Source organism: Rhodococcus sp. SMB37 (genome assembly GCF_004345605.1).
Lineage (GTDB): Bacteria > Actinomycetota > Actinomycetes > Mycobacteriales > Mycobacteriaceae > Rhodococcus.
The window spans coordinates 115,343-173,013 of record NZ_SLVY01000016.1 but is presented as its reverse complement, the minus strand read 5'-3'; the positions used below and the strand labels follow the sequence as shown (position 1 = coordinate 173,013).

Genomic DNA, 57,671 nt, shown 5'->3' with positions numbered 1-57,671 from the left:
ATCGCCATGCTGTGGCGCCGATACGGGCGGGCAGCCTCGTGACCCGGCTCCGGGCGTTCGCCGTCGAGGCCCGGCTCGGAGATCGGCAGGTCCTGTGGGGCGTCGACCTCGATGTCGCGCCCGGAGAAGTGCTCGCGCTCGTCGGCCCCAACGGCAGCGGCAAGACCACACTCCTGCGTACCTGCTATCGGGCGTTGTCGGTGAGCGGCGGGGCGATCCTGCTGGAAAACGACCACATCCACTCGATGCGTCGAAGAGACGTGGCGCGCACCATCGGTGTCAGCTCACAGGAACCCGTGGCATTCGGTGGGGTGACGGTGCGCGAATCCGTCCGGCTCGGCCGGTCCGTGCAGCGCGGATGGTTCGAGCCGTTCCGGTCCGAGGACGACGCCGTGGTCGAGTCGGTTCTGGCCCGGGTATCGCTCACCGCGCACGCCGACCGGGACGTTGCGACGTTGTCCGGCGGTGAACGTCAACGGGTGTCGATTGCGCGTGCGCTCGCGCAGGAGCCCGAGGTACTCCTGCTCGACGAACCGACCAATCACCTCGATCTTCGTCACCAGCTCGGTGTGCTCGAGATGCTGCGCGAACTGGCAGCCGATGGGCTCGCCGTGTTGGTGACACTGCACGACATGCGCCTCGCGGCAGAGTACTGCGACCGCATGGCCGTACTGGACTCCGGGCACGTGATCGATGTCGGCACGCCCGAGAACGTGCTCACACCCGAGTTGCTCGGCGACGTGTTCGGTGTGCGGGGTGTTCTGCGCTCCGTCGAAGGCCGGCGTGTCCTCGACCTGCTGGGCCTCGTCCATGAGTGACGGGCGGCTGCGTGACAGCAGGCTGTTCGACATCGAGGCCGCGTACCGCCGGATTCGGTTGGTGCTCGGCGATTTCGCGCACACCGTGGATCTCGCAGGATTCGACGAGTTCCCCGGCTCGCTCCTCACCGACCCTGAGTGGCTCGCCGAGCGTGTTGCCGACACCGGAGTGCGGTGGGGCTGCGATGATGCCCGCGTCAACGGCACGCTGTGGTGGTATTCGGCGAGTTCCACGCTGGTAGCCGGAAGCGTCGCGATGCTGCTGACCGAGGGCAGTGCGCCCGACCCGGACCCGGACCGTCTGCGCTGCGCACTGCGTGAGAACGGGTATCTCGCCGCGGTACGTTCGTCGCGGATCGTGCACGGCGCCGAGGTCTATGCGGAGGCACTCGCGGCTGCGCACACATCTGTGATCTCGGCGCTGGCCACGGTGTCGGGCGCCTCACCCCGTGCGCTGTGGGCGATCGCGACGGACTCCGTCGCGGGCCGGGCCCTCACGGTCGGCCGGCAACTCGACAGGGTCGAGGGGGCGTGTGAGCTCTCCGAGTCACTGGCCGTCGCACCGATGTTGACGCCGAGATTCGTGGACGTCGACAGCGGAGGTCGTTCCGAACGGTTCGTCAGGCGAGGGTCGTGCTGCCTGATCTACGTCGCGACCGGCGAGAACAAGTGCATGAGCTGTCCTCGCCACGCTCCTGCCGACAGACTCTCGAAACTGCGGCAGCGCGCCGCGCAGACCGCGTAGATCGGGTGTGCTCCGAGAACCCCGCCGACACCGCCTACTTCTCCGGCGGGTAAGCGGGGTTCTCGACCGTGGGCGGCAGCGTCGCGAGTGCCGAGATGCGTTTGAGTCCTGCTGTTTGCAACAGGTCGACGAGCAGAGATCTCATCTGCGCGAACACCACCGTCGCCGACACCCCGGCGCCCTCGATCAGTTCCGGGCTCATCTTCCTGGCCACGCTGCGCAACACACGGGCGGCCTCCGCCGAATCGGGTTGATCGCCGGGTTCGGCGAGCATCATCTGGCGTAGCACCTCGACCGCATCAGCAAGTTCATCGACCATGACGACGAACCGAGAATCGAGGATCTCGTCATCACGGACCAAGGTCAACGACCGCCGCGCGAGGACACGGATGTTGCGCATTGCGTTGTCGATGGGGTCGGCCGCGGCAGTCAGCCGCGCGAGTCGCGGACGACTGTTCCAGTAGAGCGGTGAGATCCGGCTGACCTCGTGGCCGCCCTGAAGGTTGCTCCGCATGGAGTCGATCGCGGATTGTGTGTCGCGGGCCTGTCGCAGTGCAGTCTCGATGGGTTTCGGATTGTTCTCGACCAGGCCGGTCTCCACATTCCGCAGAACTTCGGCGGCGGTCTTGAGGATGTCCGCGGCGTTCTTCCTCGCGCGACGCACGGGGTGGGTGGGAATCAGCGCGACCACGGCGATCCCCACCAGGCCTCCGACGAGGGCGTCGACCATCCGGTCGATGCCACCCGTGCCGCCGGGAGGGATCAGGGTTGCCACCAGGACGGCCGAGTTGCCGGCCTGCATCGAGAAGATCGGCCCACTGTTGAGCGCTACTGCCGATGCCATGGCGATCGCCACGACCAAGGCAATCTGCCAGGGGCCGCTGCCGATCTGCGACACGATCAGGTCCCCGATACCGATTCCGACGGTCACGCCGCACACGAGCTCGACCGAGCGGCGCAGTCGCGCCCCGAGGGACAACCCCAGAGACACCACCGCGGCGATCGGCGCGAAGAACGGCTGCGGGTGGCCGATCAGTGTCGTCGCAACCCACCAGGCGATACCGGCAGCGAGCGCGCATTGCACGATCGGCAGCGCGGACGAGCGGAGTCGCAGCGACGACTTCCGCAATTTCTTGCGGAAGTCGTCGCGGGTGGGTAACGACCTACTCGACGCCAAGTTCCTCGGCCGCGCGGGGATCGCAATCCTCGAGCAGATCGAGGCACCGTGCGTGCTCGTCTGCTTCGCCGATCGCCTTCGCTGCCCGCGCGAGCACGGCTACGCAGCGCAGGAAACCCCGGTTGGGCTCATGGCTGTAGGGCACCGGACCGAAGCCCTTCCACCCGTTGCGCCGCAGCTGGTCGAGGCCACGGTGGTAACCGGTGCGCGCATACGCGTACGCGGCGATCGTCTCGCCGGAGTCGAGGGCTGCTTCCGCAAGGTACGCCCATGCGATCGATGCGGTCGGATGCTCGGCCGCGACCTCCGCCGGGTTCTTGTGGTTGAGCAGATCCGATTCCACTTCGTCGTCGCCGGGGAGGAGGGTGGGCTGGGGTCCGAGCAGGTCACCGAATGAGGTCATGGCGCCCATTCTGCCCTTCGCGCGCCGAGCCTCGATAGGCTCCCGGCATAAACACCCACCAGCCGAACGAGGTGCAGCACGTGCCGGACCCGAAGAACGAAGACCCGACCGAAGACTCGACGGAATCATCCGCAGGCGAGATTTCGGAGACCGGACCGGCCGACACGCCCGACGACGTCGACACGTCGGAGGAAGCACCTGGGGCACCAGAGAGGAAGTCCTCGGATGACGAGGCACACGACGGTGCAACGACCGAGAGCGAAGTCGAGGACACAGACGGGGTCGAGGCCACCACCGAGGCGGAAGTCGAGGACACCGCCGTAGTCGAAGACCCGCCCGAATCCGAGGACACCGCAGACGAAACGCCGTCGGACGACACGCCGGAAGAGATCGACTCCACGGCAAAAGACGACACCGCACCCGAAGATGACACGGTCGTTGTTGCTGCCGATCGGGAAGATATCGAGTCCGAGGACAGTGCGCCGGACCCCTCGGCGAAGGCCGGCGAAGCCACCCAACCTGATCCTGCCGAGGCGAAGACGGTCGCCATGCCGACCGTCGAGAAGACCGAGCAGCCGGACAAGACTCAGCAGCCCGAGCCACCGGCATCGGATCCGTCCGAGGCACCCACGACTCAGATCCCCGTCCGGAGCCACGCTCCGAAAGCGGAGCCGCAGCGCATCGTGCCGCGCGTGCCCGAGCCGCCGAGGTCGGAGCCTGCACCGTTCCAGCCCACACCGGCCCCGACTCGGATTCCTCCGTCCCCGCGCAAGGGGCGCGCGGGGTGGATGGTCGTCGCCGGTGCCGCCGCTGTCGTGGTGATCGCCGTCGTTGCTGTCATCGCGTTCCTGCAGTACCGGGAGAACAGCTCCCCCGACTCTCACATCCGCGCGAGCATCGACGAGTTCGTGCAGGCGCTGAGCGCGGGTGACCTCGAGACACTGCAGAATTCGACGTGCGGCGGGCTGGCGGAGTTCTATGCGACGGTCGCACCCGAGGAGTTCGACAGCATTCACGCGCTGGCGGTGGAACAGGGTTCCGTGCCGGTCGTGTCGAGTATCGACAAGGTGCAGATTACCGACGACACTGCGATCGCCGAGGTCACGGCTCATCCGACGGGAGACCCCTCGGATGTCACGGCTCGCACGTTCGACCTCGCGCTCCAGGGCGACGACTGGAAGGTGTGCAGCGAATAGCTGCACAGACCCATACGAAGAAGGGGCGCCGGCTCGAGCCAGCGCCCCTTCTTCGGTACTACCGACTACTTGGCAGACACCGAGCGGCCCGCGGACTTGAGGTCGTTGCACGCCTCGATCACGCGAGCGGTCATCGACGCCTCGGCCTTCTTCAGGTAGCTGCGCGGGTCGTAGACCTTCTTGTTTCCGACCTCGCCGTCGACCTTGAGCACACCGTCGTAGTTGCTGAACATGTGTGCCGCGATCGGGCGGGTGAACGCGTACTGGGTGTCGGTGTCGACGTTCATCTTCACGACGCCGTAGCTCAGTGCCTCGTCGATCTCCGACTTCAGCGAGCCCGAGCCACCGTGGAAGACGAGGTCGAACGGCTTCGAGCCGTCCGCGAGGCCCAGCTTCTTCGACGCGGCCTTCTGGCCTTGGTCGAGGATTTCCGGCTTGAGCTTGACGTTGCCCGGCTTGTATACGCCGTGCACGTTACCGAAGGTCGCGGCGAGGAGGTACTGGCCCTTCTCGCCTGCACCGAGCGCGTCGACGGTCTTCTCGAAGTCCTCGACGGTGGTGTAGAGCTTGTCGTTGATGGCGTTCTCGACGCCGTCCTCTTCACCGCCCACAACACCGATCTCGATCTCGAGGATGATCTTCGCGGCCGCTGCATCGGCGAGGAGCTGCTGAGCGATCTCGAGGTTCTCGTCGAGCGGGGTGGCAGAGCCGTCCCACATGTGCGACTGGAACAGGGGGTTCTTGCCGGCGTCGACGCGCTCCTTCGAGATCGCGATGAGCGGGCGGACGAAGCCGTCGAGCTTGTCCTTGGGGCAGTGGTCGGTGTGCAGCGCAATCGTCACGTCGTACTTCTCAGCGATGACGTGCGCGAACTCGGCGAGCGCGACCGCGCCGGTCACCATGTCCTTGACACCGAGGCCCGAACCGAACTCCGCGCCACCGGTCGAGAACTGGATGATGCCGTCGCTGCCGGCGTCCGCAAAGCCCTTGATCGCAGCGTTGATGGTTTCGGACGAGGTGCAGTTGATGGCCGGGAATGCGAAGGAGTGCTCCTTGGCGCGGGCAATCATCTCGGCGTAGACCTCGGGAGTCGCGATAGGCACAGCGGCTGTCCTCCAGATGAGAGTGGATCGGCTACCCGCTCGGGTGTGGCAGGTGCCCTTTGTCCTTGCAGTATGTCAATAGGGACGACGGTTGGATACTCGGGCCGCTGACCCCGCCGGATCATCACGATTCGAGGGCGCTCGTGCACGTCGGTACTCTGGAGATCGTGAATTTTGTCGAAGCCTCGGAATCTGTGACCAATTTGGCCCTGCTGCCGGGCTTCCTCGACCCCGTGAACCTGCTGAACTCGTTCGGCACCTGGATGCTCGTCGGTCTGCTCCTGGTGGTGTTCATCGAGTCGGGTCTGCTGTTCCCGCTGCTTCCCGGCGATTCGCTGCTGTTCACCGCGGGCCTGATCGCCGCGTCGAAATCGGCGGAGGTCGAGCCGTTCGCGCCGCTGTGGGTGCTCATGGTGACGATCCCGATCGCGGCGATTCTCGGCGATCAAGTGGGATACTTCATCGGCACCAAGGGCGGCGCGAAGTTGTTCAAGGACGACGACGCGAAGCTGTTCAAGAAGAAGTACATAGACGAATCGCACCGATTCTTCCTGCGGCACGGTCCCGCGATGATCTTCCTTGCCCGGTTCGTTCCCATCGTCCGCACCTATGCGCCGCTCGTGGCGGGCGCGGCGAAGATGCCGTACCGCGTGTTCATCATCTACAACGTGATCGGCGGCATCGTGTGGGGTGCGGGCGTCACACTGCTCGGTTACCTGCTGGGGCAGATCTCGTTCATCGCGGAGAACGTCGACTACATCTTCCTGCTGATCGTGTTCGTGTCGGTGCTCCCGATCATCAGCGAGGTCGGCAAGCGTTTCCTGGCGTCGCGTAAGAACGCCGGGGCCGAGAACACCGCGTCGGACGAGGCCGCGTCGGAGCAGACCGAATCTTCCACTGCCCCGTCGAGCGCCGACCACACTCCGACCACCCCGATCCCGAGCCAGTCGTCGGCACAGACCGCGGCCCCGACCACGCCGATCCCGGCGTTCAACCCGGATCCGAACAACCGGCGATAACACGCAGGTTCAGGGAGACGCCACCACCGCGTGTGCGGCTTCCATGAGCATCCACCCACCGAGCTGCACCGACAGGTCGCGTTCCGCGATCGACGACGCGCGCACCGTGCCTGCGGTGAACTGCGCGACCGTGCCCGACGAGCCGGGGAGTCTCGCGGGCTGGGTCCAGTCTCTCCCGAACAACGGCAGCCCTTCGATCTGCAGGCGGCTCTCCCACGCCCCGTCGGCCGAAGCCAGCACGATGCGGCGGGCCGTAGCGCGTGCTCGCACATCGTCGGAGTCCTGGACCGGCAGGGTGGTCGCGACCATCGCGAGGTGGCGCGCGAGGATGCCGTTGAACAGGCCACCGTCGCCTCCCCCGCCACCGGTGATGATGCTGCGTTCGGTGAGTTCGTTGTCGACGGCGTCGACGAGTGCATGCACCCGCGTGCGATGACGTGGATCGTCGCATCGGGTCGCGAGTTCGGTCTCGAGTCCGAGCACCACGCCCTGGCAGTACGTGTAGACGGCGCGCTCGAGTACACCGTGGCGGATGCCGTCGAAGACGAGTCCGGTGTCCGGATCGACGAGACGTTCGTGGATCCAATCGGCCATCTCCTGCGCGCGCTCGAGCTTGCCCGACCGCGCGAGCAGCAGCGCTGCCGGACCGTTGGCCGGAGTGTTGAAGAAGGAGTCTCCGCGACGCCACGGGATCCCCCCGCCATGTTCCGGTTGCCACGCATCGTGCAGTTCACCGACGAGGGTCGTGATCGCAGCGCTGCGGTCAACACGCAGGTGACGCTGGGCGCGATCGAGCGCCAGACCGAGCCAGGCCATGTCGTCGAAGTAGTTGTTGGTCCAGCCGGTGATGTTGCGGATACGGTGAGTACGCGTCAGCTGCACCACACGGCGGCGGTTGCGCGCACTGCCGTCGCCGGCCTTCGCCTGCCGCTCCGCCGCGTCGACGGCGAGGTCGATCAGGTGCGCCTGCCACCAGTAGTGCCACGAACCGAAGATGCGCTCGCGTCTCGTCGCCGGCCAGCCGACGACACCGAGTTCCGTGCCGGGTAGTCCCCAGAGTCGACGCACGTGTCTGGCCACGACGGCAGCCTCGGCTGCATCCGCCCGGTCGGCCCACATTTCTGGCATGCAGTAATCTTCCTCGTCCCACAGCAGCGGCGTGGCCACACGGCCCGCGCTGATACATCCACGCAGTTCGAGCGGGCGTTACTACCAGGCGTCGTCGAGGTCGGCGTGTTGGCCGATCCAGGCGTGCATCGCGATTCCTGCCGCGACACCTGCGTTGATGGAGCGGGTCGAGCCGAACTGTGCGATCGATACCGTCATGGCCGCCACCTCGCGTGCCCGCTCGGTCACGCCCGGCCCTTCCTGCCCGAACAACAGCAGGCAGTTTCGGGGCAGTTCTGCCGTCTCGAGCGGCACGGAGCCGGGGGTGTTGTCGACGGCGACGATGGTCAGATCGTGCTCTGCGGCCCAACGGATGAGCTCATCGACGTCGGTGTGATGCTGCAGGTGTTGGTAACGATCGGTGACCATGGCACCGCGTCGGTTCCAGCGCCGTCGGCCCACGATGTGGACGGCGGCGACCGCGAACGCATTGGCGGTGCGCACGACGGTGCCGATGTTGGCATCGTGCGCGAAGTTCTCGATCGCCACGTGCAGCGGATGCCGGCGAGTGTCGATGTCGGCGACGATCGCATCGCGCGTCCAGTACCGGTAGGCGTCGACGACGTTGCGTCGGTCACCGTGTTCGAGCAGTTCGGGATCGTACTTCGGGTCGGTCGGTGGGGGTGTCCCGAACTCGTCGGTCCACGGCCCCATGCCGTGCGGATGTTCGCCCCATTCGGTGGGTCCGGGGACTGCGAGCGGGTCCTGCTCCCGGCCCGGTCCTTCTTGGTCCGGCCTTATCTCGCCCGACACCGTCAGAACGTCTCGTTCGAACCGGATGCGACGGTGAAGCCGTGTCCGGTGCTGTCGTTGGTGCACGTCACGTCGGCCTCGGTGGTCTCGCACGTGTACCCGAGCTGCGAGAGTGGCGACCCCGCGGGCAGCACCTCCGCAGAACCCTCGACGGGCAGATAGACGGGGCCACCCGAGCACAGGAACTCACCGGGACCGCTGTCGACGACGCGCATCCCGTGGCCCCAGTTGACTACGCAACTCTCGGGCTGCGGCGGCACCGGGTCGGTGACGCCCTCGCAACCCGCTTCGGTGCGGCCCGGAAGCTGCACGATGCCACACGCGAATGCGCCGTCGGGGGTGGTGAAGTAGTACGACTCGCCCTGCTCGAACGCGACGGCCTCCAATGTCGGCGGCACCTCGGGAGCCGGCTCGGTCGTCGTCTCTGCGGGCGTGGGCTCGGAGGTCGGTGCCTCCGTGGTGGCTTCGGTCGTGGTCGGTGCAGCGGTCACGCCGGACGTCGCGGTAGTGGTAGTTGTAGTGGTCTCCTGTGCCGCGACATCCGGTTCGTCTCCGGACCCCCCGCACCCGCTCAGCACCAGTACAGCTCCCAACACAACCGCAGACCACGACACACGCACGTTCACACCGTTCCCTCCGACGAACACAGAAAATGCCACTCTATCGACCAGCGGCCGCAGCGCAGACACGCGCTACGCTGGGAGACGGAGGACCCATGAAGCACAAGCGCATCCTGCGCACGGTCGCGTTCATCACGACCGGATACCTGATTCTGCTGTCACTCTGGCTGAACCTCTTCTACCCGGACTCCGCCGAAGGCACCGAAGGATTCCAGGTGATGTTCCTGGTCTGCCTCTACGGCGCAGTGCTCGGTCTGGGCATGTTGATCGCCGATCGCACCACCCGCGAAGACCGCAAGATCGAACGCGACGGCCTCGAAGGCTGGGCGACGATCCGCGCCGCTACACCGCTCGGCCGCGTGATCGGCGACGTGCAGCGAACCGAACTGGATCTGGATCTGATGGTGCCCGGATCCGAGCCGTACAGCGGCAGGGTGGTATTCGAGGCCGGACGCAGCGACCTGTCGCGACTGGTGGCCGGCCAGGTGGTCTCAGTGCTCGTCGACCCCGACGACCGCACCCGGATCCTGATCTTCCCCTGACGGGTCATCTCCGTCGGGCGAGCGCAAGGATCCCCTCGACGAGAAGCAGCTGCGCGCCCGCATAGGTGGCGAGCACGAATCCTTCCGCCGCTGCCCGCGCGGACTTGTTCTTCAGCAGGGCCCGTCTTCCGACGATGGTGCCGTCGGACAGGGTGAACACGAGCCCCCCGAGGCCGAGCCAGCTGCGCCGGTCGGCGTTCGGAAGCACGAGACCACCGGAAGTCTTCGCCACGGGAGCGAGGGAAGGGTCGGCGGCGAGTGTCGCGGTGGTTGCCAGCAGGGTGCCGTACGCGGTGAGCGGCGCCGCGACCGAGCGGCTCCGCGACCCGAGCAGACCGGCAGCTCCCAACACCGCGGGCACACGCTGCAGCACCGAGGTACGGGTCGGGCGCGCGCCGTGCCGAGCGAGCAACGTCGAATACGACGTCTGCATCACCGCGAAAGATCCTGCCCCGCGCAGGATCCGACTGTCATCGTCGGGGTCGATCATGAACATGTCACCCACCGTCGCGGCGGTCAGGCCCGCGAGGAGCAGCGCGGTGTCGGCGCGGTCGAGGTCATGGGAGCGGCGCAACACCCGAACGGCGAGCGATGGCGCGATCAGCGGCTTCGCGACCTTCTGCACCGACTCGTTGCCGAGTACACCGCCGACCACCGTCGCCGCGCTCGCGGCCACGAACACGGCGTGCTCGACGCCCCACTTGTTCCCAGTGAACCAACCCATGCGCGCACAGTACCCGGGTTGCGGGTCAACAGCGGCGCGCACCATGGGACGGAGTGGCGTGCAGAAACACCGGCGACGGAAAGCCCCGGGCCGCGGCCGCCGCGGTCACGGACGTTTCGATCCTCGGCACGTCGTCGTTCTCGCACAACGCAATTGCCGAACCTCCGAAGCCTCCCCCGACCATACGCGCTCCGAGCGCACCGGCCGCCGTCGCAGCATCGACAGCGCTGTCCAGTTCGGCGCAGCTGACCTCGAAATCGTCGCGCAGAGACCGATGCGACGCGTCGAGCAGCGGGCCGAGTTCGCGCACGCGACCGGAGCGCAGTGCGTCGGCGGCAACGCGGACGCGTCCGATCTCGGTCGCCACGTGTCGCGCGCGGCGCCGCAGCATCGGGTTATCCAGTGCCGAAACGGATTCCACTTCGCGCAGGGGCTCGCCCAGCAGGCGCGCCGCTTCCTCGACAGCGGCTCGCCGCGACCCGTACTGTCCGTCGACGAGGCGGTGCCCTGTCCCGGTGTCGACGACCAGCACCGTGAGCCTTGCTGCCGCGGTGTCGACGGGGATGTGTTCGACGTGCCCGTCGGCGCAGTCCAGGAGCAACGCGTGGCCGGCCCTGCCGCGCAGGGCGATCTGCTGGTCCATGCCGCCGGTGGGCGCCCCCACGTAGTCGTTCTCCGCACGCACGCACACCCGGGCGAGGACATTCCGTCCGTTGTCGTCGACAGGCAGGCCGCACAGGTTGGCGAGCGCCAGTGCCACGGACGCCTCGAGCGCAGCGGACGATGACAGTCCCGCACCGACGGGAACCTCCGACGCGATCGCGATGTCGGCTCCGTGGAAATCGGGTGGGTCGAGCGCCCAGACCACACCGGCGACGTATGCACCCCATCCCTCGACACGTTCGCCCAGTTCCACGTCGACGGCGTCGAATCCTGTGCTGTGCAGGCGGAGCCGCCCATCGGTACGACGGCGCACCGCGGCTGCCGTTACCTGGGGAATCGCCATCGGCAGGCACAAGCCGCCTGCGTAGTCGACGTGCTCCCCGATCAGGTTGACGCGACCGGGTGCACACCAGATGCCGTCGGGGTCGCCGCCGAACGCCGCGGTGAACGCGCGCGACGCGCCGTCGCACACCGCGCGGGCCGCGCCGTCCGGCACCGTCACGGCGCGAGCTCGCGTAGCCGCTCGGCGATACGCTCGGGTGTGGTGTCGCTGATCCACGCGCCCATCGCCGATTCGGAGCCCGCCAGGTATTTGAGCTTGTCGGGGGCACGACGCAGCGAGAAGATCTGGCAGAACAACCGGCCGTGCTCGCGTCCGTCCCCGACGGGGGCCTGGTGCCATGCAGCGATGTAGGGGACGCGGTCGAGTCCGTCGAAGAACCGATCGACACGTCCGAGCAGGCCGCGGTAGGCGAGAGCGAGTTCGTCGCGCTCTGCGTCGACGAGCGCGGTGAGATCGGGGACGTCGCGATGCGGTGCGAGGTGCACCTCGATCGGCCACCGCGCCGCGGTGGGGACGTACGCGGTCCACCATTCGCCCGACCACACGACGCGGGTTCCGGTATGACGTTCGGCATCGAGGATGTCGCGTTGGAGCGACCGTCCCGTTCGTTCGTGATGGTCGCGGGCGCGGTCGAGCAACGTCTGCGTCCGCGGCGGGAGGAACGGGTAGGCGTAGATCTGACCGTGCGGGTGTTCCAGTGTCACACCGATTTCGACACCGCGGTTCTCGAAGCAGAACACCTGCTGCACGCCCGGCAGCGACGACAACGCCGCAGTACGGGACGCGAGGACATCGATGACGGTGCGGGCACGTGTCACGGGGAGATCTGCGAAGCGGGCGTCGTGGTCTGCGGTGAAGGACACCACTTCGCAGCGGCCTCCCGTCGAGCCGTCGCCCGAGGAGAGCGCCGGGAATCGGTTCTCGAAGACCGCTACGTCGTAGTCGTCTGCAGGGATTTCGGTGGAGGCGCCGGGGCGGGTCGGGCAGAGTGGGCACTCCGCGATCGAGGGCAGGAACGTGCGGTCCATGCGGTGTGCGGCGAACGTCACCGGATCCCCGGTGAGCGGGTCGATGCGAACCTCCGACGTTGCCACGACCGTCGGAAGTTCACGACGGTCGTGTGCGGCACGGGTGGCCGCTCCCCCGACGTACGGTTCGGTGTCGTCGAAGAAGATCAGCTCGCGACCGTCGGCAAGTTGCGTGACGGTCTGCCGCATCCGTGGCGTCACGGTGTCAGGAGTTGTCGAGGCCCAGGTCGGAGAGGCCCAGCAGCGACCGGTACTCGACGCCTTCCGCAGCGATGACCTCGTCGGCTCCGGTGGCGCGGTCGACGACCGTTGCCACACCCACGACGATCGCCCCCGCGTCGCGCAGTGCCTTGACTGCGGTGAGCGGCGAGTTCCCGGTGGTGGTCGTGTCCTCGACGACGAGCACTCGCTTACCGACGACGTCGGGGCCCTCGATCTGACGCTGCATGCCGTGGGCCTTGGCGGCCTTGCGGACGACGAAGGCGTCGATCGGGCGTCCGGGCGCGTGCATGACGGCCATCGCGACGGGGTCGGCGCCCATGGTGAGGCCACCTACCGCATCGAAGTCCCAGTCGGAGACGAGTTCGCGCAGAAGCGAGCCGATGAGCGGTGCTGCGCGGTGATGCAGGGTCGCGCGACGCAGATCGACGTAGTAGTCGGCTTCCTTGCCCGACGACAACGTCACCTTGCCGTGCACTATTGCCAGCTCACGTACCAGTGCAGCCAGTTCGTCGCGGTCGCTCATCGCATATCCTCACCGTCGTCTCGTTCACCACCGGCGGCGGAACCGGTGCGAAACGAGCCTAGTCGCTGTCGGTGAGGCCTCAGGCGGCGACGGTCCCCGAATCCTTCTCGTCGGTCTTGTCCGAGGTGGGCGCCTGCGCTTCGGTCTGTTGCTCGGTCACCGGCGTCGTCTCGGTCACCGTCTCTGTCGCCAGACCTGCCGGAACCTCGAACACTGCGACAGCCCGCACTCCGGCCAGCTTCGCGAACAACGACGTCGGGAAGCTCGACACCTGGGAGTTGAGCTTGTCCGCGAGATCGTTGTGGACGCGGACCGCGCCCGCAATGCGCTGCTCGCGGGTCTGCAGTTCGCGGGCGACGCGGATGAACGGCCAGTGGTTGACTCCGTCGAGGACCCCGATGAGCTCGTGCAGTGCGGCCGACAGCGCGTTCTCGGTCGCCGCACGTTCGGGGAGGTCGAGGCGCTGGTCGCGCATCGCGATGGCGAGGGATCGTGCTCCCACGACCGGGCTGATCCGGCTGCGTTCGACACCGGCGCCCGCCGATGCCGCGATGAGCGCGGGGATCAGATCGTAGCGATCATCGAGTTCGTTCAGCAGCAGATGCAGGCCGTCTCTGCGTCGGGTACGAAGCGTCCGCAATCGGCGCATCCCCAGCCGTATCCAGAGCAGCGCAACGGCCACCACTGCCACAACAATCACCAGAGCCACAGGTGTCACGGCGAGAAATGTACAGACCCCGATCGGTTCGCACGACGAAGGATCCGGCGTGTCAGCCCGGGTGTATCCGTACCGTGACCTGACGAGCGGGGCTCAGCGATGAGCGGAGGGGCGTCCCGGATCGTGGAAGCTGCGATCGACGTTGTCGGGATCGACGACGGGCGGGAGGACGTGCAGGATTCCCGACAGGCGCGCAACGGCCTCGATTGCCGCATCCCATTCGCGCCCGTTGCTTCCCACCGGGATCGAACCGAGCGTCCACGGACCCTCACTCCACAGCATCTGGACGTGCTCCGGGATCGACTGGGTGAACGAGACCATACGCTGGTCGCACACGCGACGGGCGATCTCGAGGTCGGTGGAGAACACGATGCGCGGGCCGATCGACCCGAGCAGATTCATGTCGGAATCCTTCGGCGGAGGCGTCGACTTGAGACGCAGGTCGATGTCGACGTCGGACCCGACCTTGCGGCGCACCGCGACGATCGTGGCAGTTTCCTCGATGTCGAACAGGATGAATTCCTCGCCCCGACGGACCCCGCGCACGACGTCGATCGCGCCCAGATATTCCTGCTTCGCCAACGCCGCGCGATGCCAGTTGGACGGCAGCCGCTCGTCGGAGTCGGTGTACTTGTACCCCTGGGCGCGCGCCCAGATCTCCCGCACACGCCCGGACTGTTCCCTCCGCGTGCGGTCGACGTACAGGAGAGCGAGCGCGCCGAGGAGCGCGATCACCGCCAGACCGAACCACATGAATGTCATCGGGATCAGCCTAGCGTCTTCAGTTGCCCGGGCTGCCGAACGACGGGAGCGACGCGCTGATGACGGTCTCGGCGGTCATCTGTCCGTTCTCGACGGGGCTGCCGGTCGCGACGACGGTCGCGCCGATCTCGAGCGCCTCCGGAGACGACCCCCTCAACGTGATGATCTGGGTTTCCGGCGTGAACAGCACCGTGGTGAGCGACCCACCGATACCGCTGAGGGTGATGCTGGTGCCGTCGTTTGCCGTGATCGATCCCACGACGGCACCGGTCTGGCCGAGGACCTCTCCGAGCCCGCCGGGAAGCTCGTCGAGCGGAAGGTCCGGCGCAGCGCCGCCGGGTGCGGGAACGGGCGACGGTGTCGTCGTGGGCGCCGGTGGCAGGGCCTGCGTCGTAGTCGGCCCTGTCGCGCTGCTGTCGGGCTCGTCGCCGCTTCCACTGAGGAGGTAGCCGACGATCCCGCCGAGAGCAATGAGCACGATCACCGCGAGGGCGAGGACACCCCAGCGTGGACCGCGTGGCTTCTTTTCGGGCTCGGCGGGCTGCCCGTATCCGGGCTCTCCGTATCCGGGCGGGGGCGGGCCGGGCGGCTGATACCCACCGCCGGGGTAGCCGGCCGTCGGGTACTGCCCCTGCGGGTACTGAGCCTGCGAGTCCTGGACGGTCGGATACTGGGCCGTCGGATACTGCGCGGCCGGCTGCCGGCCCTGCGGGTATTGCCCCAGGGGTTCGCCGAGCTGTTGGGTGGGGTTCGGGGGCGGCGCTGCCGAATCGAAGCGCGGATCGTACTGCGGGTACGCGAGGGTCGGGTTCGTCACCGGCCGGCCGTACGCCTCCGTCGGATCGTCGGTGTGCAGTACGCGCGTCTCGTCGTCACCCGGCTCGTCGTGCGGATAGGCACGTTCCTGCGGTGTGCGCGGATCGTTCGGATTGGTCATAGCCCCTCCCAAGGTACCGATGCGGGGCCGGTCCCGGTGGCTGTTGCCGCCGGGACCGGCCCCGCACTGGTGTCAGACGCCGAGGACCAGGCCGTCGGCGTTGTCGCTCACCCCGACCTTCACGGTGTCGCCGTCGCGGATCTCCCCCGCCAGCAGCTTCTTGGCGAGCTGGTCGCCGATCGCCTGCTGGATGAGGCGGCGCAGCGGACGCGCACCGTATTGCGGGTCGTAGCCACGCACCGCGAGCCACATCCGGGCCGCTCCGTCGACGTCGAGTGTGAGCCGTCGTGCCTCGAGGCGCTTCGCCAACTGGTCGATCTGGATGTCGACGATCTTCTCGAGCTGCTCTTCGGACAGCGGGTCGAAGATCACGACGTCGTCGAGCCGGTTGATGAACTCCGGCTTGAACGCCATGCGCACCGCCGCCATCACGTGGTCCTTGTCGCCACCCGCACCGAGGTTCGAGGTGAGGATCAGGATGGTGTTGCGGAAGTCGACCGTGCGGCCCTGGCCGTCGGTCAGGCGCCCGTCGTCGAGCACCTGCAGCAGCGTGTCGAACACGTCGGGGTGTGCCTTCTCAACCTCGTCGAACAACACCACCGTGTACGGGCGACGACGCACCGCTTCGGTGAGCTGACCGCCGGCGTCGTAGCCGACGTAGCCGGGAGGCGCACCGACGAGCCGCGCGACGCTGTGCTTCTCGCTGTACTCCGACATGTCGATCCGCACCATGGCGCGTTCGTCGTCGAACAAGAAGTCGGCGAGCGCCTTGGCGAGCTCGGTCTTGCCGACGCCGGTGGGTCCGAGGAACAGGAACGATCCGGTGGGACGGTTCGGGTCGGCGACACCGGCCCGAGAGCGGCGGACCGCATCCGAGACGGCCTGCACGGCCTCGGCCTGGCCGACGACGCGGTTGCCGATCTCGTCTTCCATCCGCAGGAGCTTCTCGGTTTCACCTTCGAGCATGCGACCGGCGGGGATGCCCGTCCATGCGGCGACGACCTCTGCGACGTCGTCCGGGCCGACTTCCTCCTTGAGCATCACATCGCCGTCGGATGCGGCGCCCGATGCCTTCGCTGCAGCCTCGAGCTTCTTCTCCAGCTCGGGAATGCGGCCGTAGCGCAACTCCGCGGCCTTGCCGAGGTCGCCGTCACGTTCGGCACGTTCCTCTTCACCACGCAGCGCTTCGAGTTGTTCTTTGACCTCTCGGACGGAGTCGATCGCGGTCTTCTCGTTCTGCCAACGCGCGGTGAGCTGACTGAGCTTCTCACGTTCGTCCGCGAGTTCGCCGCGCAGCTTGTCGAGCCGATCCTTCGACGCAGCGTCGGTTTCCTTCTGCAACGCCATCTCCTCGATCTCGAGGCGACGGACGATGCGTTCGACGGTGTCGATCTCCTCGGGTCGCGAGTCGATCTCCATCCGCAGCCGCGACGCGGCCTCGTCGACGAGGTCGATGGCCTTGTCGGGGAGGAACCGCGACGTGATGTAGCGGTCGGACAGGGTCGCGGCGGACACCAGCGCGGAGTCGGTGATGCGCACACCGTGGTGCACCTCGTAACGCTCCTTGAGCCCACGCAGGATGCCGACGGTGTCCTCGACACTCGGCTCACCGACGAGCACCTGCTGGAAGCGGCGTTCGAGGGCGGCGTCCTTCTCGATGTACTTGCGGTACTCGTCGAGGGTGGTGGCGCCGACCAGTCGGAGTTCACCGCGCGCGAGCATCGGCTTGATCATGTTGCCCGCGTCCATCGCCGACTCGCCTGTCGCGCCGGCGCCGACGATGGTGTGCAGTTCGTCGATGAACGTGATGATCTGCCCGGCGGATGCCTTGATCTCGTCGAGCACGGCCTTGAGGCGTTCTTCGAATTCGCCGCGGTATTTCGCGCCCGCGACCATCGAACCGAGGTCGAGGGAGATGACGGACTTGCCGCGGAGCGATTCGGGGACGTCTCCTGCGACGACGCGCTGCGCAAGGCCTTCGACGATCGCGGTCTTGCCGACGCCGGGTTCACCGATGAGCACGGGGTTGTTCTTGGTGCGGCGCGACAGGACCTGTACGACGCGACGGATCTCGTTGTCGCGGCCGATGACCGGGTCGAGTTTGCCTTCGCGGGCACGCGCGGTGAGGTCGGTCGAGTACTTCTCGAGAGCTTGGAAGGTGCCTTCCGGGTCGGCGCTGGTGACGCGGCCGGTGCCACGCACCGTCGTGAAGGCCTCACGCAGAGCCTCGGGGGTGGCCCCCTTTCCCGCGAGGAGCGTCGCGACGTCGGAGTCGCCACTCGCAAGTCCCACGAGGACGTGCTCTGTCGAGACGAATTCGTCGTCGAGTTCGGTGGCGAGCTTCTGCGCCCCGGACAGCGCGGCGATCGCTTCACGGCCGAGCTGCGGTGTGGTGGTCGCGCCGGTCGCGGTGGGCAGCTTGTCGACGAGCTCGTGCGCTTCGCTCCTGATCTGGGCGGGGTCGACGCCGACCGCCTTGAGCAGCGGGCCGGCGATGCCGTCGGTCTGGTCGAGCAGTGCAACGAGCAGGTGCGCGGGACGGATGTCCGGGTTGCCCGCAGCGGATGCCGACTGCAGTGCCGCCGTCAACGCCGCCTGGGTTTTCGTCGTGGGATTGAACGAGTCCACTACGGGCTCCTTCCGTTCTCGAGTGAGTCTGTATCAATTCTGTACCCGCAGACTCCGGTCCGCGGGCACTCGGTTGATTCAACGAGCCCAAAGTTGAGTTTGTTCCACTCAACTTTCAATCTACATGTGAGTCACCTCACACCATTCAACGCTCGCTCGCATGCCCGCAGAGCGCATGTGGCCGACCCACAAGGAAACGACTACAGTGGCGGCGTCCGAATCAGCGCATTACGTGGGAGGATGGCGTGGAGGCGTTCGCCATCGCCCGAGTGCAACTCAGCTTCGCATCGATCACCGCAACCCCGACCGGGCCGGAGCGGTTCGCCACGGCGTTCTACACCGCACTCTGGAGCGAGACGTCGGGGACCCGCGAGCTGTTCCCTGCCGGTATGGAGAACATGCGGCAGCGGTTCACGACCGCGGTCGGATGGGCGGTCGACAAACTCACCGACGTCGACGGCCTGGACGCTTTCCTCGGCCAATTGGCACGCGATCACCGCAAGTACGGAGTACGGCCCGAGCACTTCCGCGCCGCTGGGCACGCACTGCTCGTGGCGGTGCGCGAGTGCACGCCGCTGATCCTGTGGACCGCAGCACTCGAACGCACCTGGGCCGAGGTGATCTCGCACTTCACCGAGACGATGGCCGTCGCCGCAGCCGAGGACGATCTGCCGGCAGCATGGGGCGCTACCGTCGTCGGCCACGAACGCGTGCTTGCCGACCTCGCGATCATCCGGCTCGAAACCGACACGCCCATCCCATATCACGCGGGCCAGTACATGAGCGTCCAGATCCCGCAGCGTCCCCAGATGTGGCGGTACCTGTCCGCGGCGATTCCCCCGAACCCCCAGGGGCAGATCGAATTCCACGTCCGACGAGTGTCGACGGGATGGGTCAGCGGAGGGCTCGTCAGCGAGGTCGTGGTCGGCGATCGGTGGACCATCGGTCCGCCGCTCGGGGGTTTACAGGTGGATCGGGACAGCGGCCAGGATGTGCTGATGATCGCGTCGGGCACCGGTCTGGCGCCGCTGCGCGCCCAGATCATGGAGATGGCGATGCGCGGCACGAATCCGCGCACCCATCTGTTCTACGGCGGAAACTACCCGTGCGATCTCTACGATCTGGAAACGTTGTGGCAGATCGCCATGACCAATCCGTGGCTCACGATCACCCCCGTCACCGAGGAACTCGAGAACCCGTACTGGCATCCGGTCCCCTTACGCGAGACCCCCCGGGGTCTGCAGGAGCCGATCCAGGGGAAGCTGGGTAAGGTCGTCGCGAGTTTCGGATCGTGGTCCGATCACCAGATCCAGATCGCCGGGTCGCCGTCGATGATCCGCACGACGCTGTACGCCTTGTCTGCCGCGGGCACACCGCGGCAGAACATCAGCTTCGACCCGCTCTGATCACGCCCGCAACGTCACGGCGCGCGCGAAGTCCGGGTGCGCGTCGTGCACTACCAGCGCCGAACCGTCTTCGGCGAGAGTCACCCCTACGCCGGCCCGGCGGTGCTCGATCATCCGCAGCGCGACATAGAGCGGGACGAACGACACCGCGAACACCACGAGCAGCGCGATCCCGTAGGGACGAGGCGCACCCTGCAGCAGCGCGAACACCAGCCCGAGGAACAGAACCGCAAGCGCGGTGAACAGCGCCGCCGCAGCGATCTGCCAGCGCAGACGCGCTGTGACACAACGCGCACAGACAGGCCATTCCACTGCCGCCACCTGCACCGTGTAGGCCGAGGCGAGCACCGAACCCAGCCGGCTCTCACTGTGCTGCGGCTGCGAGCGATCCGACCTGACCGTCACCCGCACCCGATCGGACTCGGGGTCTCCGTGTCGTGAGCAGATCGGCGGCACCGGTTCCACCGGCCGCAGTGCGCCTTCTCCGCTGAATGCCGATCCGAAGAGAGCCTCGTCCGCGCTCTGCACCGGCACTCGCACTTCTACCCGCTGGGGATCCCCGTTCGCCATGCGAGGCAGTATGTCAGGCGACGTTCTCCCTCGGTAGATCAGGCATATCGGGCGCGCTCTCAGCTCAGCGAAGCGATGAGGTCCTCGACGACGGACGCGTCCGACTCCGGAACCGATCGGTCGGCGTTCAGGAGCGTGAATGTGACGTACCCGGCGTTCAGCTCGGCGGAGTCGGTGCCGGATTCCGGCTGAGCCTCGGCGCGCCCGGGCACGATCTCGAAGGTAGTTTCGTCGATCTGCTCGTATCCGAAGGCCGCAGCCGACGCCGACGACATCGGTGTGTACTTCAGGCCCTTCGCTTCGGTATCTCCGTCCTTCAGCAACGGATAGTTGATATTGAGGATCGTTCCCTCGCCCATCGCCGGGATACGCCTGTCGAGGATCTCCACCAACAGATCTGCCGTCTGCGCGTAGGCCGGCACGACCTCGGACTCGCGATAGCTGGTATCGGTGCTGATCGCGATCGCCGGAACTCCATAGGCACCGCTCGCGACGATCGCCGCTCCGACCGTGCCCGAATAGTTCGTGTCGAACCCGACGTTGGATCCGACGTTGGTGCCGGACACCACGAGATCCGGCTTCTCCCCCTTGAACACCTCGTTGAGGCCGAACATCACCGAGCCCACCGGCGTGGAATCGACCGAGTAGATCTTCGGATCTCCGCCGGGGTGGACAACCTCGAGTTTGCCCGTGAAATCGAACGCGGCGGATTGTCCGCTCTGATTGTGGGCGGGGGCCACCATCGTCACGTCGTGCCCGGCAGCAATCAGCGCGTCGTACGTGGCGGTGATTCCCGGAGCGTCCCATCCGTCGTCGTCGGTCAGCAGGATCCGCAGCGGCTCTCCCTGGACCGACGCCGCGGGGGACGCGGTCGCGGGAGCGGCGGATTCCGAAGTCGTGTCCACGCTCTCGTCGGGACTACTGCCGCATCCGACGACGAGGGTGGTCGTGACGGCGACCGCTGCGATGACTGCGGGGCGGGTGAGGTGCATCGAGGAACGGTTCCCTTCTCGGGGGTCGATAGGACCTGCGAGAGTAAGGCAACATTTCCTGGACTTTGTGAGCCGTATTACTCACCGGGACTTGATCTTGCAACTCTCCGAAGTATCAACTGGGCAGCCACTTGTCGGGCCCGAACACCTCGTAGTGGATGTTGCGCTCCGAAACGCCGCGCTCGACCAATGCCCCGCGCACGATCTCCATGAAGGGCAATGGACCACACAGGTAGACCTGGGTGCCGGGCTTGATCTCGACCTCGCTCAGATCGATCCTGCCGGAGCGGGTCGTGTCGGTCGCGGGCCGCACCCCCAGGTCCTCGTACCAGTGGTGGAGGTGGGCGCCTGGCAGTCGCTCGACGAGTTCGGACAGCTCCCGCCGGTGGGCGTGCCTCGACGGCGCGCGGTCGGCGTGGAGCACGGTGACATACCGGTCGGACTCGGTGCGGCTGAGGTAGTGCAGGAAACCGATGATCGGAGTGCAGCCGATCCCCGCGGAGATGAACAGCAGCGGAGCGTCGGTGTCATCGAGCAGGAGATCGCCGTACGCCCGCGACACCTTCAGTTTGTCGCCGTCGAACAGATTGCGGTGCAGATGATTCGACACCTCGCCCTCGGGGATGACGCGACCGTCCTCCGGCCGCGTCTCAGGGATCGCCTTGACCGTGATTCCCCAGTACTCGCGCTGCGGCGCGCGAGTGAGACTGTACTGCCGGATCTGCTGAGCGCCGTCCGGAAGCCGCACGGCCACCGACACGTACTGGCCCGGGCGCGCGAACGGCAATGCGGAATCGTCGGGGAGCGCCAATGCGAACGACACCGTGTCGGGCGATTCCTGGGTTCGCTGCCGGACGACGAGCTGCTGCCACACCTTCCCGGGTTCGACTCCTGATTCCCGGTACAACTCGTTCTCCATCGAGACGAGCGCCGCCGCCATCTCCTGGTAGACCTCGTCCCACGCCGCCCCGATCTCTGCGGTGACGGCGTCTCCGAGCACCTCGACGATCGCGTCGAACAGGTGCTTGTGAACGATGTCGTATTGTTCGGCGATGATGCCCAGCGACGCGTGTTTGTTCGCGATCCGGGAGAGCAGATCGTCGGGCTCGGCGACGTTCTCGGAGACCAGCAGGGTCGCGTACGCGGCGATCGCGCCGGCGAGGGCACGCTGCTGATCACCCTGCGCCTGATTTCCGCGGTTGAACAGATCTCGCTCGAGCTCGGGATGCGCGGCGAACATCCGACGGTAGAAGATGGGAGTGATGTCGTCGATGGCGGCCCCGACGACGGGAAGCGTCGCGCGCACAACCTCGACGTTCTGTGCAGACAACATGATCCAACGGTAGGCCTGCCGCCCCCACGACGACCCGACTTCGGGCGTTTTACCAGCAGAAACGAGCATGCAGGATGGTTCTCGGCGGCCGGCTGTGCGGCGTGGCCACCGAGAACCGTCCGGGATCTCCGGCGTGTGTCCACCAGTCTGTCGACGTCGGCGGCACCCATCACGCCGCCGACCAGATCCCGATCGAACAATCCCGCGCAGGACCTACTCAGCGGATCCCGACGAGATCAGCTCCAGGACGACACCCACGAGCACGTCGGTGAGCAGCGATGCGATGGAACCCATTCATTCCCCCTCTGATGGTTGATGCCGTGCGCCGCTGGTCGATACACAGCGGTGATTCAGGGTGATTCGAAATCCCCCGACCACCGGCAATAATCGTCACTCGGGTCGACGGACTTCGCTTGCCACGTGACCGATGTCACCACACGGACCGGGGAAAGGCGTTTCCTCGCACAACCTTCGTGCGTGAACTATCGGTACGACGCGCGCAGCGTCTTCTTGTCGAGCTTGCCCAGCGGCGTCAGCGGCAGCGATTCGAGGAAGTCCACCGACTTCGGTGCGTGCACGGAGCCCTTCGCCGCGCGCACCTTCTCGACGAGTTCGTCGGCCGGCACGTCCTGCCCGTCGCGCAGCACGACGCACGCCTTCACGGCTTCGCCCCACTTCTGATCGGGAACACCCACGACCGCGACCGCTGCGACCGCGGGATGCGCCGAGATGACGTCCTCGATCTCGCGGGGGAACACATTGAATCCGCCCGTGACGATCATGTCCTTCTTGCGGTCGACGATGGTGAGGAATCCGTGTTTGTCGGCGCGGGCGACATCGCCGGTGTGCAGCCATCCCCCGCGCAGCGCCTCGGCGGTCTCCTCGGGCTTGTTCCAGTAGCCCTTCATCACCAGCGGTCCCCGCACGCAGATCTCGCCGAGTTCACCCTGGGGCACCTCCCGCAGGTCGTCGTCGAGCAGGCGCACGTCGAGCCACGGCACCGGGCGGCCGCACGAGGCGAGGCGTTCGGGGTCGTCGGCGAGGTGCTCTTCCTTGCGCAGCACCGCGATGCTCATGCCGCATTCCGACTGGCCGTAGAACTGGAAGAAGACCTGACCGAGACGCTCGATGCCTTCGCGCAGCCGTGCCGGCGACATGGCGGAGGCGCCGTAGAAGAGGGTCTGCAGGCTCGACAGGTCGCGGGCGTCGAAGTCGGGGTGGTCGAGCAGCATGTAGATCATCGTCGGGACGAGCATCGTGGCGTCGATGCGGTGCTTCTCGATCGCTTCGAGGACGAGTCCCGGTTCGAAGTAGGGCAGCACGTAGAGGCAGCCGCCGCGCAGCAGCGTGGGAATGAAGAATGCGGCGCCCGCGTGGGAGAGAGGCGTGCAGATCAGGAATCGGGGCTGGTCCGGCCACTGCCACTCGGACATCTGGATCTGCGGAAGTGCGACACCGGAGCGGAACGAGCCCATCACGCCCTTGGGCTTTCCAGTGGTGCCACCGGTGTAGACCATCGACGAGGTGTCCTCGGCATCGACATGCGCTGCGACGAGTCGCTGCTCGGCGAAGGTGTCGGCGAGGGCGAGAATGTCGGTGGCGATCTCCGAGGGACCGAGCGAGAACAGATTCTTCAGCGTCGGCACCTGCGCCTTCAGTTCTGCGGCGCGCTCCTCGAAGTGCACGGGATCGAATACCAGGGTCTCGATCTCGGCATCGGCGGTGATGTACAGGTGGTCGTCGAGCGACCCCATGGGGTTGAGGGCGCTGTTGCGGCACCCGGCGATCATCGTCGCGCCCATGTTGATGAGGACCTCGGGACGATTCTTCGACAGCACCGCGACCGACGAGCCCTGCCCGACCCCGACCGACGCGAGCGCCTGCTGGTAGCGGCTGATGGCCGCGCGCATCTCGGCGCCTGTGAGGACGACGTCGCCCAGGTGCAGTGCGGGGCGGTCGGCGCTGCGGTCGAGTGCGGTGATGAGCAGATCCGGGTTGTAGACGGGGCGATGCAGCTCTGCGTACTCCCGGGACTCTACGGAGTTCTCAGTCATCGGCATCCTTCCGATCGTGGCGGCGGCGGTGCGATGGCCGAGACAGGTCGTTATGGCGACCATCACATGCTGACCGTCACGATAACCGCTCGAGCCCCAAAACTGAAACATGTTCCATTCTGTGACATGTCCGAATTCTGGCCTAGAGTTCATGGCAGCACCGAGCCCTCAGCACCATCGCGCGCCCACCACCCAAGAGGATTCCTACATGCAGTCGGCCACGTCGCCAGCGTCCGAAACAGAGATCGCCGTGTCGGCGACCGTCGTCGAGCACCACCGGCTCCGCCACGATCTCGCTGTCATCCGCCTCGAATGCACCGAGGGCATCGTCCCGTTCCGCGCGGGTCAGTACGTCGACGTGACGGTCCCCCAGCGCCCGAATCTGCCGCGGCGCCTCTCCCCCGCGCTGCCACCGTCGATGGACGGCAAGCTCGAATTCCACGTGCGCACCGTCCCCGGCGGCTGGGTCAGCGGCGCCATCGTCTCCGACACCCAGCCCGGCGACGTATGGACCATCACCTCACCGCGCGGCGGCGACCTCCACCTCGACGACACCGGACGCATCGCCATCATGGTCGCGGCCGGCACCGGCCTCGCGCCGATGCGCGCGCTCGTCCTCGACGCCGCACGCCGCGAGAGCCCTCCTCGCACATTCCTGTTCATCGGTGCGCGCACGCCGCGCGATCTGTATGCGGCCGACATGCTTGCGTTGCTGGGCGAGGCATTGCCGTGGCTCACCGTGGTCCCCGTCGTCGAATCGGTGGAAGACCCTTCGGTACCCGACCCGTGGCACCAGCGCATTCTCTCGCGGGTCGGCGCCATCGGCGCCGACCCCGACGACCTGCTCGAGGGCAGCCTCGACGAGATCGTCACGTCCTACGGGGCGTTCGGCGATCACCAGGTACTCGTGTGCGGGCCGGGCGCGATGGTGCAGACGACGGTGCAACGGTTGACCGAATCGGGCACCCCGATCGAGAACATCCGTTTCGACCCGTACTGACCGCTTTCCCGAGGCCGGCGGTCTACATGCCGATGACGCGGCGGTCGCCCAGTTCGGCGCGGATCCTGACGGTCCGCGCCGCAAGCCGCCACCCGTCGGAGGTGCGGCGCCATCGGTCGTCGTAGTCGCCCATGCATTCGTAGGTGACGCCGGTGAGGTCGCCGATCCCGGTGTGGAACGCCCGGAAGCTGCTTCGCACCACCGCATCCGATTCGCCCTGGTCGATCCGGACGTTACCGATCACGTGCTGAGTGGCACCGCACGCGTCGAGGCAGTACCGAACGCGTGCAACGGTGTCCGCGACGCCGACGCACCCGTACGAACGGGTGTCATCGGTGAGCGACGCGGCAAGCGTCGCCCAGTCCTTGTCGTCGAGACAGGTCGCCAGCGCGAACAGGCTGTCCGCGATGGCGACCCGGTCCATGTTCGTTACTGTCACGACGAGACGGTCGAGTTCGCGGCGTCGTGGGCGGCGATGTAGCCGTACACGAGACCTTGACCGATCGTGGCGCCCGCACCCGGATACTTGTCGCCGAACGCGTTGGCGGCGGTGTTGCCGACGGCGTACAGGCCGTCGATGACATCGCCGTCTTCACGCAGCACGCGGCCACGCTCGTCGGCGCGCAGACCACCGCAGGTGCCGAGATCGCTGAGCGTCATCTTCACCGCGAAGTACGGGCCCTGATCGAGCGGCCGCAGGTTCGGGTTGGGCTCCACCGTCGGATCGCCGTAGTACCGGTCGTACGCGCTTCCGCCGCGGGAGAACTCGGAGTCCGTACCGGCTGCAGCGTCATCGTTGAACCGGCGGAACTGCTCGGTGAACGCGTCGACGGGCACACCCATCGACTCCGCGAGCTCGGTCGCCGACGCACCCTGATGCGCGATACCGGCCTTGTACCAGGAGCCCGGAATGGGCTGACGCGGGAACAGTCCGGCCGCGAACATGTAACTGTTGCGGTACTTCTGGTCGAACACGATCCACATGGACTCGACCGGATCACCCGTGCGCTCACGCTCGAGAACGAGCTGGCCGAAGGACATGTAGTCCGACGATTCGTTCGTGAAGCGGCGACCGGTCTGGTCGACGATGAACGAACCCGGCAGCGACCGCTCGGCGAGCATCACCAGGGGCGCCCGTCCGGCCTTCGTCGGTGCGACGGCGGGGAACCACCAGGCCTGATCCATCAGGTCGACGCCCGCACCGATCTCCTGCGCAATCTTGATCGCATCACCGGTGTTGCCTTCGGCGCCGAGGCTCTCACCCTCGGCGAGCGACTCCGACTGGAACTTGTGACGCCATGCCATGTCGTGGTCGAACCCGCCGGCCGCAAGCACGACGCCGCGACGCGCGGTCACCGTCACCTCGCGGCCGTTCTGCTCGAGCACCGCACCGGTGACACGGCCGCCATCCTCGAGGAGCCGCACGAGCGACGTCTCGGTCCACACCGGGATCTTCGCGTTCAGCACACCCGCGAACAGGCCCGCCGCGATCGCCTGACCACCCGCGACGTACTCCCGCTTGATCGCGAGACCCGCGACACCCTGCGCGAGGCGACGGAAGATCCGTGAGAAACCCTTGACGGGAGTACGCACCATCAGGTTCATCCACTTGTAGTCGGCACCCGTGGTGGGCATCGGCAGACCGGCGTCCATCAGGCCGGGACGCAGCCGGCCCCGCTCCTCACCGAGCTGGGAGAGATTGAACGGACGGCACTCACACGTACGACCGACGGCGGCACCGCCCGGCTTCTCGGGGTGGTAGTCGGAGTAGCCCTCCGCCCAGAAGAATTTCATCGGCGTGGTGCGCTGCAGCATCGCCACGGTCTCGGCACCGTTGTCGACGAAAGCGTCGCCGCGCTCGACCGGTGCGGTGCCGTCGACCACCGCGCGCACATAGGTGCGGCCGCGCTCTTCCGTATCGCCGGTCCGTGCCTGCTTCAGGACCGGGTTGGCCGGCATCCAGAACGCACCACCCGACCGGGCCGTGGAGCCGCCCACGTATTTCGTCTTCTCGATGATGAGCGAGGACAGACCGAGTTCCTTCGCGCTCAACGCCGCAGCCATGCCCGTACCCGAGCCGATCACGAGCAGGTCCACGGTGGTGTCGTGGGCGGGAGTCAGGGGCGGTACTGCGCGTTTCGCCATCGAGGATTCTCCTTCAATTTTCGGTGTCACCGGGACGGTAGGTCGCTGCCGAAAACTCGGATGCGCTCCGTCCCGCCCAACGGGATTCGTACTCGCCGCCGCTAGCCGCGATAGTTGTAGAACTCCGGCGTGTGATCGACCCGCAGTCTCGTGAGGTTGCGGTAGCTGATCAGCCATTTCCCGTCGACACGTCGGTATTGTTCGTGATAGTGCCCCCAGCCGTGCAGGTGTTCCTCCACATCACCGTTGGTCCACCACAGCACGTCCTCCATCGCCCAGATGCCAGTGGCGGTGGTGTCGGAGGTGAGGGTGATCTCCGGGTTGTGCCCGTGATGGGCCGAGGTGACGGTGACCGCGCCGTCGAGGAATTCCCGGATCATGTTCTTCAGCGGCTCGCTGCCCACGACCGCACCGGGACGCTCCGCCGGCGGCAGGTGGCTGTGGTCGCCGCCCTCGAGCCGGAATGTCTCACTGACGACGTCTTCGGTGTGCAGCGTCGGGTAGAGCTCCCACTGCTTGGTGTCCATCACCCGGAGCCGAGCCGCGAACAATCGCTTGATCTCCTCGATGGCCAGTGCCTGCTCGGCCGGCGTGAGCGTCAGTTCGGTGCCCGACATCAGAGCTGACGCATATCGGCGGGCGACCAGAACGCGCGCATCGAGGTGATGCGGCCTTCGCCGTCGAAGGTCATCACATCGATCGGCTCGACCTCGTAGGTGGTGCCGCCCACCGGGGTGGTGACGCGGAAATGGAATGCGGCGTTCGCCCCGCTGATCTTCACCGCGAGCAGTTCCGTCTTCTGCGAAGTACCGTCGAGTGCGCTGTAGAACGTCGTGATCGCCTCACGGCCGACCTTCGGCTCGCTGCCGACCGGGTCCTCGAGGGTCGCATCGTCGGCATACAGCGCGGCAATGGTCGTCGACGAACCCGACTCCAATGCGGCCATGTACGCGGTGACGGTGGCGCGGACGGTATCGGCTGAGGGGATGCTCTCGGTTGTGGACATGCGCGCGACGCTACGACGGTCCGATCCCCGCACGGATACAGTTTCCCGTTGAGCGAGAGACCGGTGTTTCGCACCGTGTTCGACCACTGATCGGGAGCCCTGTCCACGGTTGTGGATCGAGTACCGGACACTGGAGGAACGACGATCTCGGAAACGGAGCTGAGTATGACCGCGGAACATGCAGTGCTGGATCCACGCACGATGCGCGATGTGATGGGCAACTTCTGCACGGGAGTCACCGTGATCACCGCACTCGACGGTGACGAGCCGCTGGGCTTCGCATGCCAGTCCTTCACGTCGGTGTCGCTGGAGCCGCCGCTGGTGTCGTTCTGCCCTGCTCGCACGTCGACGACCTGGCCCAAGATCCGTGAGGTGGGCACGCTCGCGATCAATGTGCTCGCCGAGAGCCAGCGCACGCTGTGCGGGGCGTTCGCAACGAGCGGCGGAAACAAGTTCCGCGGTGTGCGCTGGTCACCCGGCGACAACGGTGCGCCTGCCATCGACGGCGCACTCGCACGCGTGGAAGCGACCATCGAGGCCGAGCACGACGCCGGCGACCACACCATCGTCGTTGCCCGCGTCACCGGATTGACCACCCTGGATCCGAACAGCCCGCTGTTGTTCTACCGCGGCAGTTACGGCACGTTCGAGAACATGTGACCTCGAGGCGGAATAGCGGTCGCCGGGAACGGGTTGCACCGAAGGTGTGCCCGGCGGCCGGTGCCGGGCCCCGACTCGAAGGATCTCTCGGTGACGGTTCCCCTCTCCATTCTCGATCTGGCACACATCGGCAAGGGCGAAACTGCACGCGACAGTTTCGAGGCGAGCGTGAAGATGGCGAAGCTCGCGGAGAAGTGGGGCTACCGGCGGATCTGGTACGCCGAGCACCACAACATGCCGACCATCGCGTCGTCGGCGACCAGTGTGCTGATCGCGCACGTCGCCGCGCACACCTCGACGATCCGTCTCGGCGCAGGCGGCATCATGCTCCCCAACCATTCACCGCTCACCATCGCCGAACAGTTCGGCACCCTGGCGACACTGCACCCGGGTCGAATCGATCTCGGTGTCGGTCGCGCACCCGGCAGCGACCAGAAGACCATGCGGGCCCTACGCCGCGACCCGTCGTCGGCCGACAGCTTCCCGCAGGACGTGCTGGAGCTCCAGGCGTATCTGCGTGGTGATTCCCGCATCCCCGGCGTCGACGCGGTCCCCGGTAAGGGCACGGACGTGCCGCTCTACATTCTCGGATCGTCCCTGTTCGGCGCGAAGCTCGCCGCGCTCCTCGGGTTGCCGTACGCGTTCGCCTCGCACTTCGCGCCGCAGGCACTCGAAGAAGCAGTGCAGCTGTACCGGAACGAGTACCAGCCGTCGGAACAACACCCCGAGCCGCACGTCATCGCCGGCGTCGGTGTGATCGCGGCGGATACCACCGCCGAGGCCGCCGACCTGTTCGAGAAGACCAAGCGTCAGCGTGTCGTGCAGATGGTCGGGCGCGGCAGGACGTTCACCGACGAAGAGATCGACATGCTCCTCGACTCCCCCGCCGGAATGCAGGTACTCACGATGCTGCGTTACACCGCCGTCGGCACCGCCGACGAGGTGCGCACCTATCTGGACGCGTTCACCGAACGTGCGCAGGCGGACGAGCTGATCGTCGTGTCGTCGGCGCCGGGTCGCGAGGCGTGGCTGCGGTCGCTCGAACTGGTGGCACAGGTCAGCGGGCTGGTCCCCGCCTGACCCTTGGATCGGATCGGCCGAATGTCACCTTCATACACCTCGAGTTGCCGAAGGTGACATTCGGCTATCAGGGGTGGGAATCGGGAATGGGAAGGTGACCCCGCAGAAATCTACTCGCGGGTACACTTTGTCGGCCGGCCGGTCGCCGGCAGCAGGCACCGAGACAACCGCAGGAGCACCATGAGACTTCGCACCCGTGTCATCGCCGCTGTGTTCGCCACCGCGACCCTCGCCGCACCCGTCACGGCAGGCGCCGACGGACTTCCCGACGACGGCCCCACCATCACCATGACCGTCACGAACAACAGTGACGCACCGATGATCTACGCCGGCGACAGCAACGCCTACGGGCAGTGGGTCGACAAACCTGCCACAGTGATCGCAGCGCACGCGACCGAGACGATCAGCGCTGTCGCAACCGACCGGCGCGGGCTCGGAATCCAAGTGACCTACACGATGCCGGGCGACGGGCAGGTAGCGCTGATGTCGAACAATTACGGCACCGGTCCAGCGAATGCGGACGGCACGCGAATCGATGGCGCCAACCGGCACGGCTATTCCATCGCGTCCCATGTGGAGACGGGCTTCCCGTTCATGAAGGTGACCTACACGGTCGCTCATCCCTGAAACACTCCCGCCCCTGAAACGACACGGGCCGAACGCCCCCCACTGAGCGTGAGTAGCGTTCGGCCCGTGTACTTTCGGCGGAACCTGGTCAGCGTGTCGCGGCATCCTTGACGGCCAGGTGCGCAAACAGTGCGCTCGTACCGATCGGGTTGCCACCGCCCGGGTAGACGGTGCCGCTCGGCGCAGCCATCGTGTTCCCGGCCGCGTACAGGCCGGCGATCGGCTTGCCCGCGGTGTCGAGGACGCGGCCGACGGTATCGGTCTTCAGACCGCCCTTGGTGCCGAGATCCGAGATCCCGAACTGTGCGGCATGGAACGGCCCCTTCTCGATCGGAACCAGCGCCGAACCCCCACCGGTGAAGGCAAGGTCGTAGGGCTCGTCGCCGCGACCGAAGTCCTTGTCGACGCCCTCGGACACGAATTCGTTGAACCGCGCGACCGTCGCTTCGAGAGCAGCTGCCGGTACACCGATCTGCTCGGCGAGTCCTGCGAGAGTGTCGGCGGACTTCCACAGGCCCTTCTCGACGTACTCCTCGGTCGGCGAGAACGGAACGTTCGTCGCACCGACCGGGGGCACCTGGCCCTTGCTGTCGTCGTAGATCATCCAGAACGGCAGCGTCATCTTCCCGGCGTTCATGCGGTCGATGATCTCGCGACCGAGACGGTCGTAGGGCGCGTACTCGTTCGTGAAGCGGTGACCGTCCTGGTCGACGAAGATGCCGGCCGTGAAGCACAGTGCGAACGCGGAGCGGCCGTCCGGATGGGTCAGGCCGGGCGACCACCAGGCTTCGCCCATCAGGTCGACGTCGGCACCGACGGCAATACCGGCCTGGTGTGCCTTGCCGAGATTGGACCACGGACCCATCGAATCGCGTGCGGCGCCGGGAACACCGTATTTGCTGCGCATCTCGTCGTTCTGATCGAAGCCGCCGGCCGCGAGGACGATTCCCTTGCGGGCACGGATCGCGCGGCGCTCCTGTCCGTTCGACACGATCGCTCCGACCACGACGCCGTCTTCGACGACGAGCTCTTCGAGCGGTGTATTGCGGTGCAACTGCACGTTGGGGTACTTACGCAGCGCGATGAGGAACCGGCCGACGAGGGCGCGACCACCGATGAGCGTGTCGGGCAGCGCGTCGCCCGTGCGTTCGCGTCCGAGCGGACCGCGGATCGACTCGTTGAGTTCGGGGTCGTCGGCGATCGGCAGCGGCGTCGGCACGATATGGCGTCCGCCCGCGCGCGCCTTGGGCGCCTTACCGAAGTAGTCGGGCCACGGGTACGGCACGAACGCGAGATCTTCGTCGGACTCGAGATAGTCGATCAGGGGCGCACCGCCGCGCACGTAGGCTTCCTGCAACTCTCGGGGAGTGCGGTCACCGACGACGGCATGGTAGTACTCGAGTGCGTCCTCGATGGTGTCGTCGTCACCGGCACGCTTCAGTACCGCGTTGGTCGGGAACCAGACGCCGCCGCCACCGGAGTACGAGGTGGTGCCGCCGAAGTACTCGGAGGCTTCGACGAGTGTGACGGAGAGTCCCTCACGTGCTGCCGTGTAGGCGCCGCAGCACCCTCCGGCTCCCGATCCGACGACGAGTACGTCGCATTCTTCGGCCCAATCCACCATGCTTGATGCCTTCCGCTGCTTCGGTCCTGTGGAACACGCCACAGTGTGCCCGTGCGGAAGGCTCTCCGGTCGTGGAATTCCGCTGATCGGGAGGTCACCGAGGGAGGCGATGAACCCGTCAGTTGTCGCGCTTACCGCGCGGCTTCCACACCACCAGCGCATTGCTGCGCGGGATGGGAACCAGGTCGCGCCGGGCCGAACGCAACTGGGCGATCTCCACCGACATCTCCGAGACCCGCTGCTGCAGCGCCTCGACCTGGTTGGTCAGTTCGATGATCCGCTTGATGCCGGCGAGGCTGACACCCTCGTCCTGCGACAGCCGCTGCACCTCGCGGAGTAGTTCGACGTCGCGCGGCGAGTACCGGCGACCGCCACCGCTGGTGCGGTGCGGGGTCACCAGTCCGAGCCGGTCGTAGTTACGCAGCGTCTGCGCGTGCATCCCCGCGAGCTCGGCCGCGACCGAGATGACGTAGACACGTGCATCCGGGTCGGGTGAGTTGCGGAAACCTGGCGTCTCGCTCATCGTGCACCTGCCCATCCTTCACGCGGATCGAATCCACCGGCCTCTTCGGCCTGAAGATATGCGCGCAGCGCCTCGGTCGCCTTGTCGTCGAGGTTCTGCGGGATGGCCACTTTGAGGGTCACCAGCAGATCGCCCGAGCCGCCGCCACGCTTCGCGACACCACGGCCGCGGACACGCATGACCCGGCCGTCGGCGGTGCCCGACGGAATCTTCAGCCCGACACGTCCTTCCAGCGTCGGCACCGATACGGTGCCGCCCAACACGAGTTCGCCGTAGCTGACCGGAAGCACGAGGGTCAGGTCGTCGCCTTCGCGACCGAACACCTTGTCGGAACGCACATGCACCGTCACGAACAGGTCGCCCGACGGCGCGCCGCGCAGTCCGGCCTCGCCCTGCCCGGCGAGACGGATCTTGGATCCGTCCTTCACGCCGGCGGGAACGCGGACCGTGATGGTGCGCGTGCGGTTCTGCACTCCGGATCCGTGGCAGTCGTGGCACGGGTTGTCGATGATCGAGCCGCTGCCGCGGCAGTCGTCGCACGGCTCCGAGAAACCGAACGCGCCCTGGTTGCGCGAGACGATGCCACTTCCGTTGCAGCGCGGGCAGACACGCGGGCTGGTGCCCGGTTCGGCGCCGCTGCCGTGACACGTGGTGCACGGCGCGGGGCTGGTCATGCGCAGCGGAACGGTGACGCCCAGAACGGCGTCACGGAAGTCGAGTGTGGTTTCGGTTTCGACGTCGGCGCCGCGACGCGGACGCGACCGGGTGGCCCCACCGGTGCCCCCGCCGCGATTGAACACGCCGCCGAAGAGGTCGCCGAGGCCGCCGTCGCCGGCTGCGCCTCCACCGAAAAGGTCGCCGAGGTCGAAGGTGCTTCCCCCGGAGAATCCGCCGCTGCCGGGCTGGAAGCCGCTGCCACCGCCGGGGAAACCCCCGGAGGCGAACAGGCGACGGGTCTCGTCGTATTCCTTGCGCTTGGCAGGGTCGGACAGCACGGCGTTTGCTTCGCTGACCGCCTTGAAACGTTCCTCGGCGGCGGTGTCGCCGGGATTGGCGTCGGGATGCAGGTCCCGTGCCAGCTTGCGGTAGGCCTTCTTGATCTCGTCGGCCGATGCGGACGAGGAAACGCCCAGATCCTTGTAGAAGTCCTTCTCGATCCACTCCCGTTGGCTCACTGGGCGCCTCCTCCTTCCGTTGTTGTTGTTCTTACTCTGCGCCGGACTCGTCCGACGGCTTGTCTTGCGGTGTGTCCGACGGATCTCCGTCGGTCACGGTCACCATCGCGTGTCGCAGGATCCGCTCGTTGTAGCGGTAGCCCTTGCGCAGGACTGTCCCGAGAACGGGATGGTTTCCGTCACCCTCCATCTGGACCGCTTCGTGGAGTTCGGGGTCGAAGGGGTCGCCCTCGACTCCGAATCCGGCCAACCCGAGCGAGTCGAACACGGTGGTCAACTTGTCGGACATGGCCTTCAGCGGGCCCGACTCGAGATCTCCGTGTGCTCGCGCACGGTCGAGGTCGTCGAGGACGTCGAGGAACTTCGCCGCGACCGAGGCCTTGGCTTCCTCCACCGCTGCGGTGCGCTGGGCGTCGGACCGGCGCCGGTAGTTGGCGTACTCGGCTGTGACGCGCTGCAGATCTGCAGTGCGCTCGGCGAGTTCGTCCGATTCCGGCGCCTCCACCGATCCCTCGGCGGCCACTTCTGCGTCACCCTCCGAGTCAGGAGCAGGCTCCACCACGTCGCCTTCGAGAGGCTCGGTGTCGCGAACCTCGAAGGTTTCCGGGTCGATCCGTCGCTTGTCGGTGACGGTTACCGGCTCCTGCTCTGGGGTACCCGAAGTCACTTCTTCTCCGTGTCGTTGGGCTCGTCGACAACCTCGGCGTCGACGACGTCGTCGGCACCGGCGGCTGCGCCGTCACCGGCTGCCGCACCCTCGGCGCCCTGCGCCTCGTAGATGGCCTGGCCGAGAGCCTGCGACTCGGTCGCGAGCTTCTCGACGGCAGCCTTCACCGCGGCGATGTCGGATCCGGCGAGAGCGTCGTTGGCTTCCTTGATGGCAGCCTCGACCTTCTCCTTGACGTCGGCCGGCACCTTCTCCTCGTTGTCCTTGATGAACTTCTCGGTCTGGTGCACGAGCGACTCGGCCTGGTTACGAACCTCGGCCTCCTCGCGACGGGTCTTGTCTTCCTCGGCGTGAGCCTCGGCGTCCTTGACCATCCGGTCGATCTCTTCCTGGGACAGGCCGGAGCCGTCCTGGATCTTGATCGTGTTCTCCTTGCCGGTGCCCTTGTCGCGGGCGGTGACGTGCACGATGCCGTTGGCGTCGATGTCGAAGGTCACCTCGATCTGCGGGACACCGCGCGGAGCCGGTGCGATACCGCCGAGCTCGAACGAACCGAGCAGCTTGTTGTGCGCTGCGATCTCGCGCTCGCCCTGGAAGACCTGGATCTGCACGGACGGCTGGTTGTCGTCGGCCGTGGTGAAGGTCTCGGACCGCTTGGTCGGGATCGTCGTGTTGCGCTCGATGAGCTTGGTCATCACGCCGCCCTTGGTCTCGATACCCAGCGACAGCGGGGTGACGTCGAGCAGGAGGACGTCCTTGACCTCACCCTTGAGCACGCCGGCCTGCAGGGCTGCGCCCACAGCGACGACCTCGTCGGGGTTGACACCCTTGTTGGGTTCGCGGCCACCGGTGAGCTCGCGCACCAGGTCGGTGACGGCGGGCATACGGGTGGAACCACCGACGAGCACGACGTGGTCGATGTCGCCGACAGCGATGCCTGCGTCCTTGACGACCTGCTGGAACGGTGCACGGGTGCGCTCGAGGAGATCGTTGGTGATCTTCTGGAACTCCGAGCGGGTCAGCTGCTCGTCGAGGAAGAGCGGGTTCTTGTCTGCGTCGACCGTGATGTACGGCAGATTGATGGACGTCGACTGCGAGCTCGACAGCTCGATCTTCGCCTTCTCCGCAGCCTCACGCAGACGCTGCAGGGCCATCTTGTCCTTGGTCAGGTCCACGCCGTGCTGCGACTTGAACTTGTCGACGAGCCAGCTCACGACGCGCTCGTCCCAGTCGTCGCCACCGAGGTGGTTGTCGCCGGAGGTGGCACGCACCTCGACGACGCCGTCGCCGATCTCGAGGAGGGACACGTCGAACGTGCCGCCACCGAGGTCGAAGACGAGGATGGTCTGTTCCTTCTCACCCTTGTCGAGGCCGTATGCGAGCGCGGCCGCGGTGGGCTCGTTGACGATGCGCAGGACGTTGAGGCCGGCGATCGTGCCGGCTTCCTTCGTAGCCTGACGCTGAGAGTCGTTGAAGTACGCGGGGACCGTGATGACCGCGTCGGTGATGTCCTCACCCAGGTACGCCTCGGCGTCGCGCTTGAGCTTCATCAGCGTACGAGCGCTGATCTCCTGCGAGGTGTACTTCTTGTCGTCGATCGCGACGGTCCAGTCGGTGCCGATGTGGCGCTTGACCGAGCGGATCGTGCGGTCGACGTTGGTGACCGCCTGGTTCTTGGCGGGCTGGCCCACCAGAACTTCGCCGTTCTTGGCGAACGCAACAACCGACGGGGTGGTGCGTGAACCTTCAGCGTTGGCGACCACAACGGGTTCGCCGCCCTCCAGAACGGAGACGACCGAGTTGGTGGTCCCGAGGTCGATACCGACCGCACGAGCCATGATTTCCTCCAAATGCTTCGAGAATGTTCCTTGCTCAACCTGAGCCTGTCCGACTCACACTGAGCGCGGTCGACTCGACTTTGCACCCGCAGGACCCTGCAAGTCAAGCAAGTTGAGTCTAATACGCTCAAGTTGTCTGATGGGTCCAACGGCAAGCATGGAGAAAATGTTCCGGACATGATTCAGATCACACACGGATTCAAGTGAAACGGACACGTACACCGTTTCCACAGCGCGGCATCTGTCCGGAGGCGCTGCAATCGTCGTTGTCCACAGGCGCCCCGGTTGTCCACAGATACAGTCCTGCGGCCACAGATCCGCCCGATGTCGTCGCAGCATGCCGCGACGCTGACGGGCATGACCGAACCGCAACTGAAGCTCCGATCCGACCTGCTCGCCTGTCGGCGCTCCGGGGCATTTTGTCCGACGACGAAGCCATCAGCCACGTCTCGGCTGCCGTCCTACACGGATTCGACCTGTGGGACATCGATCTGGACCCTCGTTGCCCGGAACAGTGACTGCGGGACGGGCGCGGCAAATACGGCTCCGACGAACCCGGCGCGACCGCTGAGGCGGTCCATCGCGAGAAGCTCCGGGAGGACGCGATCCGAACGCTCGGCTACGAGGTGGTGCGGTGGACGTGGCGGGAGTTGTTCGAGTTCGATGCGGTGCGCGCACGCCTCGTCGACGCAGCAAGCAGGGCACGCCGACGGTTGTGACAACAGCAACGGACAGACACAGACCGTTGCGAAGGTTGTATCTGTCCGTTGCTCCGCTTCTATGAGGACCGAGCCTCGTTCGCCTTCATGATGAACTCGATCTGCTCGGGACTCGGCCCGCAGAACTCCTGTTCGATCCGTTGCGCATTGTCGGTGTGCATGCGGTAGAGGCTGTCGCGCAGCCCGTCGTCACCACCGTGGAACTGTTCGAGCAGCCCCATCCACTGCGCCGCCATCTCCTGCGCTTCGGCGCACGTCGGGTCCATCCCCGCGTTCAATGCGGCATCCACGCGTGGGATGAGAACCTTCCACGACGTTTCCACCGCCGCGATCGTCTCCTCACCCAGCTCTGCGCGCCGCTCTGCAAGATCGGCGAGCTGGGATTCGTCGAAGTACTGTTTGATCGTGTCGTCCACGTCGATCACTCCTCTGATCACATCGAGGAAGTCGGCGACCGAGGTTTCGGGCGACGTGCGTACCTTCCGGCCGAGCATCTCGACGTGCGCGCGCAGCATCCGCGTCGCGGCGAGTTGCTCGTCCAGATAGGCGCGGTGCGCGTCGAGGATCTCCGACAGCGACACACCTCCGTCCGTGACCGCGGCGATGGCATCGAGCGACAAACCCAGCTGGCGCAGAGCAAGCACCTGATACAGCCGGTGCACGTCCCGGTCCTCGTACAACCGGTGCCCCGCCGAGGTACGTCCCGACGGACGCACCAGACCGATGTCGTCGTAGTGATGCAGCGTCCGTACCGTCAGACCGGTCTCGGCCGCCAGGCGACCGACCTTCCATTGCCGGCCGGAATGTGTCGTCGGCATCGTTCACCCACTTCCACCGGCGCTCTCTGCGCCGGCACGATCGACGCTAGGACCTCACGTCCCGTGAGGATCAAGCCCAGAATCGCCTGGATATCCCCGTCGGGCCTACCACAAAATGGGCAATCTTCTGTACATTTCTGCGAAAACCAGGAACGATCGTCTCGCTCGGTCTCCGGGTGCGATGCCGGAAATCGACATCGAGACACGTCCTGTACGAATGGGGGAAACTCGGCATGTCCGTAGGCGTAGGCCTGAGGGTCGGCACCACTGTGTCATCGGTTGCCGTGACGTCCCCCTCTCCCGGACGACCCGACCCGGAACCCATCGAGCGGCGCACCGCAGTGCACCTACACTCCGACGGCACTGCCACACTGGGCGAACACCACGTCGTCGACGGCAACACCAGTTCGTTCACCGACTTCGTCGACCGACTGGGACGATCCAACGGCGTCCGAGCCAACGACGGTGCCCTGTCCCGCGCGGAGGATCTCGTCGCAACCGCGATGGAATGCCTCATCGCCGACGCCGGGACCATGATCGGCGACGAGAATTACACCGTCGTCGCCTCCCACCCCACCGACTGGCCGCCGTCGACCGTCGCGCTGCTTCGCAACGCCCTCGACTACGTGGGCCTGCGACACGTGTCCCTCATTTCCGACGCCGAAGCCGCCGCCGCGTGGTTCGAGTCGCAGGTGGCACACCAGACCGGCAGGCTCGTCGCGGTGTACCACATCGACCCGCACGGATCGACCGTCACGCTCGTCCGCTCCGGGGTCGTCGCGGGGAAGGCCTTCCGCTTCGCCGAAGGTGATGCCCCGTCCGTGTCCGCGCAATTGTCGGCGGCGCTCGGAGCGTTCGGCTGGCTCGTGACCAATCTCGACGCGATCGTCGTGACCCTCGACGAAACCGTCGACACCAGCGCCGCGCAGATCGTCACCCAGTCCATCAAGGCCGGTCTCGGCGTGCGATGTGCACTTGCACCCGACCCCCACCAGACGATGGTTCGTGGAGCTGCGCTCGCTGCCGCCGCTGGGTCGGTGGATCTCCTCGGATCCACACAGGTGCTTCCCGCCACTCGTCCGACCGGCCCGAAGCGCGCCGGCCTGGATCCGGAGACCACCGCGGTAATCGCCAAGATCACGCCTACCACTGTCTCCGCAGCCACCCCGGCAGCTGCCGGCAGGGACACTGCCCCTGCGAACGCGACAACATCAGGCAAGGTGGGTCCGACCAAGCCGACAGATCCGGAATCCGACACGGATGATCCAGGTAAGAAGCCGAAGATCGGCGTCTGGGCCGCAGCCGCGGCAGTCGTGTTGATAGTCGGCGTCGGCGTCCTCGTCTTCACACTGCGCGACACCTCCACCGCGAGCGCGAACCCGCCTGCGACTACCGTGCCGAGCGCAATCATCCCGACCGCCACGCAGCCCCAGCCGCGATCGACGTCGGCGACACCCACGACCTCGGATACCGCCGAGACCTCGACGACCGCCGAAATCGAGGAGGCCGAGTACACGGCGCCCGGGTACGTGGCCACGGACGTCCCGCAGACGCAATACGAGACGGAGACCTCGAACAGAGAGTCTTCGACGACCCCGAAAGAGAACACGTCGACGACCACGGCGCCGACGAGCAGCAGCACCGGTTGGTCGCGCCGGAACCCGCCGAACGAGCCGAGCAGTGGTTCGGGTGGCGGCGGCTCCAGTTCGTCGTCACAGTCTTCACCGGCACCGACGACATCGCCCGAAGAACCGGAAGAGCCGGTGGAGCCCGAGGACCCGGAAACCACATCCGCAGCCCCCTCTTCGGAGACCACCACTACAACCTCCGGGGCGGTATAGCCGAATCGGTACTTCCGGCCTATTCAAGATCAACCGCCGGTGCCGTACGCTATCCCAGGACCACACGGACCTCACGGTCAGAATTAGCAAAACACCAGTTCAGACACAAGATCGACCAATTATGAAGGGCCTTCATGCGTCACTCGCCGGCGTCGCGCGCCGCAGTCCGTACCACCATCCGTCGTGCCGCCACAATTGTGGCTTCAGCGGTGCTGCTGGTCGGACCGCTGACCTCAACCGCGAACGCCGCTCCCGCGGAGACACCCGAGCTTCCGGCGGAACTCGTCGAGGCCGTGCAGCGAGATCTCGGACTCACCCCTGAGCAGTACCTCGAGCGCGCAGCCCGCGCCCAGGAGCTGAACACCTACGCGCGCGACTTCCGCGCCGAGCGCCCTTCCGACTTCGCCGGCGCATGGATGAGCGACGACGGGAAGCCGGTCGTCGCCGTCACCAACCGTGACGCAGCACGCCAGGCCGAGCAGGACGGCTACCAGGCCACGGTCGCACCCATCTCGGCCGACGGTCTCGAGCAGGCCCTCGCAGAACTCAACCGCTGGGTCGCTGCACTTCCGCGCGAAGTGTCGTCGCAGGTCAACAACACGTCGATCGATGTACTCAACAACCAGATCGTTGTCGACATCGTCAACTCGCCCCTCGGTCGCGCACTGAACCTGCCGTCGCTCATCGCGAACATCCAGGTGCAGCTGTCGCCCGGCATGCCGTCCAACGACCCGGCCCCGCTCGGCGGCGACACTTACATCACCGCCGATGGCGACGTGCGCGACACGCCGCTCGAGCGCATCGGCATCTGCTCGTTCGGGTTCAACGGCGTCGACGCGAACGGCGACCCCGTCAACATCACTGCCGGCCACTGCGACGCGGTGGCCCGCGAAGACGGCGGATCCACCGTGTACCTGCCCAACCGCGGGAACATCGACGAGAGCGTGCAGATCGGCTCGTTCACGAACTCGACGGCAGGCACCGACAGCAGCCTCGACTACGGCATCATCTCGCTCAACGATGCGGGCGTCGACGCAGGCCTCGACCGCCCGACGGTGCGTGGCGGAAACGGATCGACCCTGACGGTCACCGGTACCGCACGTCCCGTGGTGGGTGCTCCCGTGTGCAAGTCGGGACAGTCCTCGTCGTTCACGTGCGGTGTGGTTGCAGCCGACCACGTCGAGACCCAGCTCGTCTACGCCAACGGCAGCGCGAGCACCATTCGCGGATTCGCGACCACCGCATGCACCCTGTCGGGCGACAGTGGCGGCGCTATCGTCACGGGCACTCTCGCGCTCGGCGTGATCTCGGGTTCGAACAGTGCGGGCGCACCCGACTGCGTCGAGGCCAACCTCGTGCTCGCCACCACGGGCGGGACGTCGAGCCTCGGGATCTCGGTCGGCGACATCGCCGACGCCACCGGAACTCGTGTGCGCACGGAATCCGCGCCCGAGTAATCCCAGAAGTCACACGCGACACACTGGTAACCAGTAAGTCCGGCTCGGTTACCGGTTTCAACCCATATGATCGTGTCGCCGATCCGCTCCGATCGGCATCTCCACGTCACACGTGGAGGTCACTGAGAAAGGTATCCATGCGACGCTCCTTCGCACGTCGGGCAGCCGTCCTCGGCTCAGCCGCTGCGCTCCTCATCGGACCCGCAGCGCTGGTGGCCCAGGCCGACCCGGCTCCCGTCCAGACCACGGACCTGCCCGCCGAACTCGTCGAAGCGTTGGATCGAGACCTTCAGATCAGCCCTGAGAGGTTCCTTCAGGACGCCGCGCGCAGCCAGGATCTCGCACAGTTCGCAGAGACGGCACGCGAGCAGTTCGCGGCCGTGTTCGCCGGTGTGTGGCTCGACGACCACGGCACCCCCACCGTCGGACTCGCGGAAGGTGAGCAGTTCGACGAGGCCCGCACCTCCGCCGAGGACGCAGGCTTCGCGGTGCAGCGGACCGAGGACAGCGAGAACGCCCTCAACGACGAATTGAAGGCACTCAACGACTGGCTCGAGACGCAGCCGCCGGCCGTCGCCGATGTGGTTCGCGGTGTCGCCATCGACGTCATCAACAACGACGTCATCGTGCGCGCCGAGAATGTCGCCGGATTGGAACTGCCCGAGTTCCTCTCAGGTGTGCGAGTGCTGTTCGCTCCCACCGACCTCACTCCGCAGCCTGCCGCAGACCTGCATCCCGTCGCGGACACGGCCGCACCCGACGCCCTGCTCGGTGGCGACGCCTACGCATCGCTCGGACAAGGAACGGGTCTGCGCTGCTCGCTCGGTTTCAACGCCGAAGACCGCCGCGGGCCCGTCAATATCACCGCCGGACACTGCGACCCGAACCGCGCTCAGGCCGGCACCCAGTGGGCGTCAGATGTGTACCAGTTGAACGGTGAGGCCCTCGGTCAGCACCTCGGCAAGTTCGAGAAGACCAGCCTGGACGACAGCGACTACGCGATCATCCGCCCCACCGGTGAGGCCGAAGGCCGGTTCGAGAACAACGGTGTCCGCGTGCCGGGTGCCGCTCCCCTGCCGATCACCGGCACCGCCGATCCGATCGTCGGAACGCCCGTCTGCAAGTCCGGCCTGCGTACCGGCTACAGCTGCGGCCTCGTGACCGCGACGAGCCAGAACGTCGAGATCGGTCACCGCGTCCTGCAGAACGGCTTCTCGACCAACCTGTGCGCCCTCCAGGGCGACAGCGGCGGCACGCTCGTCACCGGCACACTCGCCATGGGCATCTCGAGCGCCTCGAACGTCGGCCAGTACGGCATGTGCGAGATCGCAACCCTCGTCAGCGGTCTGCTGGGCGAATCCCCCGAACTGTTCGCGACGCCGATCAACTCGATCCTCGCCGAGAACCCGGGCCTGACGATCCGCACCGGCTAATCCTCGGAAGCAACTGCGTGACCAACCAGTGCCCGCCTTCCACACGGAAGGCGGGCACTGTTGCATTCTGCCGCCACTTTTCCGCGCCTGCGTCCCGCTTCGCCTCTTCCGAGCCGTGGTGGGAACCGGGACGGGATGCGACGTCGAATGGGGTGCGGAGTGTCGACGCGGCATCAAGATCGAAGCGGGATACGCTCCTGAAATCTCGTTCGGCCGCGAAACGAACGATGACGGGAATGGTTCCGCTCATCGGCGGCGAATTACAGAGAGGACGTACAGATGTTCGGATCGGTTACGGGAAGCGCTGATGTATTGGCGAGCGCGATCAATCTCTTGATCCAACTGCTCTGGTGAGCTGACGTCGAACAGCGAGAGGCCCCGCCATCCAGTGGATGGCGGGGCCTCGACTACATGCGTATCAGTTTGCGAACTGCGTGGTTCCCGGAGGAGCCAGAAGTGTCTGGATCAGGCTGACGCCTGCGATGGCGAGGGTCGGACCACCAACGACAATGGTGCCGATGACCGTACCGATCGGGAAGCCGGCGATGCAGCCGACACCGGCCGCAGCCAGACCGATAACGCAACCGAGGATGCCGCCCACGAGACCACCGACGGCAGTCGCGATACCGAGCTGCGACGCGAAGTTCTGCTGGGCCTTGAGGTTCTCATCGGGCGACGCAACGTCGGTGACCTTGAGTGCAACCGGCGTGATCCCCTGGGCAACCTTGTCCTCGGGAGCAACCGGAGTTGCCTGCGAGAGGTCGGTGACCGGCGTCAGTGTCAGGGTCTTGCCGTCTTCGCTGATCTCACGCTCGAACGGCAGCTGGATATCGCCGAGCTGAACCGCGAGCGGCAGGCTGACGACGGTGTTGCCAGCGTTGTCCTGCAGTTCGACGCTCTGGCCGTCGCCCGAGACCTGGAATGCACCGGCGTCGATGACGGTGACGACGGAATCGCCGTCGACCTTCGACTCGTAGTTGATCTCGTCCGGGGCCGCCGGGGCCGCGTAGGAGGTTCCGGCCGCGATTCCCATAGCGGCGATGGTCATCGTCGCCACGGCGGCAAGCTTCCTGAGCTTCATGTGTTTCCGTTCTGTGACATGGCGCACGCCCCGAGGACGCCCCCAATTTTCCCTAGTACGCGTGCGACTTCCGAACCCCCGACGACATTCCATTTGTCCGAAAGTCACATCCGGATCAGAAGCATAACCGACCTCACAGCAATTTGTTATCCCGGTAAGGCCCGATAGATGCCGAATCGTGTCCTGAAGCGCCACCAAGTCACACATTCAACGAATTGCAGTTAGGGCATCCTGGCTCGAATTGGCGAATTGCCCGACTATACGGTGACTGCCGCACCAGCCCTCAGCACCGCAGCACCTAGTTACTCGCGAGTAATTTCCACCTAGTTACCAGCGGGTAACTTAGCGTGCGTTACGATGCGGAGGCTTATACCAGGCGGGCTGTCTGCCCCCGACACGAAAGGCCACGTATGAATGCCCTGACGATCACGTTGGGCACGATCGGCGTGCTGCTCAGCCTCGTGTGTTGGTACTCCTTCATCGGCGGCGCGTGGAAGATGGTCAGCGCGATCCGGATCGGCCAACCGGCCCCGGATCGCTGGCGTCCGTTCTTCCCGCGCTTCAAGCAGATGGTCGTCGAGTTCCTCGCCCACACGAGAATGAACAAGTTCCGGACCGTCGGCTGGGCTCACTGGCTCGTCATGGTCGGTTTCCTCCTCGGAGCCATCGTCTGGTTCGAGGCATACGGACAGACCTTCAACCCCGAGTTCCACTGGCCCCTCATCGGCGGCACCGGCGTCTACCACTTCATCGACGAGATCCTCGGCCTCGGCACGGTGATCGGCATCGTCGCGCTGATCATCATCCGCCAGCTGAACCACCCGCGTAAGCCCGCGGGGCTCTCGCGCTTCACCGGTTCCGATTTCAAGGCCGCGTACTTCGTCGAAGCCGTCGTCCTCATCGAGGGCCTGGGCATGATCTTCGTGAAGGCCGGCAAGATCGCCACCTACGGCGGCGGCCACATGTCGACCGATTTCTTCACGATGAACCTCGCCAAGCTGCTGCCCGCGAGCACCACGATGGTCGCCATCTTCGCGTTCGTGAAGCTGATGTCGGGCATGATCTGGCTCTACGTCGTCGGCCGCAACATCACGTGGGGCGTCGCATGGCACCGTTTCGCTGCGTTCTTCAACATCTACTTCAAGCGTGAGGACGACGGCGGCGTCGCTCTCGGTGCCGCGAAGCCCATGATGTCGAAGGGCAAGCCTGTCGACATGGAAGACGCCGATCCCGACACCGACACGTTCGGCGCCGGTCGCATCGAGGACTTCTCGTGGAAGGGCTGGCTGGACTTCAGCACCTGCACCGAGTGCGGCCGCTGCCAGTCGCAGTGCCCCGCCTGGAACACCGGTAAGCCGCTGTCGCCGAAGCTGCTCATCATGTCGCTGCGCGACCACGGCAACGCCAAGGCCCCGTACTTGCTGGCCGGTGGCCGCACGGACATGGGCGGCGACGAGGTCGGTCTCGTCGACGGCGAAGGCAACGTCAACGAAGCCGCACTCGCCAAGATCCCCGAAGCAGCACGTGCTGAAGCGGGACGCAAGCTCGTCGGCGAATCGGCCGAACTCGTCGAGGCCGGCGAGCTCACCCCCGTCATCGACGCCGAGACACTGTGGAGCTGCACCAACTGTGGCGCATGCGTCGAGCAGTGCCCGGTGGATATCGAGCACGTCGACCACATCATCGACATGCGTCGCTACCAGGTCCTCATCGAGTCGGACTTCCCGTCCGAGCTCGCTGGTCTGTTCAAGAATCTCGAGAACAAGGGCAACCCCTGGGGCCAGAACTCCAAGGACCGTCTCAACTGGATCAACGAGATGGACTTCGAGATCCCCGTGTTCGGTCAGGACGCCGACAGCTTCGACGGCTACGAGTACCTCTTCTGGGTCGGCTGCGCCGGAGCCTACGAGGACCGCGCCAAGAAGACGACGAAGGCCGTCGCCGAGTTGCTCGCCACCGCCGGGACCAAGTTCATGGTCCTCGGTGCCGACGAGACCTGCACCGGCGACTCGGCTCGCCGCGCGGGCAACGAGTTCCTGTTCCAACAGCTCGCGCAGCAGAACATCGAGGTCCTCGACGGCGTGTTCGAGGGTGTCGAGCAGAGCAAGCGCAAGATCGTCGTAACCTGCGCGCACTGCTTCAACGCGCTGAACAACGAGTACCCGGAGGTCGGCGGCAACTACGAAGTCGTCCACCACACCCAGCTGCTCAACCGCCTGGTGCGGGCGAAGAAGCTGATCCAGGTCACGTCGGTCGGTGAGGACGTCACCTACCACGACCCGTGCTTCCTCGGCCGCCACAACAAGGTGTACAACGCGCCGCGTGAGCTCATGGCTGCATCAGGCGCGAAGCTCGTCGAGATGCCTCGCCACGGCGAGCGGTCCATGTGTTGTGGTGCCGGTGGCGCCCGCATGTGGATGGAAGAGCGCATCGGTAAGCGCATCAACGTCGACCGCGTCGACGAGGCACTGAGCACCGATCCCAAGAAAATCGCGACCGGCTGCCCGTTCTGCCGCGTCATGCTCACAGACGGTGTCACCGCACGTCAGGAAGAGGGCAAGGGCGAAGGCGTCGAGGTCGTCGACGTCGCACAGCTGATGCTCGAATCCATCTCGCGGGTCGAGCCGGAGACGCTCACGGAGAACCTCAAGGTGATCCAGGAGCCGAAAACTCCGGTCGAGGTCGAGGCTGTTGCCGAGGCCGTCGAGGAAGAACGTGTCGAGGAGGTTGTGGAGGCCGCTGAAGCACCGGCAGCCCCCAAGACGACGGGTATTCCGAAGGCCGGTGGACTGCAGATGAAGGGCGGACTCAAGGGCCCCGGCGCCAAGAAGGCAGCCGCGCCCACTGCCGCAGCGACACCTGCGGCCGAGGCAGCGGAAGCTCCGAAGGCGAAGCCCGGCGGCCTGCAGATGAAGGGCGGGCTCAAGGGCCCCGGCGCCAAGAAGGCGGCGGCACCGGCCGCAGCGGCTCCCGCAGCCGAGGCCGCTCCGACCGAAGCACCGGCCGTCCCGAAGGCCAAGCCCGGCGGCCTGCAGATGAAGGGCGGACTCAAGGGCCCCGGCGCCAAGAAGGCAGCGGCACCGGCAGCTTCGGAAGCTGCAGCTCCCGAAGCTGCTGCACCCGCAGCCGAGTCGGCACCTCCGACCGCCAAGCCCGGTGGTCTGCAGCTCAAGAGCGGGCTCAAGGGCCCCGGCGCGAAGAAGGCAGCTCCGAAGGCTGCAGCGCCTGCACCCGAGGACGCTCCTGAGGCCGAGGCTCCCACCGAGGCCGCACCCGCTGCAGAGACCCCGAAGGAGACTGCGATCCCGAAGGCGAAGCCGGGCGGACTGCAGCTCAAGAGCGGACTGAAGGGGGCTGGCCCGAAGAAGGCAGCACCGGCCGCAGCGCCGACGCCTGCAGCGGAGCCGACTTCCGAGCCGGAAGGTGCACCTGAGCCCGTCGCCGCCGAGCCCGCGTCGGAAGCGCCGGCTCCGCCTCAGGCGAAGCCCGGCGGACTGCAGATCAAGGGTGGCCCCAAGCCTCCCGGCCGCAAGTAAGCAGGCCTAGTACAAAGCAAGCAGCCCTGGTGGTCATCCACCAGGGCTGCTTGCTTTACATTTGCCCTGCTAGCTTCCGGGTTTCGAAGGTCCCCATCGGACCGTTCCCCCTCGCAGCCAGGGCGATCCCCTCGTGAATTCGAGCGACGAGTGTGTCCGGCGTCTGCAAATCTGCCCACGTCCACCGCACGACGACCCATCCCGCATGCCGCAGCCGATCCTCGCGCAGCTTCTCCTGGAAGACGACGTCCTCTGCATCCCTGGTAGCGACACCGTCACGCCGGTACTTGATCCGCCCGTCGAACTCGCCGATCACTCCGTGCTCAGGAAGTAGAAAGTCGACGCGAGCCAACCAGCGACCATTCGCATCGAACACATCAGGCTGTTCTTCGGGGATGGGCAACTGCGCACCGATCATCAGGATTCGACTGCGAGATTCGCCGACGCTGTCGCTGCGGTCGCTCATGAAACGGACAGCTCGCGCCGCCTTCGCATGGCCCGGATGCCGGCCCATGCGCTCGATAGCTCGATTCAGTTCGTCGAGCGTGGTGACGCCGATCCTCAGGGCCCGGTCCCCCACCACAACAGCCTGCTCGAACGACAGCGTCGACGAGAGATCGGCGATCGTCCGTTCGACGGAAAGCACACGCACGCCGTCCCTGGACATCACCTCGTCCTCGGTGAACTTCGACGAGTGCAGCACGCAACCGGACCCCTGTCGACTTCCACCGGAGCGATTGCGAGTCGCGTGGACGGCATCGAGCGGAATCTGCCACGTCTCCAGTCCGTGCAGTACCGCCGCCGACACGTGACTCAGAGCGGTGCCGTCTCGGAAGTTCTCCATCGCCGCCCTCGCGCGGTAGACATGCCGATCTCGCTCATCTGCGGCTGCGTAGATGCCGGACGGGATATACACACCCGAGCCCAATCGAGTCCATACTCCTGTTCGTACCAGTCGCCGGACTTCGGAGTCGGTGACACCACGTGCACGCGCCTCGCATCGTCGAATGATCTTGTCGTCCCCCACACGATGCAGCGTCGTCTACCAGTTCGCCCGGCACCAGCCCCGTTCCAGGAAATCGCAGATTCTGTGTACGAATGCCGTCCCTGTGGACAACTTCCGTACAGCCCCCATGCGGAGGAACGGAATTAGGATGGTCGTCTGTGTTGTCTCGTGCCCTACCTATTCTCGGAGCGACGGCGATCGCCCTCGTGATCACGCCTACCGCACTCGCTCAGGATTCGCGTCCCGTGCCGTACGACTACCACAACGGGGTCGTTGTCGAACTGACGAACCCAGGTGGCTCACCCGCGGGAGCGAACGTACCGTGCACGTCCGCGCAGGAACCCGTCGTTCTCGTGCACAACACGAGTGGAAACAAACAGATCGGCTGGCAGACCCTTGCACCGCTCCTTGCGAACGAGGGCCGCTGCGTCGTCAGCTTCACGTACGGCGATGTCGGTGGTCCGTGGCCGATCGATGCCGTCGGCGGGCTCGGCCCCATCGACGCGGCTGCGCACGAGATGGCAGCATTCGTCGACGAAGTGCTCGCCCGGACGGGCGCCGCAAAGGTGGATGTCGTCGGCCACTCGCAAGGCACACTCGTCCCGTCGCAGTGGGTGCAGTTCCAGGGCGGCGCCGACAAGGTCGACGACTACGTGTCGTTGGCACCCCTGTGGCACGGCACCGACGCATTCGGGTCGCAGACACCGGACGCGGTCCGCCCCGCGTTGGAAGCAGTGTGCGCGGCGTGCGTCGACATGTTGCCGGGTTCGCCGTTCCTGGAACGACTCCGGAACACGGGGATCTTCGAGCCGTCCATCGACTACACCAATATCCTCACCAGCCACGACCAGACCGTCGTGCCCTACACCAGCGGGTACGCGGAGGCACCGAACGTCACGAACATCGTGCTGCAGGACGTATGTCCGTCGAGCACCGCAGGGCACCTCGGTCTATTGGCCGACCCGGCCGCCGCCGAGCTCGTGCTGGGCGCGCTGGACGATCACAGCCCCATCGACTCAGCGAGCTGCGGCCAGGAACGCTGAAGCTCGTCCTCCCAATAGCCCCACGAGTGGGTGCCCTCGGCCCGGAAGTGGAACGTCGCGGGTATGTCGAGTTCCCCCAACCGCTCCTGGAGTCGGTGGGTGCAGATGTTGGTAGCGGCTTCGATGACGCCGCCCACGACAACCTGGTCGAGCAGCGGCGGTGCCTGCGGCGTCCGCGGAAGTGCCGGATCCTCGTACGGCCCGGGCAGACCTGTTCCGTTCGAGATGTACAGCGAGAGACCGCGCAGGCCTTCGGCGTTGACCGTAGGGTCGTTCTCCACCCAGCCGTCACCGTCGTACGGGCCCCACATGTTGGTCGCGTCGGTCTCCCCCATGCCCTCGATCACCGACCGCAGGTAGGCCTGGCCGAGCGGATCGCTGGTCTGCGCGCACCCGCTGTACGACGCGACGCCGCGGTAGAGATCCGGAGCATGGATCGCCAGAGAGAGCACCGACGTCGCCGCCATCGACAGGCCCGCGATCGCATTGACACCCGTGGCGCCCAGAGCGTCGTCGATCACCGGGGGCAACTCCTCCGTCAGGAACGTCTGCCACTTGGCCACTCCGACGACCGGATCTTCTTCGATCCAGTCGGTGTAGTAGGTGAACATTCCCTCGGCCGGGATCACGACGTTGACGTTCTTGTCTGCGAGGAAGTCGAGGATCTTGGTCTGGTTGAGCCAGTTCGCGCCGTCCTCGCCGCCGCCGGCCCCGTTGAGCAGGTACAGCGTCGGGCGCGGAACAGAAGTATCTGCAGGCTCGATGACCTGCAGGGGTATGTTCCTGCCCATCGACGGCGAGTACACATACATGTCCGAGTTACGGTCGTCGACCTGCTCGATGCGATCCACGTGAGGCGCGGGGGCCGCGACAGCGGGCACGGCAGGCACCGCGAAGGTGAACACGACCGCGGCGCACAACGCGGCTCCACGCAGGACGTACTTGGTCATTTGGCGGTTCCGGCCCTGTCAGTTGTCGGTGGTCGGTGATGACGGTTCGATGACTCTACGCACCGTCGGTCCGACGACAGCAAGAGCCTCGGGTGAAGTCATGTGCCAATGTGTCACGGGCACTGGATGATCATGGATTTCGCCCGTGACGGCGTCGGTCCAGCCTGCGACTCCGCTTCGACCGTCGGCAGAGGCCGTGAAGTACACGACGTCGCCGTCGAACACTCCCGGACGGTGCCTGCTGAGCAGCGTCGAGTTGTGCTCTGCGGTGGCGATCAGTCGCTGCACCATCGCTTCGGTGTCGTCGACCGAATTGCCGGTCAGCTCTGCGACGGCCGAGATGAGCCCGGCTACATCCTGCGGCTCGTCCCCGTCGAAGCCGAACCCCGCGAGCAGATCGGCAATGGACACTGCTGTCCGCTCGTCGGTCGAAGGCTCGGACGACCCGTTCACGAAGCAGTCGAGCATCACGAGATGGTCCACCGATTCACCCGCGGCCTGCAGCTGCACCGCCATCGCATGGGCTATCACACCGCCCAGCGACCAGCCGAGCAAGCGGTACGGTCCGTGCGGCTGAACGCGGCGAAGCTCCTCGACGTACCGCTTGGCGAGATCGTCGAGGGTGGCAGGCGCGAAGTCGGCTTCGGTCCCGGCCGGCGTCTGCAGGCCGTAGACATCGGTGTCGAGCTGCTGCGACAAGCCGGTGTAGCACCACGACAACCCGACGATCGGATGCACGCAGAACAGCGGTGTGCCGGAGCCCTGCGCGCGCAGCTGCAGCACCGGGCGGAGCGCGTCCGACATACTCACATCGGAGCCCTCGGAGACCAATCGAGCGAGGCCTTCGACGGTCGACTCCCGGAACAGCCACTGCAAGGGCACCTGGGTGTCCAACTCTGTACGCAGACGCGAGACGAGTTTCGTCGCGACGAGGGAGGTGCCGCCGAGCGCGAAGAAGTCGTCGTCCAGGCCGACCTGTTCGATGCCCAGCACCTCTGCAAGCACCGACGCCACAGCCTGCTCGGCCGTCGTCACCGGCGCCCGGAACTCACGGACCTCGAACACCGGCTCCGGCAACGCCTTCCGATCCAACTTACCGTTCACATTCAACGGCAACGCCTCGAGCACCACAAACGCCGACGGCACCATGTACGACGGCAGCACCTCCCCCATCGCGGCACGCACATCCGACGTTGAAATATCGTCGACAAGCACCACATAGCCGACCAGCTGATCCGCCCACACCGCAACCGCACCCGCGACGACGCCCTCAACGCCGCGCAACACGGACTCGATCTCACCGAGCTCGATCCGCTGCCCACGCAACTTCACCTGCTGATCATTACGACCCACATACTCGAGCTCACCCGCACGATTCCACCGCACGAGATCCCCCGTGCGATACATCCGCTCACCAACACCACCGAACGGATTCGCCACGAACCGATCCGCCGTCAACTGCGCACGACCCGCATATCCCCGCGCCAACTGATCACCCGACAGATACAACTCACCGACCACCCCGATCGGGACCGGCTGCATCCGAACGTCGAGCACCCACGCATCGGTGTTCCACACGGTCGTACCGATCGGCACCTGAGTACCGGCTACTTCGTCGGCCACACGATGCGTCGCCTGCATCGTCACTTCGGTCGGGCCGTACAGGTTGTGGACATCCGCCCCGCACAAGCTCCGAACCCGCCGCGCAGTCGCACCCGACAACGCCTCACCACCGGAGAACACCAACCGCAACGCACCCGCAGGTCCATCGAGCTCATCGAGCACCGCATCGAGCACCGACGGCACGAACTGCGCGACACTCACCTCACCCGAGACCAACACACCCGCCAGATACACCGGATCACGATGACCATCCGGGCCAGCAACCACCATCCTCGCACCGGACACGAACGGCAACAACAACTCCCACGCCGACGCATCGAACGTCGCCGGCGTCTTCAAGAACACCGAATCCGACGCATCCACACCGAATTTCGACTGCATCCACGACAGCTGGTTCACCACAGCGCGGTGGGACACCGTCACGCCCTTCGGTCGGCCCGTCGAACCCGATGTGAACAACACATACGCAGCATTCTCTGGACGCAGCGGCGCAAGACGATCGGCGTCGGTCACCACTGCGGTCGGCTGGTCCGACACGTCCAGAGTGTCGGTGAACACCACAGTGCGATCGGTATCGATGACCTCACCCGACGCACTCAACACGAGTAGTGGGTCTGCGATGTCGAGTACGTACGCGATACGTTCGTCCGGCTGCTCCGGATCGATCGGTACATACGCACCACCCGCAGCGAGCACCGCATGGATCGCGACAACCATCTCGACGGAACGGCTCATCGCCACCGCCACACGAGTATCGGGCCCGACACCACACGAAATCAGATGACGCGCAAGAACCGCTACCCGGTCTCCGAATTCCCCGTACGTCAGCATCGAGTCGGCGCCGACAATCGCCACCGCATCGCGTGAACGCTCACCGCCTTGCCTGAGGAGATCCGGAACAGTGAACCCGGACGCAGGGACAAGCTGTCCCCTACCAGATTTCAGCGATCGAGCACGTTCGTCCGTGGTCAGGAAATCGACATCACCGACAATCACCTGCGGCTCTTCGACCACAGTCGTCAACACTCGAACGAAGCGTTCGGCGGCAGACACAATCGTCGACTCATCGAACAGATCCGTCGCGTACGTGAACGAGACAGCATATCCGCCGTCGTTGGGCAGCTCCGACATCGTCACCTGAAGATCGAACTTCGCGAGCTGCAGATCAGCCTCGACCGCCGACAACGTCAACCCCGGCAACTCGAACTCCGACGGCGCAAAGTTCTGCAACGTCAACATCACCTGGAACAACGGATTCCACGCAGTCGACCGAACCGGATCGAGCACCTCCACCAAACGCTCGAACGGCACATCCGCATGCCCGAACGCACCGAGATCCACATCCCTGACCCGCGACAACAGACCCTCGAACGACTCACCCGCATCGATCCGAGTGCGCAACACCAATGTATTGACGAACATCCCGATCAGATCATCGAGTGCCCGCTCACCACGACCCGCCACCGGAGTACCGATCGCGATGTCATCGGTCCCCGACAACCGCGCGAGAACCACCGCAAGAACACCGTGGATCACCATGAACGGCGTGACGCCGTGTTCTCGCGCGAGCGACTCGGTACCCGACTTCAGCTGCGCATCGAGTCTGAACTCATGCGACGCACCACCATACGACGCAACCGCCGGGCGTGGGCGGTCCGCAGGAAGACCCAGCACATCGGGTATGCCGGTCAACGCCTCGGACCAGTAGGCCAGCTGACGCGACAGCACCGACGCCGGATCCGATTCAGAGCCGAGGACCTGACGCTGCCACAACGCGTAATCTGCGTATTGCACCTCGAGCGGCTCCCACGAGGGCGCCTCACCCTGGGCTCGCGCTGCATACGCCAGCATCACATCACGCGACAACGGACCCATCGAGAAACCGTCGGCAGCGATGTGGTGCACAACCACAACCAAGACATGCTCGGTATCGGACACCTGCAGCAACCGCACCCGCACCGGCGGCTCCGCCGTCACGTCGAAACCGACACCCACCGACACTGCTGCAGCGTCGAACACCTTATCTTCAGAGACCGTTTCGACCGACAGCAGAGCCGAAGCCTCAGAGGCCGACAACACAACCTGGTAGCCGACACCGCCGACCTCCGGATACACCGTCCGCAACACCTCGTGGCGCGACACCAGGTCCGCGACCGCAGACCGCAGCGCCTCGACATCGAGATGTCCCGACAACCGTATCGCAGCCGGGATGTTGTTCACCGCGGACTCCGGATCGAAACGGTTGAGGAACCACATCCGGGTCTGCGCCAGCGACAACGGAATCTGCCCCACCCGCGGCTGCGGCTCGAGTGGACTCACGCCACCGGAGCCGGCAAGCTCGTCGACGGCGGCAGCGAGCGCGGCCACGGTCGGCGACTCGAACAGCATTCGCACCGGAACCCGCGCATCCACTGCCGCACCGACTCGCGACGCAACTCGGGTCGCGTTGAGGGAGTTGCCACCGAGTTCGAAGAACCCATCGTCGAGACCGACACGCTCGACGCCCAACACGGCACCGAACACCCCCGCCACGATCTCTTCGGTCGTCGTCGTCGGCGCCCGGAACTCCCGTGCCTCGAACACCGGTTCCGGAAGTGCCCTGCGGTCGAGCTTGCCGGAGGTGTTGAGCGGCATCGCATCGAGCACGATGATGGCATCGGGAATCATGTACGACGGCAACTGCTCTGCCGCGGCGTGACGAACGGACTCGAGGTCCACGTGCGCACCGGCAGCGGGAACCACGTAGCCGACGAGCCGATCCGACACCACTGCGACCGCCGCCGCGACGACGGTGTCCATCGATTGGAGCACCGACTCGATCTCGCCGATCTCGATGCGCAGGCCCCGCAGTTTGATCTGATGGTCGCTGCGGCCCAGGTACTCGAGTTCGCCCACGGACGTCCAGCGCACGACGTCGCCGGTGCGGTACATCCGTGCACCGCTCGCCGAATACGGGTCGGCGACGAAGCGCGACCCCGTCTGGCCGGGGGCGTTCTCGTATCCGCGAGCAACCTGGGCTCCCGCGACGTAGAGTTCGCCGCGCACACCCACCGGAACCGGCTGCAGTCGCGTGTCGAGCACCAGCAAAGTCGTACTCGCTACCGGCCTGCCGATCGGAATACTCGGGCCCGAAGCGGATGCGCCGGTACGGTGAGCGACCTGCATCGTGGTTTCCGTCGGCCCGTACAGGTTGTGGATCTGTGCGCCGAGCACATCGCACACGCGTTCGGCGGTAGCGGACCGAAGCGCTTCGCCGCCCGAGAACACATGTTGCAGCGACGATCCGGGATCCTCGTCGAGCACGAGATCGAGCACCGACGGCACGAACTGGGCAACCGTGGCCTTCTCCGAGGCGATCACCGACGCGAGGTAAGCCGGATCGGTGTGGCCATCGGGGGCGGCGACGACGAGGCGCGCGCCGAGACGCATGGGCAGCAGTAACTCCCACACCGACGCGTCGAATGTCACGGGTGTCTTCCACAGAATCACGTCGTCGCAGGTCAGCTCGAGCGTGTGCTGCATCCAGTCGAGCTGAGTGCCCAGCGCGCGATGTGTGACGGCGACGCCCTTCGGCCGGCCCGTCGATCCCGAGGTGAACAGCACATACGCGGTGTGGCCGGCGCGTAGCGGTGCGAGCCGCTCGTCGTCTGAGATCGGTGACGTGCCGTTCGATGCACCCACCGAATTGACATCGAGCGTCGAGACGGGAAGGACAACGCCAGAGGAACTGACCAGCGCGAGAACAGGCTTCGCAGTCTCGATGATGTGAGAGACACGCTCGGCCGGGTGATCGGGGTCGAGCGGGACGTACGCGCCACCGGCCTGAAGAATGGCGTGGATGGCGACGAGCAGGTCGATGCTGCGCTCCATGTACACCGCGACACGTGTCTCCGGCCCGACGCCACGTGCGATCAGTTCACGAGCCAGCCCCGCGACACGTTCGTCGAATTCACGACGGGTCAATGATATGTCGGCCGAAGTGACTGCGGTCGGCTCGGAATTCGGATCGGTGATCCCCCTGTGTACAACGAGTTCCGGCCCAACACCGAGCGCCAGGACCCGGGTCCGCTCGACGTCGTCGAGCAACGGCAGCGCAGCGACGCGCAGGTCCGGATCTGCGACGGTCGCGCCCAGCAACCGCGTGAAGCGCGCTGCGAACGAAACGACGGTCGCGTCGTCGAACAGGTCGGTCGCATACGTCCACGCCGCGTCGATGCCGGCGGGTGCGCCGTCGTCGTCGAACTGTTCGAACACGGTGACCTGCAGGTCGACCTTGGCTTCGCCGAGATCGGCCTCGATCACCTCGATCCGGACGTCGCCGAGTTCGAAGTGGCTGCGCTCCATGTTCTGGAGGGTGAGCATCACCTGGAACAGCGGGTTCCGTGCCTGTGACCGCGGCGGGTCGAGGACCTCGACGAGTCGCTCGAACGGCACGTCCGCGTGCGCGAAGGCGCCGAGGGCGATGTCTCGGGAACGCGACAGCAACGCCGAGAACGGCTCCTCGGGATCGACCCGGGTGCGGAGCACGAGGGTGTTGACGAACATGCCGATCAGGTCGTCGAGCGCTTGGTCGCCGCGCCCGGCTACGGGGGTTCCTATCGCGATGTCGTCGGTGGCACCCAGCCACGCGAGTTCTGCGCTCAGGGCGCTGTGCAGCACCATGAACAGCGTCGCGTTCCGGCTACGGGCCAGATCGAGCAGGCTCCGGTGCGTCGAGGCGTCGAGTTGCATGCGGTGGGTGGCGCCGCGGTAGGAGGCCACAGCCGGTCGCGCACGATCGGCCGGCAGTTCGAGGACGTCGGGGACATCGTCGAGGGCGTGGACCCAGTAATCGATCTGCCTCGAGATCACGCTCTTCGGGTCGTCTTCGGAGCCCAGTATGTCGCGTTGCCAGAGGCTGTAGTCGGCGTACTGCACGTCGAGCAGCGCCCAGGCAGGGGCTTCCCCGGTCGACCTGGCCGCGTACGCGACCATCACGTCCCGGAGCATCGGTCCGATCGAGAAGCCGTCGGCAGCGATGTGGTGCACGACGACGACGAGAATGAACTCGCGCTCGCCGACACGAAGAAGACGTGCACGTACCGGTACTTCCGCGGTCACGTCGAAACCCGATCGGATTACCCCCGTGACGACCTCGACCGCACTGCCCGGTTCGACGTCCTCCTCGATGAGATCGAGGGTGACCTCGGAGACAGGCCTGATGACCTGTACTCCGGCACCGTCGATCTCGGGATAAACGGTTCGCAGGATTTCGTGGCGTGCGAGGAGGTCGCCGACTGCGCCGCGCAGCGCCTCGACGTCCAGGTCGCCCGTGAGCCTGATCGCCGCCGGGATGTTGTAGGTCGCGGATTCGGGATCGAATCGGTTGAGGAA

At 66.1% G+C, this 57,671-nt stretch carries 48 protein-coding genes and 1 pseudogene (2 of these 49 running past the window's edge); 17 read left to right on the top strand and 32 right to left on the bottom strand.

Annotated elements, in window-relative coordinates; all coding sequences use genetic code 11:
- The 3 genes in view from EV641_RS22885 to EV641_RS22875 are tightly spaced (each overlapping or abutting the next) and all read left to right on the top strand, a layout consistent with a single transcriptional unit that may run on beyond the window.
- Positions 1-42 carry the end of an iron ABC transporter permease gene (locus EV641_RS22885; RefSeq protein WP_132474811.1) on the top strand. Its footprint begins 1,074 nt before the window's first position, so 42 of the gene's 1,116 nt are visible here — the last part of the coding sequence; its start codon lies off the left edge, out of view; its stop codon occupies positions 40-42.
- Positions 12-818 (top strand): ABC transporter ATP-binding protein, encoded by an 807-nt coding sequence (locus EV641_RS22880; protein WP_241997410.1) that lies wholly within the window; start codon positions 12-14, stop codon positions 816-818. Before EV641_RS22885 ends, EV641_RS22880 begins: the two co-directional genes overlap by 31 nt.
- Positions 811-1,563, top strand: a complete 753-nt coding sequence (locus tag EV641_RS22875; protein WP_132474809.1) for a hypothetical protein — start codon at positions 811-813, stop codon at positions 1,561-1,563. The genes EV641_RS22880 and EV641_RS22875 overlap by 8 nt, the downstream gene beginning before the upstream one ends.
- Before the next feature lie 34 nt (positions 1,564-1,597).
- Here EV641_RS22875 and EV641_RS22870 read toward each other — a convergent pair whose 3' ends face one another.
- Positions 1,598-2,740, bottom strand: coding sequence for an FUSC family protein (locus EV641_RS22870; protein ID WP_132474807.1), 1,143 nt, complete (start codon positions 2,738-2,740; stop codon positions 1,598-1,600).
- Positions 2,727-3,143 (bottom strand): DUF3151 domain-containing protein, encoded by a 417-nt coding sequence (locus tag EV641_RS22865; RefSeq protein WP_054714360.1) that lies wholly within the window; start codon positions 3,141-3,143, stop codon positions 2,727-2,729. Before EV641_RS22865 ends, EV641_RS22870 begins: the two co-directional genes overlap by 14 nt.
- Before the next feature lie 80 nt (positions 3,144-3,223).
- Here EV641_RS22865 and EV641_RS22860 point away from each other — a divergent pair, with 80 nt between their 5' ends.
- Positions 3,224-4,339 (top strand): hypothetical protein, encoded by a 1,116-nt coding sequence (locus EV641_RS22860; RefSeq protein ID WP_199233359.1) that lies wholly within the window; start codon positions 3,224-3,226, stop codon positions 4,337-4,339.
- A 65-nt stretch (positions 4,340-4,404) separates the two neighbouring features.
- Here EV641_RS22860 and fbaA read toward each other — a convergent pair whose 3' ends face one another.
- Positions 4,405-5,442, bottom strand: coding sequence for a class II fructose-bisphosphate aldolase (fbaA, locus tag EV641_RS22855; RefSeq protein WP_054719642.1), 1,038 nt, complete (start codon positions 5,440-5,442; stop codon positions 4,405-4,407).
- Positions 5,443-5,609: 167 nt separating this feature from the next.
- Between fbaA and EV641_RS22850 the strand changes: the two genes are divergently transcribed.
- Positions 5,610-6,461: a VTT domain-containing protein gene (locus EV641_RS22850; protein WP_132474805.1), complete on the top strand. Its 852-nt coding sequence runs from the start codon at positions 5,610-5,612 to the stop codon at positions 6,459-6,461.
- 9 nt (positions 6,462-6,470) lie between these two features.
- Here EV641_RS22850 and EV641_RS22845 read toward each other — a convergent pair whose 3' ends face one another.
- From EV641_RS22845 to EV641_RS22835, 3 genes are all read right to left on the bottom strand, one after another.
- Positions 6,471-7,589, bottom strand: a complete 1,119-nt coding sequence (locus EV641_RS22845) for a glycoside hydrolase family 76 protein (protein ID WP_132474803.1) — start codon at positions 7,587-7,589, stop codon at positions 6,471-6,473.
- A gap of 81 nt (positions 7,590-7,670) precedes the next feature.
- Positions 7,671-8,282 (bottom strand): RNA methyltransferase, encoded by a 612-nt coding sequence (locus EV641_RS22840; RefSeq protein WP_132474840.1) that lies wholly within the window; start codon positions 8,280-8,282, stop codon positions 7,671-7,673.
- Positions 8,283-8,383: 101 nt separating this feature from the next.
- Positions 8,384-9,007 (bottom strand): hypothetical protein, encoded by a 624-nt coding sequence (locus tag EV641_RS22835; protein ID WP_132474801.1) that lies wholly within the window; start codon positions 9,005-9,007, stop codon positions 8,384-8,386.
- Positions 9,008-9,096: 89 nt separating this feature from the next.
- On the opposite strand from EV641_RS22835, the gene EV641_RS22830 reads away from it, so the two are divergent.
- Positions 9,097-9,543 (top strand): hypothetical protein, encoded by a 447-nt coding sequence (locus EV641_RS22830; protein ID WP_054720247.1) that lies wholly within the window; start codon positions 9,097-9,099, stop codon positions 9,541-9,543.
- Between the two features lie 4 nt (positions 9,544-9,547).
- Here the strand turns inward: EV641_RS22830 and EV641_RS22825 are convergent, their stop codons facing one another.
- The 8 genes from EV641_RS22825 to clpB all read right to left on the bottom strand — a co-directional run bounded on the left by EV641_RS22825 (position 9,548) and on the right by clpB (position 18,091).
- Positions 9,548-10,267 (bottom strand): lysoplasmalogenase family protein, encoded by a 720-nt coding sequence (locus EV641_RS22825; RefSeq protein WP_132474799.1) that lies wholly within the window; start codon positions 10,265-10,267, stop codon positions 9,548-9,550.
- Positions 10,268-10,292: 25 nt separating this feature from the next.
- A complete protein-coding gene (galK, locus tag EV641_RS22820) occupies positions 10,293-11,426 on the bottom strand; it encodes a galactokinase (RefSeq protein WP_241997412.1) in 1,134 nt (377 codons plus the stop codon).
- 2 nt (positions 11,427-11,428) lie between these two features.
- Entirely contained in the window at positions 11,429-12,490 is a 1,062-nt protein-coding gene (gene galT, locus EV641_RS22815) for a galactose-1-phosphate uridylyltransferase (RefSeq protein WP_132474797.1), read from the bottom strand.
- 16 nt (positions 12,491-12,506) lie between these two features.
- On the bottom strand, positions 12,507-13,046 hold the full coding sequence (gene pyrE, locus EV641_RS22810; protein ID WP_054719608.1) for an orotate phosphoribosyltransferase: 540 nt from the start codon (positions 13,044-13,046) through the stop codon (positions 12,507-12,509).
- Between the two features lie 79 nt (positions 13,047-13,125).
- Entirely contained in the window at positions 13,126-13,764 is a 639-nt protein-coding gene (locus EV641_RS22805; RefSeq protein ID WP_241997409.1) for a LemA family protein, read from the bottom strand.
- A gap of 93 nt (positions 13,765-13,857) precedes the next feature.
- Entirely contained in the window at positions 13,858-14,517 is a 660-nt protein-coding gene (locus EV641_RS22800; RefSeq protein ID WP_132474834.1) for a hypothetical protein, read from the bottom strand.
- A gap of 28 nt (positions 14,518-14,545) precedes the next feature.
- Complete coding sequence (locus EV641_RS22795) at positions 14,546-15,463, bottom strand: hypothetical protein (protein ID WP_132474795.1); 918 nt, start codon at positions 15,461-15,463, stop codon at positions 14,546-14,548.
- A gap of 72 nt (positions 15,464-15,535) precedes the next feature.
- Entirely contained in the window at positions 15,536-18,091 is a 2,556-nt protein-coding gene (clpB, locus tag EV641_RS22790; RefSeq protein ID WP_132474793.1) for an ATP-dependent chaperone ClpB, read from the bottom strand.
- Between the two features lie 245 nt (positions 18,092-18,336).
- Between clpB and EV641_RS22785 the strand changes: the two genes are divergently transcribed.
- Positions 18,337-19,497 (top strand): globin domain-containing protein, encoded by a 1,161-nt coding sequence (locus EV641_RS22785; RefSeq protein ID WP_054715588.1) that lies wholly within the window; start codon positions 18,337-18,339, stop codon positions 19,495-19,497.
- Here EV641_RS22785 and EV641_RS22780 read toward each other — a convergent pair whose 3' ends face one another.
- The 4 genes from EV641_RS22780 to EV641_RS22765 all read right to left on the bottom strand — a co-directional run bounded on the left by EV641_RS22780 (position 19,498) and on the right by EV641_RS22765 (position 24,446).
- Positions 19,498-20,067: a hypothetical protein gene (locus EV641_RS22780; RefSeq protein ID WP_132474791.1), complete on the bottom strand. Its 570-nt coding sequence runs from the start codon at positions 20,065-20,067 to the stop codon at positions 19,498-19,500. It lies immediately after the preceding gene.
- A 59-nt stretch (positions 20,068-20,126) separates the two neighbouring features.
- Complete coding sequence (gene surE, locus EV641_RS22775; RefSeq protein ID WP_132474789.1) at positions 20,127-21,059, bottom strand: 5'/3'-nucleotidase SurE; 933 nt, start codon at positions 21,057-21,059, stop codon at positions 20,127-20,129.
- Between the two features lie 115 nt (positions 21,060-21,174).
- Positions 21,175-22,392, bottom strand: a complete 1,218-nt coding sequence (locus tag EV641_RS22770) for a globin domain-containing protein (RefSeq protein WP_132474787.1) — start codon at positions 22,390-22,392, stop codon at positions 21,175-21,177.
- 482 nt (positions 22,393-22,874) lie between these two features.
- On the bottom strand, positions 22,875-24,446 hold the full coding sequence (locus EV641_RS22765) for an AMP-binding protein (RefSeq protein ID WP_132474785.1): 1,572 nt from the start codon (positions 24,444-24,446) through the stop codon (positions 22,875-22,877).
- Between the two features lie 208 nt (positions 24,447-24,654).
- Between EV641_RS22765 and EV641_RS22760 the strand changes: the two genes are divergently transcribed.
- Positions 24,655-25,446: an FAD-binding oxidoreductase gene (locus EV641_RS22760; RefSeq protein ID WP_132474783.1), complete on the top strand. Its 792-nt coding sequence runs from the start codon at positions 24,655-24,657 to the stop codon at positions 25,444-25,446.
- A gap of 22 nt (positions 25,447-25,468) precedes the next feature.
- Here EV641_RS22760 and EV641_RS22755 read toward each other — a convergent pair whose 3' ends face one another.
- The 4 genes from EV641_RS22755 to EV641_RS22740 all read right to left on the bottom strand — a co-directional run bounded on the left by EV641_RS22755 (position 25,469) and on the right by EV641_RS22740 (position 28,597).
- A complete protein-coding gene (locus EV641_RS22755) occupies positions 25,469-25,885 on the bottom strand; it encodes a nuclear transport factor 2 family protein (RefSeq protein WP_241997408.1) in 417 nt (138 codons plus the stop codon).
- A complete protein-coding gene (locus EV641_RS22750) occupies positions 25,882-27,591 on the bottom strand; it encodes a 3-ketosteroid-delta-1-dehydrogenase (RefSeq protein ID WP_132474781.1) in 1,710 nt (569 codons plus the stop codon). Before EV641_RS22750 ends, EV641_RS22755 begins: the two co-directional genes overlap by 4 nt.
- 101 nt (positions 27,592-27,692) lie before the next feature.
- Positions 27,693-28,208, bottom strand: a complete 516-nt coding sequence (locus EV641_RS22745) for a nuclear transport factor 2 family protein (protein WP_054716416.1) — start codon at positions 28,206-28,208, stop codon at positions 27,693-27,695.
- Positions 28,208-28,597: a nuclear transport factor 2 family protein gene (locus EV641_RS22740; protein WP_054716425.1), complete on the bottom strand. Its 390-nt coding sequence runs from the start codon at positions 28,595-28,597 to the stop codon at positions 28,208-28,210. Before EV641_RS22740 ends, EV641_RS22745 begins: the two co-directional genes overlap by 1 nt.
- A 165-nt stretch (positions 28,598-28,762) precedes the next feature.
- Between EV641_RS22740 and EV641_RS22735 the strand changes: the two genes are divergently transcribed.
- The 3 genes from EV641_RS22735 (at position 28,763) to EV641_RS22725 (ending at position 30,964) form a co-directional block, all read left to right on the top strand.
- On the top strand, positions 28,763-29,257 hold the full coding sequence (locus EV641_RS22735) for a flavin reductase family protein (protein WP_132474779.1): 495 nt from the start codon (positions 28,763-28,765) through the stop codon (positions 29,255-29,257).
- Positions 29,258-29,347: 90 nt separating this feature from the next.
- Positions 29,348-30,337, top strand: coding sequence for an LLM class flavin-dependent oxidoreductase (locus tag EV641_RS22730; RefSeq protein WP_132474777.1), 990 nt, complete (start codon positions 29,348-29,350; stop codon positions 30,335-30,337).
- Positions 30,338-30,517: 180 nt separating this feature from the next.
- Positions 30,518-30,964, top strand: a complete 447-nt coding sequence (locus EV641_RS22725; protein WP_132474775.1) for a hypothetical protein — start codon at positions 30,518-30,520, stop codon at positions 30,962-30,964.
- 88 nt (positions 30,965-31,052) lie between these two features.
- Here the strand turns inward: EV641_RS22725 and EV641_RS22720 are convergent, their stop codons facing one another.
- The 5 genes from EV641_RS22720 to dnaK form a co-directional block, all read right to left on the bottom strand.
- Positions 31,053-32,588: an FAD-binding protein gene (locus EV641_RS22720; protein ID WP_132474773.1), complete on the bottom strand. Its 1,536-nt coding sequence runs from the start codon at positions 32,586-32,588 to the stop codon at positions 31,053-31,055.
- Between the two features lie 118 nt (positions 32,589-32,706).
- Positions 32,707-33,111: a helix-turn-helix domain-containing protein gene (locus EV641_RS22715; RefSeq protein WP_132474771.1), complete on the bottom strand. Its 405-nt coding sequence runs from the start codon at positions 33,109-33,111 to the stop codon at positions 32,707-32,709.
- Positions 33,108-34,286 (bottom strand): molecular chaperone DnaJ, encoded by a 1,179-nt coding sequence (gene dnaJ / locus EV641_RS22710; protein WP_132474769.1) that lies wholly within the window; start codon positions 34,284-34,286, stop codon positions 33,108-33,110. Before dnaJ ends, EV641_RS22715 begins: the two co-directional genes overlap by 4 nt.
- A 31-nt stretch (positions 34,287-34,317) precedes the next feature.
- The gene (gene grpE / locus EV641_RS22705) at positions 34,318-34,953 is read right to left on the bottom strand and encodes a nucleotide exchange factor GrpE (RefSeq protein WP_054713941.1); all 636 of its coding nucleotides are present in this window, start codon (positions 34,951-34,953) and stop codon (positions 34,318-34,320) included.
- Positions 34,950-36,791, bottom strand: a complete 1,842-nt coding sequence (gene dnaK, locus EV641_RS22700; protein WP_054713938.1) for a molecular chaperone DnaK — start codon at positions 36,789-36,791, stop codon at positions 34,950-34,952. Before dnaK ends, grpE begins: the two co-directional genes overlap by 4 nt.
- Before the next feature lie 524 nt (positions 36,792-37,315).
- Here dnaK and EV641_RS29935 point away from each other — a divergent pair.
- Positions 37,316-37,510, top strand: a pseudogene (locus EV641_RS29935) (hypothetical protein); the annotation flags it as partial.
- A gap of 59 nt (positions 37,511-37,569) precedes the next feature.
- Here EV641_RS29935 and EV641_RS22690 read toward each other — a convergent pair.
- Positions 37,570-38,328: a MerR family transcriptional regulator gene (locus EV641_RS22690; RefSeq protein ID WP_132474767.1), complete on the bottom strand. Its 759-nt coding sequence runs from the start codon at positions 38,326-38,328 to the stop codon at positions 37,570-37,572.
- Positions 38,329-38,561: 233 nt separating this feature from the next.
- On the opposite strand from EV641_RS22690, the gene EV641_RS22685 reads away from it, so the two are divergent.
- The 3 genes from EV641_RS22685 to EV641_RS22675 all read left to right on the top strand — a co-directional run bounded on the left by EV641_RS22685 (position 38,562) and on the right by EV641_RS22675 (position 43,059).
- The gene (locus tag EV641_RS22685; RefSeq protein WP_132474765.1) at positions 38,562-40,169 is read left to right on the top strand and encodes a hypothetical protein; all 1,608 of its coding nucleotides are present in this window, start codon (positions 38,562-38,564) and stop codon (positions 40,167-40,169) included.
- 134 nt (positions 40,170-40,303) lie between these two features.
- Positions 40,304-41,626: a S1 family peptidase gene (locus EV641_RS22680; protein ID WP_132474763.1), complete on the top strand. Its 1,323-nt coding sequence runs from the start codon at positions 40,304-40,306 to the stop codon at positions 41,624-41,626.
- Between the two features lie 137 nt (positions 41,627-41,763).
- Positions 41,764-43,059 carry a S1 family peptidase gene (locus EV641_RS22675; protein WP_132474761.1) on the top strand — a complete coding sequence of 432 codons (1,296 nt, stop codon included), beginning with the start codon at positions 41,764-41,766 and terminating at the stop codon, positions 43,057-43,059.
- A 418-nt stretch (positions 43,060-43,477) separates the two neighbouring features.
- On the opposite strand, the gene EV641_RS22670 is transcribed toward EV641_RS22675, so the two are convergent.
- Complete coding sequence (locus tag EV641_RS22670) at positions 43,478-44,140, bottom strand: ammonium transporter (protein WP_132474759.1); 663 nt, start codon at positions 44,138-44,140, stop codon at positions 43,478-43,480.
- Between the two features lie 410 nt (positions 44,141-44,550).
- On the opposite strand from EV641_RS22670, the gene EV641_RS22665 reads away from it, so the two are divergent.
- A complete protein-coding gene (locus tag EV641_RS22665; RefSeq protein ID WP_132474757.1) occupies positions 44,551-47,676 on the top strand; it encodes a (Fe-S)-binding protein in 3,126 nt (1,041 codons plus the stop codon).
- Positions 47,677-47,731: 55 nt separating this feature from the next.
- Here EV641_RS22665 and EV641_RS22660 read toward each other — a convergent pair whose 3' ends face one another.
- Positions 47,732-48,703, bottom strand: coding sequence for a type IV toxin-antitoxin system AbiEi family antitoxin domain-containing protein (locus EV641_RS22660; protein WP_132474755.1), 972 nt, complete (start codon positions 48,701-48,703; stop codon positions 47,732-47,734).
- A 137-nt stretch (positions 48,704-48,840) separates the two neighbouring features.
- Here EV641_RS22660 and EV641_RS22655 point away from each other — a divergent pair, with 137 nt between their 5' ends.
- Positions 48,841-49,725, top strand: a complete 885-nt coding sequence (locus tag EV641_RS22655; RefSeq protein WP_199233358.1) for an alpha/beta fold hydrolase — start codon at positions 48,841-48,843, stop codon at positions 49,723-49,725.
- Here the strand turns inward: EV641_RS22655 and EV641_RS22650 are convergent.
- Entirely contained in the window at positions 49,683-50,675 is a 993-nt protein-coding gene (locus EV641_RS22650) for an alpha/beta hydrolase family protein (RefSeq protein ID WP_054717158.1), read from the bottom strand. The genes EV641_RS22655 and EV641_RS22650 overlap by 43 nt on opposite strands.
- 18 nt (positions 50,676-50,693) lie before the next feature.
- Positions 50,694-57,671: the 3' end of a non-ribosomal peptide synthetase gene (locus EV641_RS22645; protein WP_132474751.1), read on the bottom strand. 20,181 nt of this gene lie beyond the right edge of the window; the window shows 6,978 of its 27,159 coding nt (coding positions 20,182-27,159); its start codon lies beyond the right edge, outside the window; its stop codon occupies positions 50,694-50,696.

Excerpts from the sequence above, each read along its gene's own strand:
- EV641_RS22825 (WP_132474799.1), bottom strand. The coding sequence starts at position 10,267 with ATGGGTTGGTTCACTGGGAACAAGTGGGGCGTCGAGCACGCCGTGTTC.
- surE (WP_132474789.1), bottom strand. The coding sequence starts at position 21,059 with ATGCACCTCACCCGCCCCGCAGTCATCGCAGCGGTCGCCGTCACGACC.
- EV641_RS22760 (WP_132474783.1), top strand. The coding sequence starts at position 24,655 with ATGCAGTCGGCCACGTCGCCAGCGTCCGAAACAGAGATCGCCGTGTCG.
- galT (WP_132474797.1), bottom strand. The coding sequence starts at position 12,490 with ATGCGGCAGACCGTCACGCAACTTGCCGACGGTCGCGAGCTGATCTTC.
- EV641_RS22740 (WP_054716425.1), bottom strand. The coding sequence starts at position 28,597 with ATGTCCACAACCGAGAGCATCCCCTCAGCCGATACCGTCCGCGCCACC.
- EV641_RS22670 (WP_132474759.1), bottom strand. The coding sequence starts at position 44,140 with ATGAAGCTCAGGAAGCTTGCCGCCGTGGCGACGATGACCATCGCCGCT.
- EV641_RS22725 (WP_132474775.1), top strand. The coding sequence starts at position 30,518 with ATGAGACTTCGCACCCGTGTCATCGCCGCTGTGTTCGCCACCGCGACC.
- EV641_RS22845 (WP_132474803.1), bottom strand. The coding sequence starts at position 7,589 with ATGCCAGAAATGTGGGCCGACCGGGCGGATGCAGCCGAGGCTGCCGTC.
- EV641_RS22715 (WP_132474771.1), bottom strand. The coding sequence starts at position 33,111 with ATGAGCGAGACGCCAGGTTTCCGCAACTCACCCGACCCGGATGCACGT.
- EV641_RS22840 (WP_132474840.1), bottom strand. The coding sequence starts at position 8,282 with ATGGGGCCGTGGACCGACGAGTTCGGGACACCCCCACCGACCGACCCG.
- EV641_RS22685 (WP_132474765.1), top strand. The coding sequence starts at position 38,562 with ATGTCCGTAGGCGTAGGCCTGAGGGTCGGCACCACTGTGTCATCGGTT.
- EV641_RS22795 (WP_132474795.1), bottom strand. The coding sequence starts at position 15,463 with ATGACCAATCCGAACGATCCGCGCACACCGCAGGAACGTGCCTATCCG.
- EV641_RS22875 (WP_132474809.1), top strand. The coding sequence starts at position 811 with ATGAGTGACGGGCGGCTGCGTGACAGCAGGCTGTTCGACATCGAGGCC.
- pyrE (WP_054719608.1), bottom strand. The coding sequence starts at position 13,046 with ATGAGCGACCGCGACGAACTGGCTGCACTGGTACGTGAGCTGGCAATA.
- EV641_RS22735 (WP_132474779.1), top strand. The coding sequence starts at position 28,763 with ATGACCGCGGAACATGCAGTGCTGGATCCACGCACGATGCGCGATGTG.
- EV641_RS22780 (WP_132474791.1), bottom strand. The coding sequence starts at position 20,067 with ATGGCGAACGGGGATCCCCAGCGGGTAGAAGTGCGAGTGCCGGTGCAG.
- dnaK (WP_054713938.1), bottom strand. The coding sequence starts at position 36,791 with ATGGCTCGTGCGGTCGGTATCGACCTCGGGACCACCAACTCGGTCGTC.
- EV641_RS22680 (WP_132474763.1), top strand. The coding sequence starts at position 40,304 with ATGCGTCACTCGCCGGCGTCGCGCGCCGCAGTCCGTACCACCATCCGT.
- EV641_RS22765 (WP_132474785.1), bottom strand. The coding sequence starts at position 24,446 with ATGACTGAGAACTCCGTAGAGTCCCGGGAGTACGCAGAGCTGCATCGC.
- EV641_RS22690 (WP_132474767.1), bottom strand. The coding sequence starts at position 38,328 with ATGCCGACGACACATTCCGGCCGGCAATGGAAGGTCGGTCGCCTGGCG.
- EV641_RS22665 (WP_132474757.1), top strand. The coding sequence starts at position 44,551 with ATGAATGCCCTGACGATCACGTTGGGCACGATCGGCGTGCTGCTCAGC.
- EV641_RS22745 (WP_054716416.1), bottom strand. The coding sequence starts at position 28,208 with ATGTCGGGCACCGAACTGACGCTCACGCCGGCCGAGCAGGCACTGGCC.
- EV641_RS22865 (WP_054714360.1), bottom strand. The coding sequence starts at position 3,143 with ATGACCTCATTCGGTGACCTGCTCGGACCCCAGCCCACCCTCCTCCCC.
- EV641_RS22720 (WP_132474773.1), bottom strand. The coding sequence starts at position 32,588 with ATGGTGGATTGGGCCGAAGAATGCGACGTACTCGTCGTCGGATCGGGA.
- EV641_RS22800 (WP_132474834.1), bottom strand. The coding sequence starts at position 14,517 with ATGTGGTTCGGTCTGGCGGTGATCGCGCTCCTCGGCGCGCTCGCTCTC.
- EV641_RS22650 (WP_054717158.1), bottom strand. The coding sequence starts at position 50,675 with ATGACCAAGTACGTCCTGCGTGGAGCCGCGTTGTGCGCCGCGGTCGTG.
- EV641_RS22830 (WP_054720247.1), top strand. The coding sequence starts at position 9,097 with ATGAAGCACAAGCGCATCCTGCGCACGGTCGCGTTCATCACGACCGGA.
- EV641_RS22770 (WP_132474787.1), bottom strand. The coding sequence starts at position 22,392 with ATGTTGTCTGCACAGAACGTCGAGGTTGTGCGCGCGACGCTTCCCGTC.
- EV641_RS22750 (WP_132474781.1), bottom strand. The coding sequence starts at position 27,591 with ATGGCGAAACGCGCAGTACCGCCCCTGACTCCCGCCCACGACACCACC.
- EV641_RS22675 (WP_132474761.1), top strand. The coding sequence starts at position 41,764 with ATGCGACGCTCCTTCGCACGTCGGGCAGCCGTCCTCGGCTCAGCCGCT.